General features: G+C 72.3%; 49 protein-coding genes and 3 tRNA genes (1 of these 52 cut by a window edge). 27 read left to right on the top strand and 25 right to left on the bottom strand.

Features of this window, described 5'->3' with window-relative positions; genetic code table 11:
- Positions 1-315 precede the first annotated feature (315 nt).
- The gene (locus ACT2CW_RS48165) at positions 316-1,359 is read right to left on the bottom strand and encodes a LacI family DNA-binding transcriptional regulator (RefSeq protein WP_445521173.1); all 1,044 of its coding nucleotides are present in this window, start codon (positions 1,357-1,359) and stop codon (positions 316-318) included.
- A gap of 269 nt (positions 1,360-1,628) precedes the next feature.
- Here ACT2CW_RS48165 and ACT2CW_RS48170 point away from each other — a divergent pair, with 269 nt between their 5' ends.
- From ACT2CW_RS48170 to ACT2CW_RS48180, 3 genes are all read left to right on the top strand, one after another.
- Positions 1,629-2,219: an RNA polymerase sigma factor gene (locus ACT2CW_RS48170; RefSeq protein WP_445521174.1), complete on the top strand. Its 591-nt coding sequence runs from the start codon at positions 1,629-1,631 to the stop codon at positions 2,217-2,219.
- A gap of 1 nt (position 2,220) precedes the next feature.
- Positions 2,221-3,408, top strand: a complete 1,188-nt coding sequence (locus tag ACT2CW_RS48175) for a CU044_5270 family protein (protein ID WP_445521175.1) — start codon at positions 2,221-2,223, stop codon at positions 3,406-3,408.
- Positions 3,409-3,516: 108 nt separating this feature from the next.
- Positions 3,517-4,767, top strand: a complete 1,251-nt coding sequence (locus ACT2CW_RS48180; protein WP_445521176.1) for a hypothetical protein — start codon at positions 3,517-3,519, stop codon at positions 4,765-4,767.
- Here ACT2CW_RS48180 and nirD read toward each other — a convergent pair.
- From nirD to ACT2CW_RS48235, 11 genes are all read right to left on the bottom strand, one after another.
- The gene (nirD, locus tag ACT2CW_RS48185) at positions 4,750-5,145 is read right to left on the bottom strand and encodes a nitrite reductase small subunit NirD (protein ID WP_445521215.1); all 396 of its coding nucleotides are present in this window, start codon (positions 5,143-5,145) and stop codon (positions 4,750-4,752) included. The two genes, ACT2CW_RS48180 and nirD, sit on opposite strands and share 18 nt — an antisense overlap.
- 29 nt (positions 5,146-5,174) lie before the next feature.
- Positions 5,175-7,805, bottom strand: coding sequence for a nitrite reductase large subunit NirB (gene nirB / locus ACT2CW_RS48190; RefSeq protein WP_445521177.1), 2,631 nt, complete (start codon positions 7,803-7,805; stop codon positions 5,175-5,177).
- 2 nt (positions 7,806-7,807) lie between these two features.
- Entirely contained in the window at positions 7,808-9,319 is a 1,512-nt protein-coding gene (locus ACT2CW_RS48195) for an NAD(P)/FAD-dependent oxidoreductase (protein WP_445521178.1), read from the bottom strand.
- Positions 9,320-9,400: 81 nt separating this feature from the next.
- On the bottom strand, positions 9,401-10,678 hold the full coding sequence (locus ACT2CW_RS48200; RefSeq protein WP_164436145.1) for a cytochrome P450 family protein: 1,278 nt from the start codon (positions 10,676-10,678) through the stop codon (positions 9,401-9,403).
- Positions 10,679-10,716: 38 nt separating this feature from the next.
- Positions 10,717-12,027 carry a cytochrome P450 gene (locus ACT2CW_RS48205; RefSeq protein ID WP_445521179.1) on the bottom strand — a complete coding sequence of 437 codons (1,311 nt, stop codon included), beginning with the start codon at positions 12,025-12,027 and terminating at the stop codon, positions 10,717-10,719.
- Positions 12,024-12,776 carry a GTP-binding protein gene (locus tag ACT2CW_RS48210; protein WP_445521180.1) on the bottom strand — a complete coding sequence of 251 codons (753 nt, stop codon included), beginning with the start codon at positions 12,774-12,776 and terminating at the stop codon, positions 12,024-12,026. The genes ACT2CW_RS48205 and ACT2CW_RS48210 overlap by 4 nt, the downstream gene beginning before the upstream one ends.
- Positions 12,760-13,125, bottom strand: coding sequence for a DUF742 domain-containing protein (locus tag ACT2CW_RS48215; RefSeq protein WP_086886137.1), 366 nt, complete (start codon positions 13,123-13,125; stop codon positions 12,760-12,762). Before ACT2CW_RS48215 ends, ACT2CW_RS48210 begins: the two co-directional genes overlap by 17 nt.
- Complete coding sequence (locus ACT2CW_RS48220) at positions 13,122-13,571, bottom strand: roadblock/LC7 domain-containing protein (protein ID WP_037946193.1); 450 nt, start codon at positions 13,569-13,571, stop codon at positions 13,122-13,124. The genes ACT2CW_RS48215 and ACT2CW_RS48220 overlap by 4 nt, the downstream gene beginning before the upstream one ends.
- The gene (locus tag ACT2CW_RS48225) at positions 13,571-15,070 is read right to left on the bottom strand and encodes an ATP-binding protein (protein WP_445521216.1); all 1,500 of its coding nucleotides are present in this window, start codon (positions 15,068-15,070) and stop codon (positions 13,571-13,573) included. Before ACT2CW_RS48225 ends, ACT2CW_RS48220 begins: the two co-directional genes overlap by 1 nt.
- Positions 15,071-15,198: 128 nt before the next feature.
- The gene (locus ACT2CW_RS48230; RefSeq protein ID WP_445521181.1) at positions 15,199-16,617 is read right to left on the bottom strand and encodes an ATP-binding protein; all 1,419 of its coding nucleotides are present in this window, start codon (positions 16,615-16,617) and stop codon (positions 15,199-15,201) included.
- Between the two features lie 4 nt (positions 16,618-16,621).
- The gene (locus tag ACT2CW_RS48235) at positions 16,622-17,299 is read right to left on the bottom strand and encodes a response regulator transcription factor (protein ID WP_020871501.1); all 678 of its coding nucleotides are present in this window, start codon (positions 17,297-17,299) and stop codon (positions 16,622-16,624) included.
- A 173-nt stretch (positions 17,300-17,472) separates the two neighbouring features.
- On the opposite strand from ACT2CW_RS48235, the gene ACT2CW_RS48240 reads away from it, so the two are divergent.
- From ACT2CW_RS48240 to ACT2CW_RS48255, 4 genes are all read left to right on the top strand, one after another.
- Positions 17,473-18,114: a hypothetical protein gene (locus tag ACT2CW_RS48240; RefSeq protein ID WP_445521182.1), complete on the top strand. Its 642-nt coding sequence runs from the start codon at positions 17,473-17,475 to the stop codon at positions 18,112-18,114.
- 131 nt (positions 18,115-18,245) lie between these two features.
- Positions 18,246-18,929: a maltokinase N-terminal cap-like domain-containing protein gene (locus ACT2CW_RS48245; RefSeq protein WP_445521183.1), complete on the top strand. Its 684-nt coding sequence runs from the start codon at positions 18,246-18,248 to the stop codon at positions 18,927-18,929.
- Positions 18,930-19,104: 175 nt separating this feature from the next.
- Entirely contained in the window at positions 19,105-21,798 is a 2,694-nt protein-coding gene (locus tag ACT2CW_RS48250) for a fibronectin type III domain-containing protein (protein ID WP_445521184.1), read from the top strand.
- 130 nt (positions 21,799-21,928) lie between these two features.
- Complete coding sequence (locus tag ACT2CW_RS48255; RefSeq protein ID WP_445521185.1) at positions 21,929-22,741, top strand: hypothetical protein; 813 nt, start codon at positions 21,929-21,931, stop codon at positions 22,739-22,741.
- Between the two features lie 42 nt (positions 22,742-22,783).
- On the opposite strand, the gene ACT2CW_RS48260 is transcribed toward ACT2CW_RS48255, so the two are convergent.
- Positions 22,784-23,143 carry a cupin gene (locus tag ACT2CW_RS48260; RefSeq protein ID WP_037946203.1) on the bottom strand — a complete coding sequence of 120 codons (360 nt, stop codon included), beginning with the start codon at positions 23,141-23,143 and terminating at the stop codon, positions 22,784-22,786.
- 149 nt (positions 23,144-23,292) lie between these two features.
- Here ACT2CW_RS48260 and cutA point away from each other — a divergent pair, with 149 nt between their 5' ends.
- Positions 23,293-23,616, top strand: coding sequence for a divalent-cation tolerance protein CutA (cutA, locus tag ACT2CW_RS48265; RefSeq protein WP_020871507.1), 324 nt, complete (start codon positions 23,293-23,295; stop codon positions 23,614-23,616).
- 416 nt (positions 23,617-24,032) lie between these two features.
- Here the strand turns inward: cutA and ACT2CW_RS48270 are convergent, their stop codons facing one another.
- Positions 24,033-24,755 (bottom strand): SanA/YdcF family protein, encoded by a 723-nt coding sequence (locus ACT2CW_RS48270; protein WP_445521186.1) that lies wholly within the window; start codon positions 24,753-24,755, stop codon positions 24,033-24,035.
- A gap of 394 nt (positions 24,756-25,149) precedes the next feature.
- Between ACT2CW_RS48270 and ACT2CW_RS48275 the strand changes: the two genes are divergently transcribed.
- Entirely contained in the window at positions 25,150-26,139 is a 990-nt protein-coding gene (locus ACT2CW_RS48275) for an adenosine deaminase (protein WP_445521187.1), read from the top strand.
- 42 nt (positions 26,140-26,181) lie between these two features.
- On the opposite strand, the gene ACT2CW_RS48280 is transcribed toward ACT2CW_RS48275, so the two are convergent.
- A complete protein-coding gene (locus ACT2CW_RS48280) occupies positions 26,182-28,461 on the bottom strand; it encodes a molybdopterin oxidoreductase family protein (protein WP_445521188.1) in 2,280 nt (759 codons plus the stop codon).
- A 262-nt stretch (positions 28,462-28,723) separates the two neighbouring features.
- Between ACT2CW_RS48280 and ACT2CW_RS48285 the strand changes: the two genes are divergently transcribed.
- From ACT2CW_RS48285 to ACT2CW_RS48305, 5 genes are all read left to right on the top strand, one after another.
- Entirely contained in the window at positions 28,724-29,536 is an 813-nt protein-coding gene (locus tag ACT2CW_RS48285; protein ID WP_445521189.1) for a sirohydrochlorin chelatase, read from the top strand.
- Positions 29,533-30,981, top strand: a complete 1,449-nt coding sequence (locus ACT2CW_RS48290) for a deoxyguanosinetriphosphate triphosphohydrolase (RefSeq protein ID WP_445521190.1) — start codon at positions 29,533-29,535, stop codon at positions 30,979-30,981. Before ACT2CW_RS48285 ends, ACT2CW_RS48290 begins: the two co-directional genes overlap by 4 nt.
- Positions 30,982-31,275: 294 nt before the next feature.
- Positions 31,276-32,571, top strand: a complete 1,296-nt coding sequence (locus tag ACT2CW_RS48295) for an NAD(P)/FAD-dependent oxidoreductase (RefSeq protein WP_138915788.1) — start codon at positions 31,276-31,278, stop codon at positions 32,569-32,571.
- Positions 32,572-32,645: 74 nt separating this feature from the next.
- A complete protein-coding gene (gene dnaG, locus ACT2CW_RS48300) occupies positions 32,646-34,664 on the top strand; it encodes a DNA primase (protein WP_445521191.1) in 2,019 nt (672 codons plus the stop codon).
- 382 nt (positions 34,665-35,046) lie between these two features.
- Positions 35,047-36,315, top strand: a complete 1,269-nt coding sequence (locus ACT2CW_RS48305) for an RNA polymerase sigma factor (protein WP_445521192.1) — start codon at positions 35,047-35,049, stop codon at positions 36,313-36,315.
- A gap of 31 nt (positions 36,316-36,346) precedes the next feature.
- Here the strand turns inward: ACT2CW_RS48305 and ACT2CW_RS48310 are convergent, their stop codons facing one another.
- Positions 36,347-37,867 carry an FGGY family carbohydrate kinase gene (locus ACT2CW_RS48310; protein ID WP_445521193.1) on the bottom strand — a complete coding sequence of 507 codons (1,521 nt, stop codon included), beginning with the start codon at positions 37,865-37,867 and terminating at the stop codon, positions 36,347-36,349.
- A 25-nt stretch (positions 37,868-37,892) separates the two neighbouring features.
- Positions 37,893-38,162, bottom strand: a complete 270-nt coding sequence (locus ACT2CW_RS48315) for a hypothetical protein (protein ID WP_020871515.1) — start codon at positions 38,160-38,162, stop codon at positions 37,893-37,895.
- 247 nt (positions 38,163-38,409) lie between these two features.
- On the opposite strand from ACT2CW_RS48315, the gene ACT2CW_RS48320 reads away from it, so the two are divergent.
- The 3 genes from ACT2CW_RS48320 (at position 38,410) to ACT2CW_RS48330 (ending at position 38,811) form a co-directional block, all read left to right on the top strand.
- A tRNA-Asn gene (locus ACT2CW_RS48320) sits at positions 38,410-38,482 on the top strand.
- A 5-nt stretch (positions 38,483-38,487) separates the two neighbouring features.
- A tRNA-Asn gene (locus tag ACT2CW_RS48325) sits at positions 38,488-38,560 on the top strand.
- Positions 38,561-38,734: 174 nt separating this feature from the next.
- Positions 38,735-38,811: transfer RNA gene (locus ACT2CW_RS48330), tRNA-Ile, on the top strand.
- A 528-nt stretch (positions 38,812-39,339) separates the two neighbouring features.
- Here the strand turns inward: ACT2CW_RS48330 and ACT2CW_RS48335 are convergent.
- Positions 39,340-39,918, bottom strand: coding sequence for a TetR/AcrR family transcriptional regulator (locus ACT2CW_RS48335; RefSeq protein WP_445521194.1), 579 nt, complete (start codon positions 39,916-39,918; stop codon positions 39,340-39,342).
- 80 nt (positions 39,919-39,998) lie between these two features.
- Here ACT2CW_RS48335 and ACT2CW_RS48340 point away from each other — a divergent pair, with 80 nt between their 5' ends.
- A complete protein-coding gene (locus tag ACT2CW_RS48340) occupies positions 39,999-40,772 on the top strand; it encodes an oxidoreductase (RefSeq protein WP_445521195.1) in 774 nt (257 codons plus the stop codon).
- Positions 40,773-40,813: 41 nt separating this feature from the next.
- Positions 40,814-41,182 carry a VOC family protein gene (locus ACT2CW_RS48345; protein ID WP_445521196.1) on the top strand — a complete coding sequence of 123 codons (369 nt, stop codon included), beginning with the start codon at positions 40,814-40,816 and terminating at the stop codon, positions 41,180-41,182.
- 723 nt (positions 41,183-41,905) lie between these two features.
- Here ACT2CW_RS48345 and ACT2CW_RS48350 read toward each other — a convergent pair.
- Positions 41,906-43,066 (bottom strand): hypothetical protein, encoded by a 1,161-nt coding sequence (locus ACT2CW_RS48350; protein ID WP_445521197.1) that lies wholly within the window; start codon positions 43,064-43,066, stop codon positions 41,906-41,908.
- Between the two features lie 128 nt (positions 43,067-43,194).
- Between ACT2CW_RS48350 and ACT2CW_RS48355 the strand changes: the two genes are divergently transcribed.
- From ACT2CW_RS48355 to ACT2CW_RS48365, 3 genes are all read left to right on the top strand, one after another.
- Positions 43,195-43,638 (top strand): protein-tyrosine phosphatase family protein, encoded by a 444-nt coding sequence (locus ACT2CW_RS48355; protein WP_445521198.1) that lies wholly within the window; start codon positions 43,195-43,197, stop codon positions 43,636-43,638.
- A 153-nt stretch (positions 43,639-43,791) separates the two neighbouring features.
- Entirely contained in the window at positions 43,792-44,214 is a 423-nt protein-coding gene (locus ACT2CW_RS48360; RefSeq protein ID WP_138915805.1) for a hypothetical protein, read from the top strand.
- Positions 44,211-44,900 (top strand): hypothetical protein, encoded by a 690-nt coding sequence (locus ACT2CW_RS48365; RefSeq protein ID WP_445521199.1) that lies wholly within the window; start codon positions 44,211-44,213, stop codon positions 44,898-44,900. Before ACT2CW_RS48360 ends, ACT2CW_RS48365 begins: the two co-directional genes overlap by 4 nt.
- A gap of 248 nt (positions 44,901-45,148) precedes the next feature.
- Here the strand turns inward: ACT2CW_RS48365 and ACT2CW_RS48370 are convergent, their stop codons facing one another.
- The 4 genes from ACT2CW_RS48370 to ACT2CW_RS48385 all read right to left on the bottom strand — a co-directional run bounded on the left by ACT2CW_RS48370 (position 45,149) and on the right by ACT2CW_RS48385 (position 49,382).
- Positions 45,149-45,970 (bottom strand): carbohydrate ABC transporter permease, encoded by an 822-nt coding sequence (locus ACT2CW_RS48370; RefSeq protein ID WP_138915807.1) that lies wholly within the window; start codon positions 45,968-45,970, stop codon positions 45,149-45,151.
- Positions 45,967-46,917 (bottom strand): carbohydrate ABC transporter permease, encoded by a 951-nt coding sequence (locus tag ACT2CW_RS48375; RefSeq protein WP_445521200.1) that lies wholly within the window; start codon positions 46,915-46,917, stop codon positions 45,967-45,969. The genes ACT2CW_RS48370 and ACT2CW_RS48375 overlap by 4 nt, the downstream gene beginning before the upstream one ends.
- Before the next feature lie 11 nt (positions 46,918-46,928).
- The gene (locus tag ACT2CW_RS48380) at positions 46,929-48,311 is read right to left on the bottom strand and encodes an extracellular solute-binding protein (RefSeq protein ID WP_445521201.1); all 1,383 of its coding nucleotides are present in this window, start codon (positions 48,309-48,311) and stop codon (positions 46,929-46,931) included.
- A gap of 81 nt (positions 48,312-48,392) precedes the next feature.
- Positions 48,393-49,382, bottom strand: coding sequence for a carbohydrate kinase family protein (locus ACT2CW_RS48385; protein WP_445521202.1), 990 nt, complete (start codon positions 49,380-49,382; stop codon positions 48,393-48,395).
- A 100-nt stretch (positions 49,383-49,482) separates the two neighbouring features.
- On the opposite strand from ACT2CW_RS48385, the gene ACT2CW_RS48390 reads away from it, so the two are divergent.
- Both ACT2CW_RS48390 and ACT2CW_RS48395 read left to right on the top strand, forming a co-directional pair.
- Entirely contained in the window at positions 49,483-50,268 is a 786-nt protein-coding gene (locus ACT2CW_RS48390; protein WP_414085166.1) for a DeoR/GlpR family DNA-binding transcription regulator, read from the top strand.
- Positions 50,265-51,635: a 6-phospho-beta-glucosidase gene (locus ACT2CW_RS48395; RefSeq protein ID WP_445521203.1), complete on the top strand. Its 1,371-nt coding sequence runs from the start codon at positions 50,265-50,267 to the stop codon at positions 51,633-51,635. The genes ACT2CW_RS48390 and ACT2CW_RS48395 overlap by 4 nt, the downstream gene beginning before the upstream one ends.
- Positions 51,636-51,876: 241 nt before the next feature.
- On the opposite strand, the gene ACT2CW_RS48400 is transcribed toward ACT2CW_RS48395, so the two are convergent.
- Positions 51,877-52,683 (bottom strand): polysaccharide lyase family 7 protein, encoded by an 807-nt coding sequence (locus ACT2CW_RS48400; protein WP_445521204.1) that lies wholly within the window; start codon positions 52,681-52,683, stop codon positions 51,877-51,879.
- A gap of 457 nt (positions 52,684-53,140) precedes the next feature.
- Between ACT2CW_RS48400 and ACT2CW_RS48405 the strand changes: the two genes are divergently transcribed.
- Positions 53,141-53,896, top strand: coding sequence for a GNAT family N-acetyltransferase (locus tag ACT2CW_RS48405; RefSeq protein ID WP_445521205.1), 756 nt, complete (start codon positions 53,141-53,143; stop codon positions 53,894-53,896).
- A 406-nt stretch (positions 53,897-54,302) separates the two neighbouring features.
- Here the strand turns inward: ACT2CW_RS48405 and ACT2CW_RS48410 are convergent, their stop codons facing one another.
- A complete protein-coding gene (locus tag ACT2CW_RS48410; protein WP_164429018.1) occupies positions 54,303-54,944 on the bottom strand; it encodes a CatB-related O-acetyltransferase in 642 nt (213 codons plus the stop codon).
- A gap of 170 nt (positions 54,945-55,114) precedes the next feature.
- Here ACT2CW_RS48410 and ACT2CW_RS48415 point away from each other — a divergent pair, with 170 nt between their 5' ends.
- Both ACT2CW_RS48415 and trxA read left to right on the top strand, forming a co-directional pair.
- Positions 55,115-56,725, top strand: a complete 1,611-nt coding sequence (locus ACT2CW_RS48415; RefSeq protein WP_445521206.1) for an FG-GAP repeat domain-containing protein — start codon at positions 55,115-55,117, stop codon at positions 56,723-56,725.
- Between the two features lie 129 nt (positions 56,726-56,854).
- Positions 56,855-56,953 carry the 5' portion of a thioredoxin gene (trxA, locus tag ACT2CW_RS48420; RefSeq protein WP_164429014.1) on the top strand. It continues 342 nt past the right edge of the window, so the window shows 99 of its 441 coding nt (coding positions 1-99); it begins with the start codon at positions 56,855-56,857; its stop codon lies beyond the right edge, outside the window.

The following is a 56,953-nucleotide window of genomic DNA, read 5'->3' on the forward strand; positions in this document are numbered from 1 at the left end:
GCCCTCGGTGGGCGGGGCTTAGGGGGCAGCCCCCAGCGGGCCGGGCCTGAGGGGCCAGCCCTCGGTGGGCGGGGACTTTGGGGGCCAAGCCCTCGGTGGGCGGGGCTTAGGGGGCAGCCCCCAGCGGGCCGGGCCTGAGGGGCCAGCCCTCGGTGGGCGGGGACTTTGGGGGCCAAGCCCTCGGTGGGCGGGGCGCCTGGGGGCAGCCCTCGGTGGGCGGGGGGCTTGGGGCCAGTCCCCGGTGGGCGGGGCCTTGGGGCCAGTCCCCGGTGGGCGGGGCCGTGGGGCTAGCCCCCGGCGAGCCGGGCCCGGGGGTCAGTCCTCGGTGGGTGGGGCCGTGCTGGCGCGGATGACCAGCTGGGTGGCCAGCTCGACCCTCGGGGACTCGATCTCCTCCCCCCGCGCCTGCCGCAACACCGTACGCGCGGCCAACTTCCCCATATCCGCCAGCGGTTGCCGCACAGTCGTCAGCGGGGGCGCCGACCAGCGGACCTCGGGAAGGTCGTCGAAGCCGACGATGCTCACGTCCTCCGGAACCCGCAGCCCCCGCCGCCGCAGCGCCTCGATCGCGCCCAGCGCCATCTGGTCGCTGGAGGCGAAGACGGCGGTGGGCGGGTCATCGGCGTCCATCAGCTGGTCGCAGCCGTGGAAACCGGACTCGTGGTAGAAGTCGCCCTGCACGACCAGCGCCTGGTCGAACGGCACCCCGGCCGCCTCCAGCGCCGCGCGGTGGCCGTCCAGCCGGGCCCGGCTGCACAGCAGCCGCGGCGGGCCGGCGATCAGGCCGATCCGGCGGTGGCCGAGGCTCAGCAGATGTTCGGTGGCGGCCATGCCGCCCGCCCAGTTGGTGGCGCCCACGGTGGGCGCGTCCAGCGCCGGGGAGCCGGCCGGGTCGACCACCACGATCGGCACGTTCAGCCGCCGCAACTCCTCGTGGACCACCGGCTCCAGTACGGACGTCACCAGGATCACCCCGTCCGAGGCACGGGCCCGCAGGTTCGTCAGCCACTGCCGGGCCGAGCCCGCGCGGCCGTGGATCGCCGAGACCACCGTGCCCACCCCGTCCTGGTGGGCGACGTCCTCCACGCCCCGGATGATCTCCACCGCCCAGGGGCTGTCCAGGTCGTTGAAGACCAGGTCCACCAGGGCGGCGCGGTCGCCGGGCGCGCTCTGGCGGCGGCGGTAGCCGTGGAGCCGCAGCAGGTCCTCGACCCGGGCCCGGGTCTCGGGCGAGACATCCGAACGGCCGTTGACCACCCGGGAGACCGTGGGCACCGACACCCCGGCCTCCTGGGCGATGGCCGTGATCGTCACCTTGGGCCGGGTGCCGCCCTCGGTGCCCCTGCTCTCCGTAGCCATTACCGCCTCCTCATTGACGGGAGCCACCCCCGCCTCTTGCTTCCCGGGGACGCGCCCTCGGAACCTTGCAGAAGTCTTCCGGAAAACCGGATCGGACGTGAAGAGACGAGAGAGGGACCGTCCTCATCAAGCCCCTGAGCTTACGCAGCGCCGCACCGCCCCCTCTATCGTCCCGGGCACCTCGCCGCCCGGAATCCCCTCTCCCCGGGGTGTAAGAAAGCGCGGCCCTCGACCACTGCATGGTGAGAGAGCCGAGATGAGGAGACGGCGTGACCGACGCCCAACGCTTTCGGGACCTTTACGAGGAGTGTCATCCCCGTGTGCTGGCCTACGCGACCTGCCTGGTGGGCCGGCAGGTCGGTGAGGACATCACCAGTGAGACCTTCACGGTCGCCTGGCGGCGGATGCGGGACATCCCCACGCCACCGCTGCCGTGGCTGCTCGGCGTGGCCCGCAATCTGACCCGCGAGCTGCGGCGCCGCGACGGCAGGCAGTACGCCCTGGCCGCTCAGGAGGCCCAGCGCGTCATCGCCTCCGGCGCCCAGGTCGAGGACGTGGCCGCGGGGGTGACCGAGCGCGCGGTGGCGCTGGAGGCCCTGGCGGGGCTGTCCGCCGCCGACCGGGAACTGCTGACGCTGGTCGCCTGGCACGGGCTCGGCCCGAGACAGGCGGCACGCGTCCTGGGCTGCTCCACCGCCACGTTCTCGGTGCGGCTGCACCGGGCCAGACGGCGGCTGGAGCGGGCCGTGGACGCGGCCGGACCCTCTCGCGACCCTCGTGACCCCCACGACCCTCGTGACCCCCACGACCCTCGCGACCCCCACGACCCCCGCCCGAAAGTGACACTGAAGGAGCACTGACATGGCACGCAAGCGGCCCGATGTCATGAAGACGTTGGCGGACGCCCGGCCCCCGGAGCTCGATCCGGCCCGCCTGGCCGGTTCGGAACGCGCCCGGCGTGATCTGATCACCATCCTGGCGAGCAGGTCCGACGCACCGGAATCCCGCCGGTCCGCCCGGCCGTTCACCTGGCGGTGGGCGCTGCCCGTCGCCGCGACGGCGGCCGCGGCCGGGGTGCTCGTCGCCACCCTGCCGGAGGGCGGCTCCGGCACCCGGGACGCCCGTGGCTCCCGCGCCACCGCGGGACCCACCACGGACGGCCCCCGGCGCACCGCCGAGAACGGCCGCCTGGCGCTGCTCAACGTGGCCGCCCGGGTGGATCGCACGGCGGACGAGGGCACGTACTGGCAGACGACCACGCGGTCGTCCTGGATCGGCGTCGCCTCCGCGGCCGAGTCGACCTTCGCGGTGGTCTCCGCCGAGACCTCGCGGTGGTCCTTCGGGGTGCGGCCCGGTACGCGGAGCCTGTGGGTCTCGGGGATCGACGCCACCACCGAGCCCCGCACCGCGCGCGACACGGCGCGCTGGCGCGCCGCAGGATCGCCGAAGGACCTGACGCTCGCCAACTCCGGGTCGGGCGGCAAGCTCGGTCTGCGGCTGGAGCCGGGGGCGAGGAAGCGTCCGACGGTGGACCGGATCAACAGCGGCGACAAGATCGCCGCCCTTGGCGCACGCAATGTGAGCTACGCGGAGCTGCGGAAACTCCCCGGCGACAGCGCGAAGCTGAAGAAGGTGCTGGCGGACCTGTACGAGGAGGACCGCGGAAGCGAGATCTCCGGCCGCACCGAGTGGATGTGGCGGCAGGCGGCCGGGCTGATCGGCCTCCCGGTCAGGACCGAGGTCCGGGCCGCCGCGTACCGCGTCATCGCGGATCTGCCGGGCATCCGGTCGCTCGGTGAGGTGACCGACCCGCTGGGCCGTAAGGGGGTCGGCTTCGCCCTGCCCGCGACCGCCCGGCCCGGCTACGGGACCGGGCGGTCGGAGCTGATCGTGAACCCGGCGACCGGGGCCCTGCTGTCCGAGCAGGAGGCGCTGACCAAGCCGGACGCGAAGGCCGCCGAGGCGGGGCTCACGGCGGGCACGGTGGTGAACTACACCGCCACGGTGGAGTCGGAGTGGAGCGACCGGCAGTTGAAGACCCCTGAGTGACCGGTCGGGGCGAGCTGTAAGACGAGCTGTAAGAACGGGCGGGCGGCGGCCATTTCCTTCTGAGAACCCTGAGAGCCCTGAGAAACCCACCCGAGCAGAAGGAACGTCATGGAGAGAACCGCACGACGGCCCGGAGCCCGCCGGACGCGGCTGCGCACAGCGTTCGCGGTGTGCGCGGTCGCACTCGGCACGCTCGCCACCCTCGGCACCCCCGCGAACGCCACGACCGGCACCGCGAAGGCCGCGCCCAGCGCCTCGTCCGACCGGGCGCCCCACGCCGACACCCCGTGGAAACTGCGGACGCCGCTGAGCGAGACCGCCTCGCGGGAGTTCTGGGACGTCGCCGCGACCGGCGCCAAGGACGCCTGGGCGGTGGGCCGCAGGACGGACGGCGCCGATGGGCCCGCCCCCCTGATCAGGCACTGGAACGGCAGCGCGTGGACGGACGTACCCGCCGCCTCCACCGACGGCAAGGCCGCCCAGCTGGAGAAGGTCGCCGCCGCCGCGCCCGACGACGCCTGGGCGGCCGGCACCCTGGCCGACGGCACCTCTGCGCCGATCGTGCTCCAGCACTGGGACGGCGCGAAGTGGACGAAGGTCGGCCACGCGGCCCCCGCGGAAGGGTCGCTGAGCTTCGTCGGCGACCTGGCCGCGTTCGGTAAGAAGGCGGCCTGGCTGACCAGTTTCGACTGGGACCCGAACGGCGGTACCCAGGTCTCCCGGCTGGAGCGCTGGACCGGCTCCGCGTGGCAGACGGTGTCCCTCCCCGCCGCCCCCGGCGGTGGCGAGGTACAGCCCTGGGACATCACCGGCACCGGCCCGGACGACGTATGGGTCACCGCGAGCGCCATGACCGGCGAGGTGTCCGTACCGCTGCTGTACCACTGGAACGGCAGTGGCTGGACGGTCCGCGAGGTGCCGGCCCCCGGCGAGCACCCGACCGGCTGGGTCGTCAACCACGCGGTGGCCACAGGCCGTAACTCGGTCTACGTCGTCGGGAAGACCAACGACCCGCAGTCGCCCACGGCCACCATGGCCGCCCGCTGGACCGGCGGCCGCTGGCAGTCGCTCCCCGCGCTCCCCGTCGGCGAGGCGAACGCCGCGGGCGCGGACGGCGCCGGACGGCCGTGGATCGCCGGCTGGGCCCCGGGCAACCCCCACTCCGTACTGGCCCGTTGGACCGGTACGCGGTGGGCGACCGAGGAGCTGCCCGCCGAGGTCACCGAGCACAGCGAGATGTCCACGGTGCTCGGCGTCGCGGGCGTCCCCGGGACGAAGGGCGTGCTCGCGGCGGGGACGGCCGGCTGCGCGAGCGACCCCGTCCAGTGCGGGGTGCTGGTCTCACGCGACCTGGGCTGACTCCGCGCCCGCGCCCGTGCCCGCGCCCGTGCCCGCCCGGGTGCGGGTCGCGTACGCCTGGACGACGACCCCCTCGTCGTCCAGGCAACGCCCCGTCTCCAGGTCGAAGCGCTGCTTCAGCAGCGGGGAGGCGACGAACGGCCGCCTGCCCGCCGAGCCCAGCAGCCCCCGGGAGAGGACATACGCCCCGGTGAACGGGTCGCGGTTGGCGATCGCGTACACGCGCCCCGAGCGGTCCAGGAAGACCGCCACCTGGGCGCCGTCCGGCAGCAGGGCGGCCACCCCGCGCCCGGGGGTGAGGTCGGTCAGCTCGCAGACGGTGAACCACCGCTGGTCGACGAGGAGTTCCACGCGGACCGCGGCCCGCTCGGCCGCCATGGGCGTCCTGGGAGTCATGGATGCCATGGTCATCGGCTGGCAGTCCCTTCGAGAGTACGGACGGGGAGGGTGGGCCCTGACAGGATCGTCAGGTCCGGCTTGACCTGGTCGCGCTCGGGCACGAACTTCACCGTCGGGTCGGGCGCGCCCGGCGCGTTGACGAAGGAGACGAAGCGCCGCAGCCGCTCGGGGTCGCCCAGGGTCTCGGCCCACTCGTCGCGGTAGCCGGTCACGTGGTCGGCCATCATCGCCTCGAGCTCGGCACCCAGCCCCAGCGAGTCCTCGACCACCACCTCGCGGACGTGGTCCAGGCCGCCCTCGATCCGCTCCAGCCAGGCCGAGGTGCGCTCCAGACGGTCCGCGGTGCGGATGTAGAACATCAGGAACCGGTCGATGAGCCGGATCAGCTCCTTGTCGTCCAGGTCCTGGGCGAGCAGATCGGCGTGGCGCGGGTCGGCCCCGCCGTTGCCGCCCACGTAGAGGTTCCAGCCGTTGGACGTGGCGATCACGCCGAAGTCCTTGCCGCGTGCCTCGGCGCATTCGCGGGCACAGCCGGAGACGGCCGACTTGAGCTTGTGCGGTGAGCGCAGCCCCCGGTAGCGCAGCTCCAGGTCGATGGCCATCCGGACCGAGTCCTGCACTCCGTAGCGGCACCAAGTCTGGCCCACGCACGACTTCACGGTGCGCAGCGCCTTGCCGTACGCGTGGCCCGACTCGAAACCGGCCTCCACCAGCCGCGCCCAGATCAGCGGGAGCTGGTCCACCCGGGCGCCGAAGAGGTCGATCCGCTGACCTCCGGTGATCTTCGTATAGAGGCCGAAGTCCCGGGCCACCTCGCCGATCACGATCAGCTTCTCCGGGGTGATCTCCCCGCCGGGGATCCGGGGGACGATCGAATACGACCCGTTGCGCTGGAGATTGGCCAGGAAGTGGTCGTTGGTGTCCTGGAGGGCCGCCTGCTCGCCGTCCAGCACATAGCCGCTCGCGCCCAGGGTGGGGGCCAGCGAGGCGATGATCGAGGCCACGGCGGGCTTGCACACCTCACAGCCGTCGCCCTCCCGGGCCTCCGCCCGGCCGTGGCTGTCCAGCAGCTGGGCGTAGGTGGTGATGCGCAGGGTGCGGACGACCTCGTACAGCTCGGCGCGGGTGTACGCGAAGCAGCCGCACAGCCCCTTGTCCACGCTGACCCCGCTCGCCTCCAGCTCGTCGTTGACGAGCGAGGTGAGCGCCTTGACGCAGCTGCCGCAGCCGGTGCCCGCCTTGGTGCACTTCTTCACCTCCGGGACGGAGGTGCACTGGTGGTCGGTGACGGCCGAACGGATCGCGCCCTTGGTGACGTTGTGGCAGTTGCAGATGACCGCCTCGTCCGGCAGCGCGGAGGGGCCGAGGGCGGCGGGTGCGCCGAGCCCCGCCGGGAGGACGAGCTGTTCGGGGCTTATGGGCGGCACCGAGCCGGTGAGGGGGCGCAGCATGCCGTACGACTCGGCGTCGCCGACCAGCACCCCGCCGAGGAGGGCGCCGTCGGCGCCCACCACGAGCTTCTTGTAGACGCCGGTACGGGAGTCGGAGTAGACGACGTCCAGACAGCCGTCGGCGGTGCCGTGGGCGTCGCCGAAGCTGGCCACGTCGACGCCGAGGAGCTTGAGCTTGGTGGAGGTGTCGGCGCCGGTGAAGCGGTGGGTGGTGGCGTCGGTCGCGATGGCGTCCGCGGCCACCTCGGCCATCTCATAACCGGGCGCGACCAGCCCGTACACCCGGCCGTCGGCGGCCAGCGCGCACTCGCCGATCGCGTACACCGTGGGGTCGCTGGTGCGGCACGTCTCGTCCACCGCGATGCCGCCGCGCTCGCCGACGTCCAGGCCGCAGTCGCGGGCGAGTTGATCGCGGGGGCGCACGCCCGCCGAGAAGATGACGAGGTCGGTGTCGATGGACGAGCCGTCGGACAGCGTCATGGCGGTGACCGCGCCGTCGCCGTCCGCCGTGATCTCCTTACCGCCGACGCCGGTGTGCACGATCAGGCCCATCTCCTCGACCGTGCGGCGCAGCGCGGCGCCGCCGCCCTCGTCCACCTGGATGGCCATCAGGCGCGGGTTGAACTCCACGATGTGGGTGGTGAGCCCGAGCCCCTTGAGCGCACCGGCGGCCTCGAGGCCGAGCAGCCCGCCGCCGACGACGACGCCGGACGAGCGGTTTGTGGCGTACTCCTCGATCGCGAGGAGATCCTCGACGGTCCGGTAGACGAAGCAGCCGTCGCTGTCCTTGCCGGGCACGGGCGGGACGAACGGGTACGAGCCGGTGGCCAGCACGAGCGTGTCGTAGGCGACGGTCAGCCCGGACTGGGCGGTCACGGTGCGGGCGTCGCGGTCGATGACCTGGGCCGGGTCGTTCAGGCGCATCTCGATGCCGTGCCGCGCCATGAAGCCGTCCTCGACGAGGGAGAGCTCGTCCGGGGTGCGTCCGGAGAAGTACGAGGTCAGCTGGACGCGGTCATAGGCGGGGCGGGGCTCCTCGCAGAACACGACGACGCGGGCGGTCTCCGTGACCTTCCGTTCGGCCAGCGCTTCGAGAAACCGCTGGCCGACCATGCCGTGGCCGATGAGCACGATGGTGGGTGCGGCGTTTTCGGCGTTTTCGGCTTTTCGGGAGTTCGATGCGCTCATCGTCAGGACCCTCCATCGTTGGTCAGCAGGTGGAGCAAGGGGGTGGCGGGGAGCGGCTCGTCGCTCTCCCAGGTACGGGCGAGCGCGCCGACGGTGCCGAGATCGCCGAGAAGAATGCCCCCGAGCAGGCGGTCACCGCGGACCACGACTTTGCGGTAGGTGTTGCGGGTGGCGTCGGTCAGGTGAATGACGTCGTCGCCGGGGGCGGGGGTGGGGTTGCCGAAGGCAGCGAGGTCGAGGGGGCCGGGGGTGGTATGCGCCTCGGGCGTTGCGGTGGTGGCTGCGAGGGCTGAGCCGGGCGTTGCGGTGAGCGTGAGGCGGGTGAGCGTACGGGTGCCGTGGTACCGGGGCAGGGTCTCGTCGCCGGATGCGGCCCGGTGGCCGGGTTGTGCCCACCCGTCCCTCCCCCAGCTACCGCTGGGAGGTGCCCCCTCCGCGGAACGATTGCCCACAACCTGGTCCCCAGGTGCGGGGTCCGGGGCGGAGCCCTGGTGGGGGGCTGGGGGGCGGAGCCCCTTAGTTTCGGGGAGGGGCGGGGTGGGGGAGAGCAGGCCCGCCAGCACGTCCGCCTGCTCCTGCGCCGCGCCCGCCAGGCCATACACAACCCCCGCGTGCTCCGCGCAGTCGCCGATCGCGAACACCCGCGGATCACTCGTCCGCAGCTCATCGTCGATCACGACCCCCCGCGCCACCTCCAGCCCAGCGGCCCGCGCCAGCCCCACCCGTGGCCGGACGCCGCACGCCAGCACGACCAGGTCCGCCTCCAGGGCGTAGCCGTCGGCCAGTTCGACGGCGTTCACAAGGCGCCGGCCGTCCATCGCGCGCGTGCGCAGGCCGCGCACGCGGCACTCCGTGTGGATCTCCACGCCCAGCGCCGCCATATGCCGTCGCAGGACCCCCGACGCGCCCGGGTCCAGCTGGCGCTCCATCAGGTGCTCGCCCTGCTGTGCCAGGACCACCTGGGCGCCGCGCTGGGCCAGCGCACGCGCGGCGGAGACGCCGAGGAGTCCGCCGCCGATGACGACGGCCCGCGCCCCGGGGCGTACGGCGGCACCGAGGGCCAGGCAGTCGTCCATGGTGCGGAAGGCGTGGACGCCGTCCGGAAGCTCGTGGCCGTCCGGTTCGAAGAGGCCGCGCAGCGGCGGCAGCACCGGGTTGGAGCCGGTGGCCAGCACCAGCGCGTCGTACGGCACGCGGCGGCCGTCGTCGCACACCACCTCCGCCGTGGGGCGGTCGACGCGCACCACCCGCACCCCGCTGAGCCGCCGCACCCCGGCGGCGGGGGCGGGGAGCGCGATGACCTCGGGGGCGTACCGCCCGGCGAGCACCTCGGCGAGCAGCACCCGGTTGTACGCGGGGTGCGGCTCCTCGCCGATGATCGTGACCTCGACGGCGCACGAGCCCGGGCCCGCGCCGCGCACAGCCAGCTGCTGCGCCAGCCGCGTACCCGCCATGCCGCCGCCGACGATCACCACCCGGCGGCTCGGGCTCATCGGCTCCCTGTACGACTCCATGCCAGGAAGCCTGCGGGGTGCCTGTTACCCGACCGCATCCCCACCGTTTCCCGTAGGCAACGCTGCCCTCAGCGCACCTCGTCAGCCGTTGTGAGGCACCCCGCGCGCCCCCAGCCGGATGGGCAGCCGCCGCGGGCTGTTGCCGACGAAGCTGGGGTGAGGGACCAGTTCCTCGTCGGGGACCGCCAGATCCAGCGCGGGGAAGCGGGTGAAGAGGCCCTCGAGGGCGATCACGGCCTCCATGCGGGCCAGCGGGGCGCCCAGGCAGAAGTGGGCGCCGTGGCCGAAGGACAGATGGCGCGCGCCCCGGGTGACGTCGAAGCGGCCGGCGTCCGGGCCGTACGCCCGCTCGTCGCGCCCGGCGGCGGTGTACGAGATGAGCACGGGCGCGCCCTTCGGGATGACCGCGTCCCCGACCGGGAGGTCCCTCGTGGTGTAGCGGAACGGGAAGAAGGACACCGGGCTGTCGTACCGCAGCGTCTCCTCGACCACATCGCCCCAGCTCGCGGCCCCGGACCGGACCAGATCCAGCTGATCGCGGTGGTTGCACAGCGCCCGTACCGCGTTGGTGATCAGATTGAGCGTGGTCTCGTGACCGGCGATGATCGTCAGCATCAGCGTGCCGATCAGCTCCTCCTCGCTGAGCCGGTCGCCGTCCTCCTCACGGGCCGCGATCAGCGCGCTGGTCAGATCGTCCCCGGGGTCCTTGAGCCGGGCGGCGGCCACCTGGCCGAGGATCGCCACCATCTCGCGGTTGGCGGCCGGGACCCGGTCGGGCGAGGTCTGGGTGGAGACGATCTCGTTGGACAGCTCGTGCAGCCGGTCCTGGTAGTGGTCGTCCACGCCCAGCAGCCGGCAGATCACGCTCATCGGCAGCGGCAGCGCGAAGTGGCGGCGCAGATCGGCCACCCCGTCCGGATCGGCCGCGGCGGCGTCGCCCAGCCGCTCCAGCAGCGTGCCGGTCAGCTCGTGGACCACCGGACGCAGCGCCTCCACCCGGCGCGGGGTGAACGCCCGGGTCACCAGGGACCGCAGCCGCTTGTGGTCCTCGCCATCCGCCGTGATCATGCCGCGTACGGTGGCGAAGGTCCGCATCGGCCAGCCGGGCGGGAGCTCGTCGTTCTGGAGCGCGGCGAAGTGGCAGGCGTTCTTGGCCACGTCGGGGTGGGTGACGAACTCCTTCAGCTCCTCGTGCCGGGTGATGGCGTACGCCGGTACGTCACCGGGCAGCAGGACCGGGACCGCGGCCCCGCGGGCGCGCAGCTCTTCGTTCACCGCGTGCTGGCGCGCCCCGGTGGGGTCCAGGCGGTGCGGTGCGGCGGGGTCGGCGTGCGACACGGGGCATCGGCCGTCGGTCATCTGGTGTCTCCTGCGGGGGAATCGGGGGTCGGGGCCGGTCAGTCGGGGGTCGGGGCCGCCGAGTCCGGGGTCCGGGCCGAAGCCGACTCCGAACCCGAACCTGAAGCCGGCCCCGAACCCGACGCCGCGGCATCGGCGGCCAGCTGCGGCGCGGAGAACCGCACCGGCAGCTTGGCCAGGCCCTTGGACCACGGCGAGGTGATCCACGGAAGCTGCTCCTCCGGCACCGCGATCTCCATATCGGGCAGCCGGTGGCGCAGCGTGTCCACGGCGGTCCGGGTGATCAGCCGGGCCGGATCCCGCGCCGGGCAGCCGTGCGGGCCCGCCCCGAAGGCGAGGTACGAGCGGTTGCCGACCACCGGACGCCCGTCCTCGGGCAGCACCTCAGGGTCCGCGTTGGCGCCCGCGAGGCCCAGGATGAGCATGTCCCCGGCGCGGATGTCCTGGCCGCCGAAGCGCAGATCGCGGGTGGCGTAGCGGCCGGGGAAGTTCTGGGTGGGCGGCTGGCGCCACAGCACCAGGTCCAGCGCGTCGTCCACGGTGAGGTGGCCACGGGCCAGCGAGGAGCGGAACGCGGGGTCGGTGAGCAGGATCTGGAGCGTGGAGGCGATCCAGTTCACGGTGGTGTTGTTGCCCGCGACGATGATCACTACGAGGTTGTGCAGCACCTCCTCGTCGCTCAGCCCGACGGGGTGCTCCAGCAGCCAGGACGTCAGATCCGCGCCCGGCCGCCGCTTCTTCCCGGCGATCAGCTGGAGCAGGATCTGGCCCATCCGCTTGTTGGCGCCGGTGGCGGCCACGGTCGGGGCGACGATCGTGGTGAGCGTCTCGACCAGCCGGGCCCCGTTCTCCTCGTCGAGGCCCAGCAGTTCGGTGACGACCTGGAGCGGCAGGAGGCGCGCGTACTGCTCGACCAGATCCGCCGCGTGCTGGTCGGCGAACCCGGCGACCAGCCGCTCCGCGGTGGCCCGCACCCTGCGGATCAGCTCATGGCCGTTGACCCGCCCCAGCGCGTCGGCCACCGCCGAGCGCATCCGGCGGTGCGCCGCGCCATCGGCGAACAGCAGCGCCGGGCGCCAGCCCACCAGCGGCATCAGCGGCGAGTCGGCCGCCACCCGGCCCTCGCGCAGCGGGGTCCAGCGGCGCGGGTCATGCGAGAAGTACTGCTCGTCGCGGGTGAGATGGAGCAGCTCACGGTGGCCGATGACCAGCCATGCCTCGACCCGGGGCGCGATCTCCACCGGGACCACCGGACCGTGGACGCGCCGCATCCGCTCGTACAGGTCGGTGAGCGGACCGTCGAGCGCGGTCCCGTACAGCGGCACCCGGGAGGCGGCCCTGGCGGTCATGACGCCTCCGTGAGCGTCTCGATGAGATGCGAGACGAGCGAGATCAGCGCCTGCACCGAGGACTTGTGCTCGCGGGCGTCACAGATGACCAGCGGGGTGTGCGGGAGCAGATCGAGCGCGGAGCGCAGATCGTCCTCGTTGTGCGGAGTGCTGTCCGGGAAGGCGTTGACGGCGACGGAGAACGGCACATCCAGGTCCTCCAGATGCCCGATCGCGTCGAAGGACGCCTCCAGATCGCGGGTGTCGACCAGCGCGAGCGCGCCCAGCGCACCGCGCGCCAGGTCCTTCCAGGCGGGGAGGAACCGCTGCTGGCCGGGGGTGCCGAAGAGGTACAGGACCAGCTCGCCGCCCAGGGTGATCCGCCCGAAGTCCAGCGCGACGGTGGTGGTGGTCTTCGACGGCCGCACCTTGGTGTCGAGCCGGGCCCCGGCCTGGCTCATGGTCGCCTCGGTGGAGAGCGGCTTGATCTCCGACACCGTGCCGATCAGCGTGGTCTTGCCGACGCCCATCGGGCCGACCACGAGGATCTTGGCCGCCCCGGCCACGCTGGACTCCACGTACATGACGGGGGTGTCGTCCATGTCATCCATGTCGTCCGTATCGCCCGTCTCGTCCGTCTCGCCTGTCTCGTTGGTGTGGTCTGTGCGGGTCGTGCGGTCCGCGTGGCCCGGGTGGGCCGTGTGGGCCGTGTGGTCGGTCCTGGTTGTGCCGTCCGTACCGGCCATCGAGATCTCAGAGCTTGCTCTCAAGCCCATCGAGCACCTTCCTCAGCAAGTCCAAATCGGCACGTTTTCGCTTGGCCACTCGGATCGGCGGACGCGCCACGATGTGCCCCCAGTCGATGAGATCCGCAAGCAGCACCTGCACCACGGCCGGTGGCTGACCGAGATGGGCGGCGACCTCCGCCACCGACAGCAGCCCCTGGCAGAAGTCGGCGATCCGCCGGTACTCGGGCTGGAGATGCGGCGGCAGCGCGCTCCCGGACGCCACGACGAGCGTTTCCAGCGGCAGAGCATCCCGTGAGGAACCGGCGCGTCCCCTTGTGATCACATAGGGGCGCACCGCGGCCGTGGTGCGTTCCTCGCCGGGTCGGCTCATGACGTCGGGCGGCCCATCGGCTCCCGCGGCTGGCTGCTCAGATGGGCACCGATCTTCGCGACCAGTAACTGCATCTGCTGAGCCACCAGGCCGACATCCGCATCCGTGTCGGTGGCCACCCCGAGCGAGGCGCCCTGACCGGCCGAGGTGAACAGCACGAACCCGCTGTCGGACTCGATCATCAGCTGCCGCACCCCGGCCTCGTCGCCGAACAGCAGCGACACCGTGGATTGGCTGGTGACCGTCAGCGCGGCACAGGCGGCGGCCAGCGACTCGGCCTCGTCCACCCCGAGCCGGGAGACCTCGCCGGTCAGCCCCTCGGCGGAGTCGTGGCCCATGCGCAGACCGTCCTCCGAGACGACGACGGCATGGCGCACCCCGGGAATCCCGGTCAGCGGACGCAGCATCCATCCAACGTCGGGCAACCTGGATATGGTTCCGGCCACTACCGGCCTCCCTCTCGGTCTTCTCGGTCCGGACTCGATTCATCGTCGGGCGGTACGGCCTCCGCCTCCGCTTCCGCGCGCCCGCGGCGGGTGCCGGAGACGACGCTGGTGATGGAGGCGCGGGCGGCCTCGGGGGTCCAGGGGGCGGCCGCGGGCGGCGGGGTGGGTGCGGCGCGGGCCGGAGCGGTGGTGAGGTCAACCGTGCCGGCCGCGTCAACCGCGTCGGCTCCACCGGCCCCATCGGTCCCACCGGCTCCACCAGTCCCACCGGCCACGTCGGTGGTGGAGGCGGCCCGGGCAGCCGGGGCGGCTCCGGAGGCCGGGCGGCGGCGGTTGCGGCGCCGGGGCAGCCCGGTGCCGGGGGACGCGGGGGCGTCGGGCGCGCCGGGGACGCCGGGGATGTCGGGGACGTCGTCCACGGACACGCCGTTCAGCAGGCGGCCTCCGGCGGGGTCCGCGGCGGCCGGGCCGAGCCCCGCGCCGCCCGCGTCCTGGTTCACCTTGCCGACGACCACGGGTTCCACGACCACCGGCCTGTGGTCCGCCGCCCGTACGGCGCTCGTCTGCTCGGTCAGCAGCCGGTGCGGTACGAAGACCACCACCCGCGTGCCGCCGTACGCCGACGCCGTGGACAGCTCGACGCCGAAGCCCAGCTCCCGCGACCAGCGCCCCACACAGGCGAGCCCCAGCCGGGGCACCGCGCCCAGCTGGGCCAGGTCGAGACCGTCCCGCAGCTGGCCCACGGCCTTCTCCAGCACGTCCGGCGGCATCCCGAGCCCCGCGTCGTCGATCTCGATGACCGCGCCCGCCGCGACCTCGCGGATGGCGACCGCGACCTGGGTGCGGGAGGGGGAGAAGACGGTGGCGTTCTCCAGGAGTTCGGCCACCGCGTGCATCAGGCCCTCCACGGCGGGGGCCACCGCGTAGAGGGTCTGCCCGCCGTGGACGTCCACCCGGCCGAACTCCACGATGCGCGACTGCGCACCCCGCACACAGTCGAAGAGCGACACCGGCCGGGTCTCCCGCCGCGCGGGCCAGATCCCGCACATCACCAGCAGCGTCTGGGCCTTACGGGTCATCTGGGCGGCGGCGTGGTCCGCCTTCATGACCTCGCCCATCAGCGCGGCGTCCTCGACATACTGCTCCAGGCCGTCGAGAACCTGCTGCTGCACCATCGACATGGCGTGCATATTGCGGGCCACGGACTCGAACGAGGCCTGTACGGAGTCGCGCAGGATCCGCTCCCGGCGCGCCGCCTCGTCCAGATCGGTCTGTACGGCGGCCAGCCGGGCGACTTCCTCGCCGCGCTCGGCCGCCAGCGCCCGCGCCTCGGCCGCATTGGCTCGTTCCCGCTCGGAAACGGCTCGTTCTCGCTCGGTCGCCCTACGCGCGTCCGCCAGCGCGCGGCGAAGTCTGACCACCCAGGTGAGGCACAGTGATAACACCAGTACCAGCACCGCGGACGCGGCCAGCACGACGGCCCCCGTCCCCGACAGCACCTTTGACACCTCCATCTGGGACACGGCCAAGAAAGGGCAGATACTACTGACCAACTGATCAGTCTGGTCCGGTAGTTGCCAAACTCTCACGACTGGGAAGCCGTGTCCGCACCGGGGTCGGGGTTCGGCTATGCCGCCCGGGGCAGGCGCAACAGCAGGCGAGCCCCGCCCCGCGGGCTGGTGAGCACCGTAAGGGTGCCGCCGTGGGCGTGAGCGATGTCATTGGCGATGGCGAGGCCGAGACCGGTGCCGCCGTCCTGGCGGGCCCGGGCGTCATCCAGCCGGGTGAACCGCTCGAAAACGCGCTCGCGGTCGCTTTCCGGGATGCCGGGGCCGTCGTCGTCCACGGCCAGTTCGACCATGCCGCCGCGGACCGCCACGGTGATCGAGACGGTGGTACGGGTGTGACGGCGGGCGTTGTCGGCGAGGTTGGTCAGCAGCCGGGACAGCTGTACCCGGCTGCCCGTCACGACGGCGGCCTCCTGACCCCCGGCCTTCGTGAGCTGGTCCCCGGCCGTCGTGGGCTGATTCATCGTCACCGCGTCCGGGTGTCGCCGCACCTCCTCGGCCGCCAGCGCGCCGAGGTCCACCGCCGCTTTGGGCGGCGCCTCCTGCGCGTCGAGCCGGGCGAGCAGCAGCAGATCGGAGGCGACGGCCTGAAGCCGGTCGGTGTCCCGCAGCGCCTTGTGCACGGCGGCCGGCCAGTCGGTGCGCGACGGGCGGGCCAGGACCAGCTCGAGCTGGGCGCGTACGGCCGTGATGGGGCTGCGCAGCTCGTGCGAGGCGTCGGCCACGAACTGCCGCTGCCGGGTCATGGCCCGGTGCAGCCGGTCCAGCGTGGCGTTCATGGTCCGGGCCAGCCGGTGGATCTCGTCCCGCGCCCGGGGCACCGGCACCCGGCGGTGCAGATCGCGCTCGGTGATCTCGGTGAACTCCTGCCGCATCGCGGCGACCGGGCGCAGCGCGCGGCCCACCAGCAGCCAGGTGAGCCCCGCGACGAACAGCACCAGACCGGCGGCCGCGGGCGCGGCCTGGCGCAGCAGCAGCCCGGTGGCGCTGTCGAGGGAGGTGGTCGAGGGGCTCACCGTCACGCTGTACGGCTGCCCGGCCTCGACCGGCTCGGTGGGTTCGGCGGGGGGCGTCGAGAGCCCGGCCGACCCGTGTGGGGCGGCGTCCGTCGGGGTCACGGGGGTGACCGTCCGGCCGGCGGCGTCCTTGATCGTCACCGCGCCGGGGGCGACGACCAGGGCCCGCTGCGGCATGGCCCGGGTCTTCCCCAGCTGGCCCTTGATCGCCACGGCGGCGTTCCTGGCGTCCAGGTCGGCGCTGGCACGGAGGTTGTGCTGGAGGGCGAGCACCAGCGCCAGCATGCACAGCGCGATCGCGAAGGCCACGGTTCCGGCGGCCGCCAGCACGGCCTTGGCCCGCACGCTCAATCCGGAGGTCAGGCGCGGGCGGTGGGCCCGTGTGCCCTCCGGCTCCCGCTGCCCGTGCGCCGTGTGTTCCGCGTCCGCGACGCGTTCCGCGCCCGCTGTGTGCTGCCCCACTGTCTCACCCTCCGTCGCGGGCCAGCAGATAGCCCGCGCCCCGTATCGTGCGGATCGACCGCCGTCCGTACGGCACATCGATCTTCCGGCGCAGACTGCGGATGTAGACCTCGACGAGATTGGCCCCGCCGTCGTACGCGGCGTCCCACACGCTCTGCACGATCTCGGACTTGGAGACCACCTGCCCGGCGCGCCGGGCGAGGTACTCCAGCACGGCGAACTCCTTGGCCGTGAGCGTGACCTCGTCCGTCCCGCGCGCGCAGGCCAGCGCCGCGGGCTCCAGCCGCAGATCGCCCAGCTCCAGCACCTCGGGCCGGTCCAGCCCGCCGCGCCGTACCAGGGCGCGCACCCGGGCGATCAGGACGACGAAGGAGAACGGCTTGGTCAGATAGTCGTCCGCGCCCACGTCCAGCCCATCGGCCTCGTCGTACTCGCCGTCCTTGGCGGTGAGCATCAGGATCGGTGTCCAGTCGCCCTCTTCGCGCAGCCGCGAGCACAGCTGATAGCCGGAGCACCCGGGGAGCATCACATCCAGCACGATCGCCGCGTACTCGCCGGACCGGGCGAGCGCCAGGCCGCTCAGCCCGTCCGCCGCCGTCTCGATGGTGAAACCCTCCTGCTCCAGGCCCTCGGTGAGCAGCTCGCGGAGCCGGGCGTCATCTTCCACCACCAGTATGCGCACGCGGTCAGGATGGCACGGGCAAGCTGAGGCCCCGCTGAAACCGGCACCGGTTTCAGCGGGGCCTCAGGTGCTTCAGCGAGGACTCAGCATCGGTGCGCAACGGTGAGTGCGCCGACGGATCAAGGGTTCTTCGGCAGCCAGTGCAACCCCCTGAGCGAAGGAGAGCTGTGCCCATGTCCCGTACCCTGCCCCGTTCCACGGCCGCGAAGCGGCGCGGTGTCGTGCTCGCCGTGGCGGCCGGCGCCCTGGCGCTGGGGGCCACGGCCCCCGCCTCGGCCTCGGCGTCCCCGTCCTCCTCGGCTTCGGCCTCCGCCGCCAAGGGGAAGACGTCCCACGGCCCGGCCCTCTGCGTGATCCGGTCCGACGACGACAGCGCCACGCCGACCACGCCGACCAAGCCGGGCAAGCCGACCAAGCCGGGCAAGGTGGTTGACCATGCCAAGACGGTCAAGCTGACCGAGGCGGGCAAGGTCACCGGTAAGAAGGCCATCGCGGCGTCGAAGGACCGCCACGGGCGCGACGACACCTGCGTCGTCATCCCCGCCTTCCCGACCCATCCCGGGAAGACCTGCAAGGTCGTGGTGATCAAGCGTGGCTCCGGGAAGACGGACTCCGTCCCCGCGCTCCCCGCGAAGCCGGGCAAGCCCACCACACCCGCCAAGCCCGGGAAGCCGGTGCCCACCAAGCCCGGTAAGCCGGGGAAGCCGGGCAAGACCTGCGTGATCGTCCTGCCCAAGGACGCGGTCCGGCCCGCCAAGCCGTCCGCGGACGCGAAGACCACGGCGGTCAAGGCGACCCGCGCGACCCGCTCCTGACCCACCGGCCGGCCACGTGGGGGGCCGGCCGTCAAAGGGCCCGGCGCGCACGGCGCGCCGGGCCCTTTCGCGCGCCGTGAGACCGTGTCAGCGCCCGGGAAGCGTAGGACGAGCGAAGGCGTTCACACGGCATGTCGATCATTCACAAGACCACGATGAGCCCGACCAAGCTGGAGCTCCTCACCCCGTGGCTGCCCCGGCAGCCGTGGTACGCCGCCGCGCGGCGCCCGCCGGAGCTGTCCAGGGTCGGCGGTTTCCGGCTCGACGACCCGGAGGGCGAGGTGGGGATCGAGTTCATGGTGGTCCGGGACGACGCCGGTGACCGGCCCGCCTGGTACCACGTACCGATGACGTACCGCGCGGCGCCGCTCGAGGGAGCCGAGCGGGCCCTCATCGGCACGACCGAGCACGGGGTGCTGGGGCAGCGGTGGATCTACGACGGGCCGTATGACCCGGTGCTGGTGGTCCAGTTGATCGCGCTCCTCCAGGGCCGTGCCGAACCGCAGGCGCAGAGCCAATCCCACACCCCGGACCCCTCCGTCACCGCCGAGGTGACCGGATCCGGGTTCGACATCCCGGCCGGGGCCGCGGGGGCTCCGGCCGTCGCGAACGGCCCGGACGGCACCCGTCTGCTGCTGGGCGATGGGGGTCCCGCCCTCCAGGTGACGCGCGTGCTGCGGCCGGAGTCCGGTGCGGAGTCCGGTGCGGAGTCCACCGGGGCCCGGGGCCATGTCAGCGCGGGCTGGCGGCTGTCGGAGGGCGGCGAGGCCCGCGGCCGGTACGTCGTGCTGTACGACGGCGACACGGCGTCCTGACACCTCGAACACCCCGCACCGGGCCGATAGGTCCAATGAATTGACGCCATGAAGGCGAAGTGGGGCGATTCCGTGTGCGCTGTATTGACGTGTTCCGCTCATAGATCCTACCTTTCCCGGGGCCACCACTCCACGAGTTCCAGCAGGGTTCCAGCAAGGTTCCGCAGGGAGGGACATGTCGGAGTACGTACGCTCACGCATCCGGACCGTCCGCGAGGCCCGTAAGACGGCCCCGAGAGCCGCCGCCGTCGCGGCCGTCTTGGCCACCCTCGCCACCCTCGGCGCCGCCTTCGGCGGCACCGCCGACGCCGTCGCGCGCGGGCCCCGCCCCACCGCCGACGTCTATGTCGCGCCCGACGGCGACGACCGCGCGCCCGGCACCCGTACCGCCCCCGTCCGCACCCCCGAGCGCGCCCGCGACCTCGTACGGAAGCGCGTCCCGCACCAAAGCGCCGACCTTACGGTGCACCTCGCGCCGGGCACGTACCGCCTCGACCGCCCGCTCGTCCTCGACTCCCGTGACTCCGGGGGCAATGGCCACCGCGTCATCTGGCAGGGCGGCAGGGGCACCGTGTTCAGCGGTGGGCGGGCGGTCCGGGGCTGGCGGCCGGTCAAGGGCGGCGCCGGGCTGTGGTCGGCGCCCGCGCCCGCCGGGCTGGACAACACCCGGCAGCTGTATGTGAACGGCGTCCGCGCCCAGCGGGCGCGCGGGCCGATCCCGGTCACCCTCACCGCCACCGCCACCGGTTACGCCGCGTCCGCCGACACCCTCGCCCGTTGGCGCAACCCGTCGGACATCGAGTTCGTCTACCCCAGTGGTGAGGCGCTGTGGAACATCCAGCAGTACGGACTCGGCCCGTGGACCGAACCGCGCTGCCCCATCGGCTCGATGACCGGCACCACCGTCACCATGGCCCAGCCGTGCTGGGACAACTCCACCAGGCGCGTGGAGTTCCCCGACATCCCCGGCCGCAGCATCAACATGGTCGGCCCCGCCAAGCTCACCGGCGGCGCGCTGCCCGGCTATGTCGAGAACGCCTTCGAGGTCCTGGACCAGCCCGGGGAGTGGTACCTCGACCGGCACACCCGCACCGTCTACTACCGCCCGCGCTCCGGCGAGAACCCGCGCACCGCCGACGTGGAGGCGCCGGTCCTGGAGAAGCTGGTCGACGGGCGCGGCACCGGGCGCGCGCCGCTGCGCGACATCGCCCTGCGCGGGATCGAGTTCTCGTACGCCACCTGGCTCACCCCCTCCTCGCCCGAGGGCTTCTCCGAGGTGCAGGCGGGCTATACGGTGACCGGCCCGGAGGGCTGGAAGACGCAGGGGCTGTGCGAGTACACCCCGGGCGGCACCTGCCCGTACGCCTCCTGGACCAAGATGCCCGGCAACGTGGCCATCAGCCACGGCCGTGACATCGAGTTCTCCGACGACTCCTTCACCCACCTCGGCGCGGCCGGGCTCGAACTCGGCACCGGGACGAAGAACGCGACCGTACGCGGCAATGTCTTCACCGACATCTCCGGCAACGGCATGGAGATCGGCGGGGTGGACGCCCCACAGCCGGGCAGCGACGCCGACCTCACCCGCGCCGTGTCGGTGACCAACAACCACCTCTACGCGCTGCCCCGCGAGTACCACGGCGGCGTCGCCATCCTCAACGGCTACACCCGCGACAACACCATCGCCCACAACCAGATCGACCACGTCGCCTACTCGGCGATCTCGATGGGCTGGGGCGGCTGGCCCGACAAGATCCGCAAACCGGCCACCGCCAATGTCTCCCGCGACAACAGGGTGGCCGACAACCTCATCTTCGACTACATGCAGGCGCTCGACGACGGCGCCGGCGTCTACACCCAGGGCCTCACCGGAAGCTCCCTCGACAACGGCGAGAAGATCACCGGCAATGTCATCCACGACGGGTGGGGGCTGGGCCGGACCGTCTACACCGACAACGGCTGCACCTACGTGACGGTCGAGGGCAACGTCCTCTACGGCGCTCAGGCCAACGTCCTCAGCGCCCACGTCGACTACCGCGACGACCTCGGCAACAACGACCCGACCCGCATCGTCGGCAACTACTGGGAGCAGGGCGACCCCGACCGGGACGACAAGGGCGTGGTGACCAGCGGCAACCACATTCTGGCCGACCCGTCCGAGGCACCGGCCGACATCGTGGCCGGAGCCGGTCTCGAACCCCGCTACCGGGGGCTGCTCGGCCGCACGTTCGCCGCCGACTCCGTGCCCGAAGCGCCCACCCGGGTGGGGGACTTCGCGGCGGACGGTTCGGTGTACGTCACGTGGAACCCGTCGTACGTCGAGGGCGGCGACCCCGTCACGTCGTACACGGTGACCGCTTCCACGGTGACCGCTTCGGGCGGTTCGCGGTCCGTCTCCACCACCATCCGGGCCGCCGACTTCAAGCGCACCGCCTACGCGATCGTCCGCGGGCTCGACAACGGGACCCCGTACACGGTCACCGTCACCGCCCGCAACAAGGCCGGTGTGAGCGAGGTGTCCCTCCCCGCGGCCCCCGTGACCCCCACCGCCGACGGCCCCGGCACCCTGCCCGGCGCCCCCACCGGGGTCAAGGCCAACGCCGATGCCACGGCCGCGACGGTGTCCTGGACGCCGCCCAAGGCCACGGGGGACACGCCCGTCATCGGCTACCGGATCACCGGCTCGGACGGCCGCGTGACCACCGTGACCGGCCGCGACGTCCTGGTCGCCCAGCCCCGGGCCAAGGGGATGCTGCGGGTGATCGGCAACCTGCGCCCGGCCACGGCGTACACCTTCTCGATCGCGGCCCTGACCGCCACGGGCACCGGTCCGTCGGTGGAGGTGTCCGTCAGGACTGCGAAGGGTTAAGGGGGCGAAAGCTCAAATCCTGCTCTGAAACGGCACTCATCGGGGTTCATCACCGTTCGAAGCGACAAAACTGACGGTAGTTGAGCAGTTTGGCTGGAAACGGTTGGACGGGGGCATTCCGATGTGTGCCATGACCAGACGCCTGGACCTCTATGACATCGCCTATCTGGTGGGCGGGCGGCCGTGGGTGATCCAGACCCTCCTGATAACGCTCCAGGAGCGGGATGTGATCACCCTCCGGCGCTCCCGGATCCGCGCCACGGTGGGGGAGGGGGTGGGGCGTGCGGGGGCCGAGCGTCCGGGTGCCGAGCACTCGCAGGCGGAGCGTCCGGTGGCCGGGCACCCGGTCGAGCACCCGGGGGCCGCGCACCCAGGGGCCGCGCAGCCGGTCGAGCACCCGGAGGTCAGGCACCCGGTCGAGCGTGCGCTCATCGCGCTGTGCCCGCGTTCGAAGCCGGTGGACCGTGTGGTCCCCGCGCTGCTCGACGGACCCGAGCTGGCGGAAATCCGGCGCCGGCTCACCGACGAGGGCCTGCTCACCCGTCTCCGGGGCCGCCCCACCCGCATGGGCAGGCGCCGCGTGGAAGCGGCCGTCCGGGAGGGGGCGCTGCCCTCGTACGTCTTCTACGGCCCCGTCGTCGTCCCGGAACCCGCCCGACGCAGGGCCGTCAGCGACGCGATACCCATCCCGACCGGCGACCCGGCCTACTGGAACCGGGACCTCCTCATCGCCTACGACCCCGAGTACGTGGACCAGGAGTCGTTCTACACCGCGCACGAGTGGGCCGACGACCGCGGCGGAAGCCATGGCGGCGACCACGGGGCCCATGGCGGCGACCACGGGGCCCATGGCGCCGACTACGGCGGGAGCCACGGCGGCGACTATGGCGGCGGCCACCACTCCTGCGGCGGCGGAGGAGGCGGTGGCGGCAGCAGCGACTAGGGGCCGCCCACCGGCCGTCCACAGGGGCTGCTGGGCTCGTCGTCAGGCGGTGGCCGCGTTCTCGTAAGGCGTGGGACAGCCATGCGTCGCGGTCACGGCCGTCAGCAGCACCACCGAGTCCTCCAGCGCCCGCAACCCGTGCCGTTCGTGCGGCAACTCCTGCACCTGGCCCGCGATGAGATCCAGCCGGTCACCGCCGCCGGTCAGCCGTACATGCCCGTGCAGCACCTGGAGACTGGCCGCCGGGGGAGCGTTGTGCTCGTCGAGCTCACAGCCGGAGACCATGGCGATCACGCTCTGCCGCAGCGGGCCGTCATGCAGGAACAGATGTGCGCTGCGCCCGTGCGGATCGGCCTTGGCCTGGTCCAGATGGTGGCGCGCGAGCGTGGTGAGGTCATCCATGAGTGCCCCTCGATCGGTCCGGTCTGATCGTTGGCGGGTTCCCTCAATCCTCACCGGCTAGCGTGGTGGGCGCCAGTTCACAGCCGCCCCGCGCAACCGCGCCGTGCAACCACCCCGCGAACCGCCCCGTGGAGAGAGGTACCGCAGCAGTGGCCGACTACCTGACCGTACTGACCACCACCGACACCCCCGAGAAGGCCGAGGCGCTGGCCCGTGGGGCGATCGAGGCCCGGCTGGCGGCCTGTGCGCAGATCAGCCAGCCCGTGACATCCGTGTACCGGTGGGAGGGGGAGGTCGAGACGGCGGCCGAGTGGCAGGTGCTGTTCAAGACCACCGCCGCGCGCTACGACGAGCTGGAGGCGCATATCCGCGAGGCGCACGACTACGAGACCCCCGAGGTCATCGCGACGCCCATCGTGAACGGCAGCGAGGACTACCTGGCGTGGGTGGTGTCGGAGACGACCATCGGCTGACCGGCTGACGCCGATCCTTCCCCACCCCGCCCCTTCCCGCAGCACCGATATGCGGCTCCGCCGTGTGGCAGGGGCTCCGCCGTGTGGCAGGGGCTTCGCCGTGTGGCAGGGGCTTCGCCGTGTGGCAGGGGCTCCGCCGTGTGGCAGGGGCTCCGCCGCGTGGCAGGGGCTCCGCCCCAGCCCCCTGGACCCCCGGGGGCTGGGGCGGAGCCTCGCCTTCCAGCCCCTCCGGCGCTTGAGGAGCGGGGTCTGGGGCGGAGCCCCAGTTTCGGGAAGGGGCGGGGAGGGGGAAGCACCGATATGCGGCTCCGCCGCGTGGCCCGCCGCAGGCGGCACGATCCACCGCACACCCCTGGGCGAGAGCCGGGGCACCCGCTCAACGCGAGCCCGAGCCTGAGCCCGAGCCCGCGCCCCGCTCAACGCGAGCCCGCACCCGCACCCGAGCCCACACCCCGACCCGCCAGCGCCTCCTCAACCCCCCGCTCCCGCGGCCCCAAAAACCGCGGATCCGGCTCGAACGCCGCATCCAGCGCCGCCTTGCCCGCCGCCACAACCTCCCGCGTGCCACCGAAGTACCAGGTCACATCGTGCGGCTCGTCGACCGCGACCCCGTACGCGTCGATCCCCGCCGCCCCGCACAGCGCCAGCGCCCGGCGGACATGGAACCCCTGGCTCACCAGCACCGCCTTGTGCACCCCGAAGACCCGCCGGGCCCGGGCGCAGGAGTCCCAGGTGTCGAACCCCGCGAAGTCGCTCACGATCCGCCGGTCCGGGACCCCGCGCTTGACGAGATACGCGCGCATCGCGTCCGGCTCGTCGTAGTCATGGCGGCTGTTGTCCCCCGTGACCAGCAGCGCGTGGACCCTGCCCGCCTTGTAGAGCCGTACGGCGGCGTCCAGCCGGTGCGCCAGATACGGCGACGGCTCCCCGTTCCACAGCCCCGCCCCGAAGACCACCCCGACCGGGGCCGAGGGCACATCGGCGACCGTATGGATCCGGTCGTCCGTGCTCAGCCGCAGCCAGGTCGCGGGGAGCAGAGCCAGTACGCAGACGAGGACACCCCCCTGCACCAGCCACCGCCACCCCCGCCGCGTCCGCGGCAACCGCAACCGCAACCGCCCCCGCACCCACCCCGGCATGCGCTCCCCTCCCGCCTTACCCCCGCCTTACCGATCCGGTCGCGCTGTGGGACGTCGAGGAGGGGAGCGGCGGTTGCCTCACCCGGCCCAGGTGACGCGTACCACGGCGATCAGCTGCTGGCTGGGCACCGGCAGGAAGTACCCTCCACGCATCACTCACGCACCGATCTCCGCGCCCGCAGTCCGCAGGATGCGGCCGATCTCGCTCGCCGCCGCGCGAGCCTCTTCCGGGTCGGCCAGCGGATCCGCAGCCAGTTGCTCACAGGCGTGGAAGCGAGCGGCGCGTTCCTGAGTGCACCGCTGGCGACGCCGAGCCCATCGATCGGTGCGGGGCTGCCGCCCGGATAGGGTGAGTGACCTCCCCGTCAGCGAAAACCAGCAGGTGATCCCCGTCATGCCCCCGATCCCCACCGCAGAGCTCCATCTCCATATCGAGGGCACCCTGGAGCCCGATCTGGCCTTCGCGCTCGCCGGGCGCAACGGGGTCGAGCTGCCGTTCGCCACCGAGGAGGAGCTGCGGGCCGCGTACTCCTTCGGCGACCTCCAGGACTTCCTGGACCTCTACTACGCGCTGATGACCGTGTTGCGCACCGAGGACGACTTCGCCGACCTCACCCACGCGTATCTGGCCCGCGCCCGTGCGCAGGGCGTGCGGCATGCGGAGATCTTCTTCGACCCGCAGGCGCACACCGCGCGCGGTGTGGAGATCGACACGGTCATCCGTGGCATCGGCCGCGCGCTGGACGCCGCGCCGCGCGCGTACGGCATCACCACGCGCCTGATCATGTGCTTCCTGCGCGACGAGAGCGCCGAGTCGGCCCTGGCCACCTTCGAGGCGGCCCGGCCGCATCTGGACCGGATCGCCGCCGTCGGCCTGGACTCGGCGGAGGTCGGAAACCCGCCGTCGAAGTTCCGCGAGGTGTACGCGCTGGCGCGGCAGGCCGGGCTGAAGTGCGTCGCGCACGCGGGGGAGGAGGGACCGCCCGCGTATGTGTGGGAGGCGCTGGACGTCCTCGGCGTGGACCGCGTCGACCACGGGGTGCGGAGCCTGGAGGACGAGGCGCTGGTGGCCCGGCTGGTCGCGGACCGCACCCCGCTGACCGTCTGCCCCCTGTCGAACGTCCGGCTGCGCGTCGTGGACCGCCTCGAGGACCATCCGCTGCCCGCGATGCTGGACGCCGGTCTGCTGGTGACGGTCAACTCCGACGACCCCGCCTACTTCGGCGGCTACGTGGGCGACAACTACACCGCCGTACGGGACGCGCTCGGCCTCGACGAGGCCACCCTGCGCACCCTGGCCCGCAACTCCTTCCAGGCCGCCTTCCTCGACGAGGAGACGCGGGCGGCGTACCTGAAGGAGGTCGAGAGCTGGAGCCGGGGCTGAGCGGAGGCTGACCAGAGGTGATCGGAGGCTGATCGGAGGCGGTCAGTCCGCGGCCGGTTCCAGCCGCACCGCGCACACCTTGAACTCCGGCATCCGCGACACCGGATCCAGCGCCGGGTTCGTCACCGTGTTGGCCCGCCCCGGCCCCGCCCAGTGGAACGGCATGAACACTGTGTCCGGCCGGATGTCCCGGCTGATCCGGGCCGGGGCCACGGCGCGGCCGCGCCGGGAGACCACCGCGACCGGCGCGCCCTCGGCCACCCCCAGCCGCTCGGCGAGCAGCGGATGGAGCTGGACGTAGGGGCCGGGCGCGGCCTCGTTGAGCTCGTCGACGCGACGGGTCTGGGCGCCGGACTGGTACTGGGCCAGCACCCGTCCCGTCGTCAGCAGCACCGGATACTCCGCGTCCGGCTCCTCGGCCGCCGGGCGATGGCTGACCGGGGCGAAGCGGGCCCGGCCGTCGTCCGTGGCGAAGCGGTCGAGGAAGAGGCGGGGGGTGCCGGGGTGCGGGTGCGCTCCCGCGTTCACGGAGTCGGTCCCCTCCGTGTCCACGGAGTCCTTCGCGCCCCCAGAGGCGGCCCCCTCCGAGCCGTCCCGTTCCACACGCTCCGGGCACGGCCAGAACACTCCGTCCTCCTCCGCGATCCTCCGGTACGTGATGCCCGAGTAGTCCGCCGGGCCCCCGGCCGAGGCCCGCCGCAGCTCCTCGAAGACCTCCTCCGCGTCCGCCGGGAACCCCTTCTCCCAGCCCAGCCGGGCCGCGAGCCCGCTCAGCACCGACAGGTCGGTCCGGACGCCCGGCGGCGGGGTGAGGGCCGCCCGGCGGAGGAGGACCCGGCCCTCCAGGTTGGTCATGGTCCCGGTCTCCTCGGCCCACTGGGCCACCGGCAGCACCACATCGGCGAGCGCGGCGGTCTCCGAGAGCACGACGTCCGCGACCGCCAGGAAGTCCAGCGACCGCAGGCGGGACTCCACATGGGCCGCGCGCGGGGCGGAGACCAGCGGGTTGGAGCCCATCAGCAGCAGCGCCCGGATGTCCTGTCCGAGCGCGTCCAGGAGTTCGTACGCGCTGCGCCCCGGCCCGGGCAGGTCATCGGGTTCGACGCCCCAGACGGCCGCCACATGGGCGCGCGCGGCCGGGTCGTCGAGCTTGCGGTAGCCGGGCAGCTGATCGGCCTTCTGGCCGTGTTCGCGGCCGCCCTGGCCGTTGCCCTGGCCGGTCAGGCAGCCGTAGCCGGACAGCGGGCGGCCCGCGCGGCCGGTGGCCAGGCACAGGTTGATCCACGCGCCGACGGTGTCGGTGCCCTTGGACTGCTGCTCGGGCCCCCGGGCCGTCAGCACCATGGAGCTCTCGGCGTCGCAGAACATCGTGACGGCCTTACGGAGCTCAGGAACCGGGACGCCGGTGATCCGCTCCACCAGCTCCGGCCAGTGGGCCATCGCGGCGGCCCGCGCCTCGGGCCAGCCGCTGGTGCGCCGTTCGACGAACTCCTCGTCCACCCGGCCCTCCGCGACCACCAGGTGCAGCAGCCCCAGCGCGAGCGCGAGATCGGTGCCGGGGCGCGGCGCCAGATGCAGATCCGCCTGCTCGGCCGTGCGGGTCCGCCGGGGATCGACCACGATCAGCCGGCCGCCCGCCTCCTTCAGCTCGGTCAGATAGCGCAGCGCGGGCGGCATGGTTTCGGCCAGGTTCGAGCCGACGAGCACGACGCATCCGGTGCGGGCCACGTCCGCCAGCGGGAACGGCAGCCCTCGGTCGAGACCGAAGGCCCGCTGATGGGCGGCGGCGGCCGAGGACATGCAGAACCGGCCGTTGTAGTCGATCTGCGAGGTGCCGAGCACCACCCGGGCGAACTTCCCCAGCGCGTACGCCTTCTCGTTCGTCAGCCCGCCGCCGCCGAAGACCCCCACCGCGTCGCGGCCGTACGCCCGGCCGGTGGACTCCAGGCCCTCGGCGATCCGGTCGAGGGCCTCCTCCCAGGTGGCCGGTTCGAGCCGGCCGGTGTCAGGGCGGCGGACCAGCGGCTCGGTCAGACGCACCCGGGAGGAGAGCACGGCGGGCGCGGTGCGGCCCTTGCCGCACAGCGCGCCACGGTTGACGGGGAACGCGGTGCGCTCGACCACCTCGACACCGCCCGGACGGCCCTCCGGACGGCCGTCCGGCCCGTCACCGGGGCCGCCGTCCGGCCCGTCACCGGGTCCGTCGCCCGGCGGCACCGGGCGCAGCGCCATCCCGCACTGCAACGAACAGTAAGGGCAGTGCGTATCGACGGGGTCGGAGGAGGCGGGGGAGCGGTCCCCGGTAACCGGAACGTGCGCCATGGGAAGGAGCGTGCTACGGCCGTGTTACAGCCCGCGTCACCTCGCATTACGCCTGCGGGAAGCAGACCTCAGCACGGCACCGGGCGGCCGGTGAAGTCGACGCAATCACCTGTGACGGCCACGCAATGGCGGTGCAATCTGCCGCTGCCAGGCTCTCGCCATGACGCCGCACCCCGCTCCTCCCGGCCCTCCCGGTCCACCCGGCCCTCATGGCACTCAGGGTCCCGACGGCACGGCGGACTTCGACAGTGCCCAGCGGATCATGGCCCAGTTCACCGTCCAGCTCACCACCCAGCTCGACCGGCTGGGCCACCACGGCGTCCGCCGGGGTGGCCACGAGCGCCCGCCGACGCTCGTCGCCGTCGCCCACGGCAGCCGGGACCCCGAGGCGCTGCGCACCGTGCACGCCCTCCTGGACCGCGTCCGCGCGCTCCGCCCCGGACTGCCCGTACGCCTCGGCCATATCGAGCTCAACCGGCCGCTGCTGAGCGACACACTGGCCGCGCTGCGCGGCGAGGCCGTGCTCGTCCCGCTGCTGCTGAGCCGCGGCCACCACATCAAGCAGGACATCCCGGCGGCCGTCGCCGCCGCGCCCCACCTCACCGCCCGGATCGCCGCCCCGCTCGGCCCGGACCCGCTGCTCGCCGAGGCACTGCACGCCCGGCTGGCGGAGGCGGGCCGCCGCGCCGCGGCTCCGCACCGGACGGGCGGGGTCGTCCTCGCCGCCGCGGGCTCCCGCGACCCGGACGCGGCCGTCGACACGGCCCGTACCGCCGCCCTGCTCAGCGCCCGGCTCGGCGGGGTGCCCGTGCTGCCCGGCCACGCCTCCGGCTCCGGCCCCACCGTGCCCGATGCCGTACGCGCCCTGGCCGAGCTCGGCCACGAGCGGATCGCGGTCGCCTCCTACTTCACCGCGCCCGGCCGCTTCGCGACCCAGTGCGCGAGCGCCGCGCCCGGCCTCGCGGCCGCTCCGCTCGGCGCCCATCCGGCGGTGGCGCGTCTCGTATTGCGCCGTTACGAACAGGCGCTGACCTCTGCGCCCTTGTCACACCCGGCGGCTACCGTCGGTGTATGAGCCCCAGCGCACCACCTGAACCCGAACCCGAACCGGATCGGGCCGACACGGCCAGTGTCCCTTCGACCGGCGCCGCCTCGACGGGTGCCGCGTCGGCCGGTGCCTCCTTGACCGGCGCCGCCTCCATCGGTGCCGCCGAGGCCGACCCCCGCCACGTCCCCGGCTATGCCGCGGCGGACCTCGAGCGCTGGGCACCCGAGCCCGACAAGCGGCCGGGCCGGACCGCCTTCCAGCGGGACCGGGCGCGGGTGCTGCACTCCGCCGCGCTGCGCAGACTGGCCGGGAAGACCCAGGTGGTGCCCGCCGCCCCGGCCGCCGACCCCGGCCCCGCCGGGCGCGCCCCGGCCTTCGACGCCACGCCCCGCACCCGGCTGACCCACTCCCTGGAGTGCGCCCAGGTGGGCCGTGAGCTGGGCGCCGCCCTCGGCTGCGACCCGGATCTGGTGGAGACGGCCTGTCTCGCCCATGACCTCGGCCATCCGCCGTTCGGGCACAACGGCGAGCGGGTGCTCAACGAGATCGCCGAGCCCTGCGGCGGTTTCGAGGGGAACGCGCAGTCGCTGCGGCTGCTGGCCCGGCTGGAGCCGAAGCGGTTCGTGCCCGACCGGGGCACCGGCGAGCCGGTGAGCGTCGGGCTCAACCTCACCCGCGCCGCGCTGGACGCCGCCACCAAGTACCCCTGGCCGCGCGGCGGCCATCCGCACGGCCCCCGCTCCCCGAAGTTCGGGGTCTACGAGGACGACGTCCCGATCTTCGAGTGGTACCGGCAGGGCGCCCCCGAGGGCCGTACGACCTTCGAGGCCCAGGTCATGGACTGGTCCGACGATGTCGCCTACTCCGTCCACGACGTCGAGGACGGGCTGCACGCGGGCCATCTGAACCCCGCGAGCCTGCTCGCCGAGCCCGAGCGCCGCGAGGTCTTCGCCGTCGCCGCCGACCGCTACGCACCGGGGGCCGAGCCCGACGAGCTGGCCGAGGCGCTGGACCGGCTGCTGGGCCAGGAGTGGTGGCCGCACGGCTACGACGGCTCGTCCGTCGCCCAGGCCCGCCTCAAGGACGCCACCAGCCAGCTCATCGGCCGCTTCTGCCTGGCCGCCGAGGGCGCCACCCGCGCGGCGTACGGCACGGGCCGCTTCACCCGCTACCGCGCCGAGCTGGTCGTGCCCCGCGCCACCCGCCTGGAGTGCGCGGTCCTCAAGGCGGTCGCCGACCGGTATGTGATCCAGCGCGCCGACCAGGAGCTGGTCCGGGCCGATCAGCGCGTGGTCATCGGCGAGCTCGGCGAGGCCCTGATCGCCCGCGCCCCCGACGGCCTGGACCCCCAGTTCCGCGCGCTCTTCGACGCGGCCGGGGACGACCGGGGCCGGCTGCGGGCGATCGTCGACCAGATCGCCTCCCTGACCGACACCTCGGCCCGGGGGCTGCACGCCCGGCTCACCGGGTGAAGCCGGAAGCCGGACCGGAGCCGGAAGCCGGAGCCGGAAGCCAGAGCCGAAAGCCGGAAGCCGCCCGCCGCCCGCCGGATACCGCTTTCGCGCACACATACGGCCTACCGGCCCTTCCGGACGCACGCGCGGTGCGGGAGGCTCCCCTGGGACACAGCTTTCGGCACATCCTCTCGGCGCGACTTTCTCGGCGCGGCATTGAGGACGGCTTTCGGAACGCACGACCTGACACGACCGGGGTAAGGCACTCATAGAGGAACTGCTCGGCACCGCTCGGCAGCGAGGAGGACACAAGTGGTGGACGCACACCAGACATTCGTCATCGTCGGAGGGGGCCTGGCCGGGGCGAAAGCCGCGGAAACCCTTCGAGCGGAGGGTTTCACCGGGCGGGTGATCCTCATCGGTGACGAACGCGACCACCCGTATGAACGGCCCCCGCTCTCCAAGGGCTTCCTCACCGGCAGCCAGGAGCGCGACAGCGTCTTCGTCCACGAGCCCGCCTGGTACGCCCAGTCCGATATCGAGCTCCACCTCGGTCTGCCCGCCGTCCACCTGGACCGCGCCGCCAAGGCCGTGACCCTGGGCGACGGCACCCGGGTCCACTACGACCGGCTGCTGCTGGCCACCGGCGCCGAGCCGCGCCGCCTCGACATCCCCGGCACCGATCTGGCCGGGGTCCACCATCTGCGTCGGCTCGCCCACGCCGAGCGGCTCAAGGGCGTCCTGTCCACCCTCGGCCGGGACAACGGCCAGCTGGTCATCGCGGGCGCGGGCTGGATCGGTCTCGAGGTCGCGGCCGCCGCCCGTGGCTACGGCGCCGAGGTGACCATCGTCGAGCCCGAGCCCACCCCGCTGCACCCCGTCCTCGGCCCCGAGCTGGGTGCCCTCTTCGCCGACCTCCACGGCGAGCACGGCGTCCGCTTCCACTTCGGCGCCCGCCTCACCGAGATCACCGGCCAGGATGGCATGGTGCTGGCCGCCCTCACCGACGACGGTGAGGAGCACCCCGCCCACAGCGTGCTGGCCGCCATCGGCGCCGCGCCGCGCACCGCCCTCGCCGAGGCCGCGGGGCTCGAGGTGGTGGACCGCGCGGCGGGCGGCGGCATCGCGGTCGACGCCTCGCTGCGCACCAGCGACCCGGACGTCTTCGCGGCGGGCGACGTGGCCTCCGCCCCGCTCGCGTTCCTCGAGGGCACCTCCGTTCGGGCCGCGCTCCCGCCGAGCGCCCGGCTGCGCGTCGAGCACTGGGCCAACGCCCTGAACGGCGGCCCGGCGGCGGCCCGCGCCATGCTCGGCCAGGACGTCGCGTACGACCGGGTGCCGTACTTCTTCTCCGACCAGTACGACGTCGGCCTGGAGTACTCCGGCTACGCACCGCCCGGCAGTTACGACCAGGTGCTGGTGCGCGGCGATGTCGGCAAGCGGCAGTTCATCGCCTTCTGGCTGAACGACGGCCGCCTGCTCGCGGGCATGAACGTGAACGTCTGGGACGTCACCGAATCGATCCAACGGCTCATCCGCGGCGGGCAGCGGCTCGACCCGGCGGTCCTGGCCGACCCGGCCGTCCCGCTCACCTCGCTCCTCCCGTAGCCCCCGGGCAGGTATTCACCGGGGTCCGGCAGGCGGCGGATGGCCATGTCGGACCCCGGCCGTAGAATTCGGGCGTGGCAGGCAGGATCAACGATGACGACGTGAAGGCGGTACGGGCAGCGGTCCCGATCGACGCCGTCGTAGCCGAGTACCTCCAGCTGCGGAACGCGGGGGGTGGCAATCTCAAGGGTCTGTGCCCCTTCCATGACGAGAAGACCCCGTCCTTCCAGGTCAGCCCCAGCAAGGGGCTCTACTACTGCTTCGGCTGCCAGGAGGGCGGCGACACGGTCGACTTCATCATGAAGATCGACCACCTCTCCTTCGCCGAGACCATCGAGCGGCTGGCCTCCCAGTCCGGGATCACCCTGCGGTACGAGGAGGGGGGCTACACCCCCGGCCGCCAGCAGGGCGAGCGCACCCGGCTGGTCGAGGCCCACAAGGTGGCCGCGCAGTTCTACGTGGAGCAGCTGGACCGCCCCGAGGCGGAGATCGGCCGTACGTTCCTGGCCCAGCGCGGCTTCGACCAGGCCGCGGCGCAGCACTTCGGCGTCGGCTACAGCCCGGCCGGCTGGGACCACCTCGTCCGCTTCCTGCGCGGCCGCGGCTTCACCGACAAGGAGCTGATCGTCTCCGGGCTCGCCCAGGAGGGCCGCCGCGGCCCGATCGACCGCTTCCGGGGCCGGCTGATGTGGCCGATCCGGGACATCGCCGGTGAGGTCGTCGGCTTCGGCGCCCGGAAGCTCCGCGACGACGACAACGGCCCGAAGTACCTCAACACCCCCGAGACCCCGCTCTACCGGAAGTCCCAGGTCCTCTACGGCATCGACCTCGCGAAGAAGGACATCGCCAAGTCCAGCCGGGCGGTGGTGGTCGAGGGCTACACGGACGTCATGGCCTGCCATCTCGCGGGCGTCACCACCGCCATCGCCACCTGCGGCACCTCCTTCGGTGGCGACCACATCAAGATCCTCCGACGGCTGCTGATGGACAACTCGGGCGCGGAGGTCGTCTTCACCTTCGACGGCGACGCGGCCGGGCAGAAGGCGGCCCTGCGCGCGTTCGAGGACGATCAGCGGTTCGCCGCCGAGACCTCCATCGCGATCACGCCCGACGGGATGGACCCGTGTGAACTCCGCTTGGCCCGCGGTGACGAGGCCGTGGCGGACCTGGTCGAGAACCGCACCCCGCTGTTCGCGTTCGCGCTGAAGTCGATCGTCTCCCGCTACAACCTGGACACCGAGGAGGGCCGTATCGCCGCGGTCGACGAGGCGGTGCCGGTCGTCGCGGCGATCAAGAACCCCGGGCTGCGGGACCGCTATGCGATCCGGCTCATCGGGATGGTCGGCATCGCCACCCAGGCCGAGGAGCAGTCGATCATCCGCCGGGTGCGCGGGCTGGCCCGCAGCAGGCAGAACGGCGGCGGCCCGGGCGGCCCGGAGCACGGGGGCCGCGGCGATCAGCGGGGCGGCGGCGGTCCGGGCGGGGCCCGGTACGGCGGCCGGGGCGACCAGCGCGGCGGCGGCCCGGGCGGTCCTGGCGGGCCCGGAGGCCCCGGCGGAGGCCCGAACGGGGGCCCCGGCGCCGCGGGCGCTCCGCCGGTCCCGCGCGGCCCCGCGCTGAATCTGCGCAGCCCCGCCCATCGCGTCGAGCGCGAGCTGCTCAAGCTGGCGCTGCAACACCCCCATCTGGTCTCCCCGGCCTTCGACGCCTACGGCATCGACGAGTTCACCGCCCCGCCGTACGCGGCGGTGCGCCGCGCCATCGAGGACGCGGGCGGCGCGGCCGCCGCGGACGACGACTATCTCGCCCGGGTCCGGGAGGCGGCGCCCGACGACACGGTCCGGGCGATGGTCACCGAGCTCGCCGTCGAGCCGCCGCACACCCGCCGCGACCCGGACGAGGTGTACGCGGGGGTGCAGCTGGTGGCCGTCCGGCTGGCCGCGGTGAACCAGCGCGTGACCGAGGTGCGGGGCGCCCTCCAGCGCCTGGGGCAGCACGCCGACCCCGCCCACGTCGCCGCCGTGCAGAACGAGCTCTGGGTGCTTCAGCAGTACGGCCAGTCCCTCCGGGACCGGGGCGCGGCGGCGCTGTAGGAACGAGCGGGCGCTTGGGAAGAACGAGCGGGCGCTCAGGGGAGACAGCGGCGGCCGGGGGCGGCGAGGGCCGGTGGATGGGTTCCGGCCAGCGCGTTCGTGGTCCGGCGGGCGGGCCGGAGGGCTCGCCGTAGCCGCCGGGTAGTCGTACGGTCACGGGCCGCTGAGCAAAAAGTGCTCGCACGCCCCTCGTGGCGGGCCTGTGTCGTACTCCACACTGGGATGCGGTGCCTGAGTCCTCGGAGCGCGGCGGTCTTGGCCGGGTAGGGCCGGAATCCCCCGCAGAGTCGCTCAAGATGTACGGGACGGACGGCGGCGCGGCCGCCGTGCCGTACCCGATCGTTCTGCCCCCTCAGCAGCGATCACCCTGGAGGTCGCCCCCGTGCAGACCCAGACCCTCACCGACGCGGCCCTCGCGGCGCACCCCCTGTCCCCCCACTCGCCTGGCGCCACAGCGGTAGCGCCGGCCATGCCCGAGGACTCGGCGGACCTCGCCCCGGAAGGCGTACCGGATACCGGCCAGGACGCCGCACCGGACCCCATGGCCGAGCTCGCCCCCGGCACCGCCCCGGCCCCGGCGCCCGACGGCGCCGCCCCCGAAGCGGAACCCGCCGAGCCCGCCGAACCCGTGGAGCCCGCCGAGCCCGCCGAGCCTGTCGACTCGGCCGAGGCCGTGGAGCCCGTAGAACCCGTGGAGCCCGTCGAACCGATCGAGCCGCCCGCCCGCGCCGACACCAGCGGCCCCTCCGCCGACCTCTTCCGCCAGTACCTCCGCGAGATCGGGCGGATACCGCTGCTCTCCGCGGTCGAGGAGGTCGAGCTGGCCCGCCGGGTCGAGGCGGGCCTCTTCGCCGAGGAAAAGCTCGGCAACACCCCCGACCTCGACACCCAACTCGCCCTGGACCTGGACCGGTTGGTGGTCCTGGGTCGAATGGCCAAGCGGCGGCTGATCGAGGCCAACCTCCGCCTCGTCGTCTCCGTCGCCAAGCGCTATGTCGGCCGCGGCCTGACCATGCTCGACCTGGTCCAGGAGGGCAACCTCGGCCTGATCCGCGCGGTCGAGAAGTTCGACTACGCCCGCGGCTACAAGTTCTCGACGTACGCCACCTGGTGGATCCGCCAGGCCATGTCCCGCGCCCTGGCCGACCAGGCCCGGACGATCCGGGTCCCGGTGCATGTCGTCGAGCTGATCAACCGGGTGGTCCGGGTCCAGCGCCGGATGCTTCAGGAGCGCGGCTACGAACCCACCCCCGAGGAGGTCGCCGCCCATCTCGACCTGCTCCCGGAGCGGGTGAGCGAGGTGCTGCGGCTGGCCCAGGAGCCGGTGTCGCTCCACGCGCCGGTGGGCGAGGAGGACGATGTCGCCCTCGGCGACCTCATCGAGGACGGCGACGCGGCCTCACCCGTGGAGTCCGCGGCCTTCCTGCTGCTCCGCGAGCACCTGGAGGCCGTGCTGTCGACGCTCGGCGAGCGCGAACGCAAGGTGGTGCAGCTGCGGTACGGCCTGGCCGACGGCCGCCCCCGCACGCTGGAGGAGATCGGCCGGATCTTCGGAGTGACGCGGGAGCGGATCCGCCAGATCGAGTCGAAGACGCTCAACAAGCTCCGCGACCACGCCTTCGCCGATCAGCTGCGGGGCTATCTGGACTAACGCCGCGGCCCCGGCCCACGCGGGCCGGGCCTCACCCGCCGTCGTACCCACCGGTCTCGTACGCACCAACCTCGTACCCACCGGTTGCCCCATGGCCCGCCGCCTCCTGATCGCCGGCGCCGGGCTCGAACGCCGCGGGGTGGATCTGCTCCCGCACCGCCACGTACTGCTGCCGCACCGACTGCCCCACCGGCAGGTCCTCGCCCGGCTCGAAGACCTGGCTCGCCGCGGCCGGCCATCGCGGCGGCTCATGCGGCGAGTGGGTGCCGTGCGAGACGCCCAGCGCCCACGCGGCCTGCCGGGCCGCGCCCAGCGCGGCGTAGTCGGCGGGCTGGACCACCACGACCTGCGCGCCCAGCACCGCGGGCGCGATCGCGCGGACGGCCTGGAGGTCGGCCGCGGGCCCGAGCAGGAAGACGCGCCGCACCTGGACGCCGCGTCCGCGCAGCACGTCCAGCGCGTCCGCGAGCCCGCACAGCATCCCCTCGAACGCGGCCCGCGCCAGATGCTCGGGCTTCATCGAATCGCGCCGCAGCCCGGTCAGCGTCCCGGCGGTATGCGGCAGATGCGGGGTGCGCTCGCCCTCCAGGTACGGCAGCAGCACCAGCCCGTACGAACCCGGGGTGGACTTCATCGCGAGCGCGGAGAGCCCCTCGAGATCCGTGCCGAGCAATTCCGCCGTACCGCGTAGCGCCCGTACCGCGTTGAGCGTATGGACCACCGGTAGATGCATACCGGTGGCGTCCGCGTACGACAGGATCGTGCCGGTCGGATCGGCCAGCGCCTCATGGTGGACGGAGAAGACCGAGCCGGAGGCGCCCAGGGAGATCACCGCGTCGCCGACCCCGACCCCGAGCCCGAAGGCGGCGGCCATGGTCTCGCCCGTACCGGCGGAGATCAGCAGCCCCTCGGGGGTGTGCCCGGCGGCCTCGGCCGGGCCGATCACCTCCGGCAGCCGCACCTGGTGACCGAGGGCCAGCTGGACCAGGTCGGGGCGCCAGGATCCGCTAGCCGCCGACCAGTAGCCGCTGCTGGAGGCCGTACCGCGGTCGGTCGTACGCCGCACCGGCCGCCCCAGCAGTTGCCAGACCAGCCAGTCGTGCGGCTGCATCAGCTCGGCCACGCGGTGCGCCGCGTCCGGCTCGTTCCGCGTCAGCCAGCGCAGCTTGGCCACCGGCTGCGAGGCGGTCGGCACCGCGCCGACCGCCTGGGCCCAGGCGGTGCGGCCGCCGAGCGCCTCGGTGAGGTCGGCGGCCGCGGACTGGGCGCGCTTGTCGTTGCCCACCAGCGCGGGGCGCACCAGCACCCCGCCCGCGTCCAGCGCCAGCAACCCGTGCTGCTGCGCCGAGACGCCGATGGCCTGGACCCCTTCGAGCAGCCCGCCCTCGGCGGCCTCGCCGAGGGACATCAGCCACGCCTGCGGGTCCACATCACCGCTGCCGCCGACCGGATGCGGGGCGTACCCCTGTTTGATCACGGCACCCGTATCGGTGTCACAGACGACGATTCGTGTGCTCTCGGACGAACTGTCCAACCCGGCGACTATCCCCATGGATCAGATCATGCCACCGCCGGGTCTAGGTGTTGCTGGTGCCCCAGTCGTCCTCGCCCACCGCGCGGGGGTCGCGCTGCCCGATCTTCTCGCGCAGCGGCCGGACCTTGTCGAGCGCCCGCACGGCGGCATGCCGGCCTCCTTGGGCGGCCGATTCGGCGGTATTGCGGACGGCCGGGTTCCGTGCGAACTTCTGCGCGCACGCGCGCAGCTGCTCGTATCGCTGGCGGCCGGCTCGCGTGCCCAGTACGTAACCCACAGCCATCCCGGTGATGAACGTCAGCCGGTAGCGCATCGACCTGCCCTTCTCGCTGTCCTTCACAACTGGACCCCGGGGTCGTGCCGCACGTCTACCCGCCCGCGCCGCAGATCACCCACGATCATCCAGAAGATCATCCCTGGAACGGGGGAGCTTCGCCCGGGGACGGACGCGGCGAACCGATTGGCGGAGCACCCCCCTGCTTGCGCTAATGTATGTGTCGCAGCGAGCGCACGCCGTCCGGGCGATCCGGGCGGGGCCACGGTCGCGGCACACGGAGCAATCCCCTGTAGCTCAATTGGCAGAGCAGCCGGCTGTTAACCGGCAGGTTACTGGTTCGAGTCCAGTCGGGGGAGCTCGGTCCCCTGTAGCTCAATTGGCAGAGCATTCGGCTGTTAACCGGAGGGTTACTGGTTCGAGTCCAGTCGGGGGAGCAGTGAGGAGGACCCCTTGCGGGGTCCTTTTTCATTTCCGGCCCCCTCCGGACGTGATCTACGTCATGATCGCAGCCAGGGGGCCTCCCAGCATCGGCCCTTCGAAGCAGCAGATCGTATGAGCGGCTATGCTGCGGCAGACGGCGCGCGCAGATGTGTACGACGCGCCGTTACGGGGCGGTAGCTCAGCCGGTTAGAGCAGCGGACTCATAATCCGTCGGCCGTGGGTTCGAGTCCCACCCGCCCCACCAGGGCACACGCGGGCAGACCCCATCCTGACCTGCGAAGACATAAGAACGGGAGTCGCCGCGCCGACGCGGCGACTCCCGTTCATCCGTTCAGACCAAGATCCAGGGGCCATAGAGGGGACACGGAACCGGTTCAGCGGACGGAGGGCCGTCCCCTTGCCTTCCGGCGCCCGTTCGGAGCTCGGCGGGCGGTCGGGGAAGCGGTCCGGGCGATGGTCGTTCTGTTGGACATGGCGAGCCGTTCATCGGGAAAGCTGAACTCGCCGCCTACGCCGTCGTGCAGGTCGTCGCGGTGGCCGAGGCCGGTCTCCTCAGACTGCCGGATCGCCCGCTGCGCAGACTCCACGTCGCCCAGGTGCCCGAGGGCGCGGGCCTGGATGGCCAGGAGGCGGCGCTTGGCGACGTCACCGAGTCCGCCATACGACAGAGCACTACGGGCATTGACGATAGCCTCCGTTGGCTCGCCGGCGTGATAGGCGAAATGCGGTTCGACGCGAGGTCGCGGCCCCCGGCTTCGGCCGAGCGGGCGGCTCACGTTGTCTGTGGGGTGCCGTAGCGGAGGCCGTCGTAGAGGATGGCGGTGATCTGTCGGGCTGCGTCCTGCCAGCCTTCGGTGGCATGCATGGCGCAGATGCCGCCCAGGGCTCGCAGGAGGGTGGGGCCGGTGACGCCGTCGCGGATGGTGCCGGCCGTGGTGCCCGCGTCGAGCAGTTGGGTGAGGGCGTCGGCCATCTGGGTGCGGGCGTTGTCGAAGACCGGTGAGTTCGTCGCCATGATGCTCTCCAGGGCGACGGCCATCCCCTTGCCCACGGCCGCGTGGTCCACGAGCAGCAGCAGGAAGCGCCGCAGGGACTCGTGCGGGGCGTGTTGCTCCAGGAGCTTTGCGGGAGCGGCGCACAGTTCGTCGACTTCCTTGCGATAGACCTCCTCGACGAGGGCTTCGCGTGTCTCGAAGTGGCGGTAGAGCGTCCCCACGGCTACCCCGGCCCTGCGAGCGATCTCCTCGACGTGCGCGTCGGTGTCGCCGCCGAGGAACGCGTCCCGCGCCGCGGACAGGAGCGCCTCGCGGTTGCGCCGCGCATCGGCGCGCAGCGGACGTGATGACGACAACAGAACCTCCATAAGGTGAGTCCGACTCCGCTTATTGTATTGTTTCCGGAGTCGGGTTCATCTTACGGAGGAGAACTCCCATGACGGTTCCAGGAGAAGCACTGGACGGGCTTCGTGTGCTGGTCACCGGTGGCAGCCGCGGCCTGGGCGAAGCCACTGCCCGCCGCTTCGCCGCAGCGGGCGCGACCGTGCTGACGGCCTCGCGGAGCAAGCCGAGGGAGGACCTGCCGGCCACGTTCATCCCCGCCGATCTCTCCACCGAGCAGGGGGTGGCCGAACTCGGCCGGCAGGTCATCGACCGCGTGGGCGGGGTGGACGTGCTCGTGAACAACGCGGGCGCGGCGAGCACCCCGGCGCCGACCCTGAGCCGGTCGGACGAGTCCTGGCGCGCGGATGTGGAGATGAACCTCCTCAGCGCCGTGCGCCTGGACCGGGCCCTGGTGCCGGGGATGGTCGAGCGGAGGTCCGGTGTCGTCGTGCACGTGTCCTCGATCGCGAGCCGTCTTCCGCAGCGCACGGAGGCGTCCTACGCCGCCGCCAAGGCGGCGCTCAACGCCTACAGCCGCGAACTGGCCACCGAGGTGGGCGAGCACGGGGTGCGCGTGGTGTGTGTCCTGCCAGGCTTTGTCGTCACCGACGGCGCCACCGCCCACCTGCGGCACATCGCCGACCAGCAGGGCGTCAGCACCGACGAGGTCACGCAGCAGATCGTGGACCACCTGAAGGTGCCGATGGGCCGCCCCGGCGATCCCGAGGACGTCGCCGAGATGATCGCCTTCCTCGCGTCCGGGCGCGCGAAGTGGCTCACGGGAGCGCAGTTCCGCGTCGACGGCGGCATCATCCCGGCGCTCTGAGCGACAGCCGGCCCGAAGAACACGAAGAAGAGGACACTATCGTGAACATCACTCTGCGTTCCGTGATCATCGATGCTGCCGACCTGGAGCCGGAGAGCGCCTTCTGGCACCGACTGCTCGGCGGCTCGATCACCCGGACACCGACCCACCACTTCGTCCAGGCCCCCGGCTTTCCGGTACTGGTGATCCAGTCAGCCCCCGGGCATGACGCCCCGGATTGGCCGGACGGCACCTCCCAGCAGATGCACCTCGACTTCGCCGTCGACGATCTCTGGACCGCCGACCGGACGGCGATTGAAGCCGGCGCCAACCGGCTGCGGTCCACCGACGACGTCCATCCGGCTTCCCGAAAGGGCAGCCGGGTCTACGCCAGCCCGGCCGGACACCCTTTCTGTCTGCGCTCAGCCTGAGCGACCGACGCTTTGCCTGGCAGTGGATCCCTAAGACGTCCGATCGCGAAGACAGCGGAACCGTTCGAAGAGAAGGACGCCGACTCCTAGCTGGCGCATGACCACGGCATGGAATTCGCTACGCCATCGTCCCAGGATGAACCAGCGGTAATCCAGGAGAGCGAGACTTACCGTCAACGGATGTTCCAGTCGATTACCAGGAACGACGCAGAAGTTGCTGGCCCGAGGCTCGTGGTGTCCACGGCGCGCAGGCAGTACGTGTCCGCTATCCGATGTGCACCCACGGCGTCCAAAGGCAGCCGCCGAAGACTATTCTATGAGAGTCGTGGTCGTGCAGGGCAGCCCTGATCTTGATGTTGCCGCTTTCTTTGAAGTTGTAGTTGCACAACTGCGGCTTACCGATGCCTTTGGAATCCACGCACGTTCCTGAACGCCCGTCGCTGGTCTTCCAGAAGGCCATCGCTGAGTAGCCATCAGCCTCATTGTCTACGGAGATTACGATGTCGCCTGCGCGGGTCAGCGCCGCAGATGGCTCAGTGCGTGATCACGGGCCCGACCCGGGGGACCCGGGGGTCCTTCAGGGGCCCGGGCGGGCCCAGGTGCCACCGCGGGGCCGGCCAAGTCACCGCCCTCGCCGCGGGGCTTCTTGGCCTCGTCGTCGGGTGCGCTCACCCGGGTAGCCCAGCATGGACATGCTGGGTGACAGATGTTCTTGTGGGCAGATCATCTGCCGTGGCGGTGCCACTCGCGTCCACCGTCGCGGGAGATCCACAGCCCTTCGCCCTTCACCAGGCCGTACGTCGCCGTCGTCGCGTCCGCGATGCCGTAGAGCGTCGTGCCGTCGACGGTCAACGACGTGAACGCCGCGGGTGTCTTCACTTCGTGGAAGGCGTTGTTGGCACGGTCGGCGGCGAGCCAGTAGCGACCGCCCTCCTCGCCGACGAGCAGCCGCCCGTCCGCGAGCGACTCCAGGACCAGGGACTCCGGGCCGCGCTTCAGCTCCCGCCAGGGAATTCCGCCGGTGAGGACCGTCCGCCAGTGCTCGCCGCGGTCCGTCGTCAGCAGCAGACCGCGCACCCGCTCGCCCCGGGTGAGGGACAGCGCCGCGGTGCCACCCCGCGCGGCGAGGACGCCTCCCGCGTACGGCTTCGGGACGGCTCTGGAGCCGAGGGTGTGACCGTCGCGCTGCCATACGACGCGGTTGGGGTCGTCGGTCAGGGGCTGGTCCAGGCTCCAGGCCGTGCCCCGTTCGTCGACGGCGAAGCGGATGGCGTAGTCCGGCGCTCCGGCCGGGGGCGCCACGGTGCGGGTGGCGGGGCGGTAGACGAGGGTCGGCTCCAGTTCGGCGAGCAGGAGGTCGCCGGGGCGGGTGCGCATCGGGGTCTCGGTGATGACGGGCTTGTGCCGCCTGCCGCTTACGTCGAGGACGTACGCTCCCTCCGCTCCCTCGCCCGGCGGCACCCGCGCGAAGCCGCCGCGCACCCCCTTGAACGCGGGCGGCGCGTCCTCCGCGTTCGCGTGTTCCGCGTGCTCGGCCACCGTACGGCCGTCCGGGCCGACGATACGCCAGGCGGTGGCGGCCGGTCCCTCGTCGTCCTCGACATTGCTCGCCTCGTACGCCAGGAGCAGCGAGCCGTCGTCCGCGCGGGCCACATCGGTGGGTGCCCCGGCCGCCTCGATGACATCGGCCGGGCGCGGGTGAGGGTCCTCGATGACGCGTCTGTACGTCGCCTCGCGGTCCCCGGCGTCCCCGTTGCCGGAGCCGCCCGAGCCATCCGAGCCGCCCGGGCCCCCCGGACCGCAGGCGGTCAGCGCCAGCGCCGCACTCGCCGCGGCCGCCATGAGCCCGGCCGTCCGCCTCCCGCGTCCCTCCAGCCACACCATCGCCACATCCTGACACGACTCAACTCCTTTGCGGAAAGCGCGAAGCGCGGCCAGAGTGAACGGATGCGTAAGGACATCGACGCCGTGCCGACAGTGGCCGGGCGCTTCGGATCGGGGGCGGGGACGCGATGAGTGACGCACCGCTGGCGGGAGCCCTGCGGCTGCCGGACGGCTCATGGGTCCGGGGGCGCGGTCTGCGGCATCCGCGGCCGGAGGGGCCGCTGCCCGGGTTCGGGCTGTATCTGGGGTCCAGCCGGTTGCGCGAGCGGCATGACGGGGAGCTGGGGTGGGAGCGCGCGTGGGTCGAGTGGCCCGACTTTCTGCTGCCCCGCGACCGCGACCTGGCCGTACGGCAGATCCGCGCGCTGCACCAGCGGGCCCGTGCGGGCACGCCCGTGGAGGTCGCCTGCGGGGGTGGCGTCGGCCGGACCGGGACCGTCATCGCCTGCCTGGCCGTCTTGGCGGGGGTGGCCCCCGCCGACGCCGTGGCCTGGGCGCGCACCCACCATCACCCCCGGGCCGTCGAGACGCCTTGGCAGCGGCGTTGGGTGGCCCGCTTTCCGGCCGGCTGACGTGGAGATGCTTCCGGCCGGCTGACGTGGAGACGCCTCCGGCCGGAACGACGACGCGTCACGGACTTCTCTCAATGCCCGTGTTCCTTCCGTCACTTGTGGTTCCGGGCGCGCTACGGTGAGGAACCGCATGCATGTCTGGAGGGGAGGCGCATGGTGGACGATGTGGCAGGCCAGGTGGCGGCGGCGATGGTGCAGGCGGCCGGGTCCGACGCGTGGGCGGCGATGCGGGACCGGATCGCCCGGCTGCTGGGCCGCGGCGACGCGGGGCGGGAGCGGGCGGAGCTGGAGCGCCTCGACCGGACGACGTCGGAGCTGGAAGACCCCGAGCTGAGCGAGGAAGAGCGGACACTGTTCCGCCAGACCTGGCAGGTCCGCTTCCGGAGGTTCCTGGAAGGTCTCGACGAAAGTGAGCGCGGGCGGGTGGTCGCCGAACTCCGTGCGCTGGTGGAGCCGTACGGCGAACCCGCGCGGCGCGACGGCGGCGGGGTCCGAAACAACACCTTCAGCGGTCCCACCGCGGTTCAGACCGGCACCGGCAACCAGCAGACGAACCACTTCGGGTCAGGGGCATGACCGGGGGCGGACGCACGGGCGGGGTGTCCGGCAACGACTTCCGTGGGCACGGCGGCGCGCAGGGCGGTTCCCACAACACCCAGATCAACTTCTTCGGCGGACCACCGCGAGGCGGCCGGCGGTGGGTGGCGATCGCCGTGGTCGCGCTGTGCGTGCTGGGCCTGGTCGGCGTGGTCGCTTGGGTGGTGACCAGTTCCGGAGACAACGGCTCCGCGGAGTCCTCGGGCCCTTCTTCCGGCAAGTCGCCGAGTCCGGCACCGCCGTCCCGGGCGGCCGAGGGTGCGGAGGCCCCGGCGCCTTCGGCGTCGCTGTCCGCACCGACCAGCACCATTCAGTGGCGGGGGAAGGTGCGGATCGCCGAACACGGACCGAGGCTCGACAAGGTTCCGCCGAAGATCGACGCGGGCTCCGGCGACCTCGATCTGGGCCTGGTCAACCCGCCCCGGCTCACCGCTTGGCAGCCGGACCTTGCCATCTGGTCGGAGCGGGGAATGCCCACCAAGCAGGAGTGCTCCGAGCTCGTGTCCGCCCAGGGCGTCCGGCAGGTCGAGGCCAAGGTCGGAACGGTGGTGTGCGTGAACACGATGGAAGGCCGTACCGCCGTCCTCACCATCACTTCGATCAGCGACAGCTTCACCACCGGCGTCACGGCCGAGGCGACCGTGTGGTCCCAGTCCGACGGGTAGGCGGATCGGTGGAAGTCGGCCGCGGTTCGGTGGCGCCCCGAAGGGGCGCGGGGCTGTGTCGATATGCGGCTCCGCCGCGGCTGTGTCGATATGCGGCTCCGCCGCGTGGGACCAGCCACGACGGCGCCGCAGACGATCGACGGCAGGTCGGGGCACTTCCAGCGAAGCGCTTAGGCGGTACCCGCGAGGACGGAAGAACCGGGGCCGCCGCGGCGGGCCCCGGTCTCCCGTTCGGTTCCATGGTCCGTTCAACCCTTCACCGCGCCGGAGAGCATCCCGGAGATGAAGTGCCGCTGGAGGAAGACATACGAGGCGACGACCGGCAGGGCGACGATGATGGACGCGGCCGCCAGCACGGAGTACTGGGTGGTGTGCTCGCTCTGGAAGAAGGCCAGGCCGAGCGGTGCGGTGCGCTTGCTCTCGTCGGTGATCATGACCAGCGGGAGCAGGAACTCGTTCCAGGTCCACATGAACACCAGCATCGCCATCGTCAGCAGCGCCGGACGGCTGGTGGGCACCAGGATCCGCCACAGCAGCCGCCAGTCGGACGCCCCGTCCAGGCGCGCCGCCTCGATGACGCTGACCGGCACCGAGCGGAAGAAGTTGCGCATCCAGAAGACGCCGAAGGCGAGGGACTGGGCGGTCTGCGGGAGGATCAGCGACCAGTAGGAATCGGTGAGTCCGGTGTCGCGCAGGTTGAAGTAGAGCGGGATGACGAACGCCTCGGGCGGCACCATCAGCCCGATGAGGGTGACGTAGAAGAGGACTGACCGGCCGGGGTAGTCGAAGTGCGCGAAGGAGAAGCCCGCCAGGATCGCCAGGACGGCCGTCAGGAACACCACCGACAACGCGACCAGCAGGCTGGAGGTCAGATAGGTGGCGAAGTGGCCCTGGCGCCAGGCGGTGGAGAAGTTGCCGAGGTCCAGGTGGTGAGGCCAGGTGAAGGAGGGCCCGGACTCCGCGGCGGGGGTCAGCGCGGAGGACACCACGCCGATCAGCGGCAGCAGGGCCAGCGCGGCGAAGAGGGTGAGGATGGCGTAGTTGAACGCCCGTTCGCGGCCTGAGATCACGTCTCGTCCTCCTGTGGCTGGACCTTGGTGATCAGGAAGGTCAGAAGGAGGATCACCGCGGTCAGGGTGACGGCGATGGCGCAGGCCGAGCCGACCTGGCCGGTGCCGAAGGCCCGGTTGTAGACCTCGTAGGCGGGCAGGCTGGTGGCGTTGCCCGGGCCGCCGTGGGTGGCGACGTACACCAGGTCGAAGGTGCGCAGGGCGGCGATCACGGTGAGGGTGAGCGCGACGGTGATCTGCCCGCGCAGCCCGGGCAGGGTGACGGCGAAGAACTCCCGCACCGGGCCCGCCCCGTCCAGCTTCGCCGCCTCGTACAGCTCCGCCGGGATCTGCCCGATGCCGGCGATGAACAGCACCAGACACAGGCCGATCTCCAGCCAGGTGCCGATGAGTCCGACGGCGGGCAGGGCGGTGGAGAAGTCGCCGAGCCAGGGGCGGGCGACCGTCTCGAGACCGATGGCGCGCAGCGCGGTGTTGAGCACGCCGTCGGGAGCGTAGATCGCCGTCCAGGCGGTGGCGGTCACGACCATGGCGACCACCTGCGGCAGGAAGATCATCGCGCGGAAGACGGAGACGCCGCGCAGCCGGCCGGCCCGCGTGGTGACCGCGGCGAGCACCAGGGCGAGCGCGATCGGGATGACGGAGAAGAACAGGATCAGGACGAAGGAGTGGAGGAAGCCCGCGCGCAGCTGCGGGTCGCGGGCGATCTCGGTGTAGTTGTCGAACCCGGCCCAGGTGGAGACGGAGATCCCGTCCCAGTGGAAGAGGGAGATCTGCACCAGCTGGCCGAGCGGGATCAGCAGGAAGACGGTGAGGACGATCAGGGCGGGAAGGGCGTAGAGGTAGCCCTTCCACTGGATGACGCGGCCGCGGCGCCGGACCGGCTCCCGGGTGGGGGCGCCGGCCGGACGCTTGCGTGCCGTCGGGCGGTGTGCGGTGGCGGCCATGAGATGGGGGTCTACCTGCTGTTCTGGAAGGAGGAGTAGTCGGACTGGAGCCGAGTGGTGAACGCCTTGGGGGTGAGGTGCCCGGCGGTCAGCTCCTGGACGGCGGCGGTGAGGGTGTCGTAGAAGGTCGGGGTGGTGTAGTCGAGGTAGGGCAGCAGTCCGTCCTTCTCGCTCACGGCCTTCCACCGCGTGAGGATGTCCGCGTCGACGGTGCCGGGTGTCGGCTTGTAGTCGGCCGGGGGAAGGGCCGGCAGGTTCCCGTGGGAGGCGGCGACCTTCATGCCGTTCTTGTTGACGAGGAAGTCGATGTACGCGCCGGCGACGTCCGGGTGCTTGGACTTGGAGGTCACGGACCATGCGAGGCCCTCGCCGCCCTGGGTGAGCGGGGGCTGCCCGGCGGCGGGGCTGAGCGCGGTGAAGCCGACGTTCTGCTTCATCTTCGGGGCGAGGACGGCCGACTGCCAGGTGCCTTCCAGGAGGAACAGGGACTTGCCCCGGCCGAAGGAGTCGACGGCCTGGTCCTTGCTCTTGCCGTTGAAGCCGGAGCCCAGATACCCCTTGTCGGCCCAGCGGCGCAGCGTGGTCGCGGCCTTGAGGGTGCCGGAGTCCGTCCACTTGGCGTCGCCCTCGTCGAAGACGAGCTTGCGGACCTCGGGCTTGCCGGCGGCGAGGGCCTGGATGACGCCGAAGATGTGGATGCCGGGGCTCTTGTCGGCGTCGCCGTAGGAAAGGGGTTGCAGGCCCGACGCCTTGGCCTTGGCCAGTGCGGTCTCGAAGTCGCCGAGCGTGGTGGGCACGGACAGGCCGAGCGACTTCAGCTTGGCCTTGTTGTAGTAGATGCCGATGATCTCACCGGTCTGCGAGACGCCGTACAGATCGCCGGTCTCCCAGGTCTTGCCGTCGGGGGAGAAGCGGTTGAGGTCGAGCAACTGGGACGGGAAGGAGGAGTCCCAGCCGTAGGCCTTGGCGTAGCGGTCCACCGGCTGGAGCAGCTTGGCCTTCACGAAGGCGCCCATGTCGGGGTAGCCCTGGTTCGCCTGGACGACGTCGGGCGGGTTGGCGGAGGACAGCGCGAGCTTCAGGGTGGTCTTGAGGTCGGCGAACGACCGGGAGACGCGCTTGATGGTGACGTTCGGGTACTTCGCCATGAACGCCTTGTTGAGCGCCTCGGTGGAGACGTTGGCGCCCGGGTCGGTGTTCTGGTCCCACACGGTGAGGGTGACCTTCCCGGCCTTGGCGGGGTCGGTGGAGACCGGGCCGGAGGTCTTGGCGCTGGTGGCCGATCCGCCGCTCGGGCCGGGGGAGCAGGCCGCGACACCGGTCAGGACACCGGTGGCGAGGGCCGCCGCGGCTATGAGACGCCGACGGGGGCGTCGTGGGGTTCTCTCGGCCATGGGGTGGTCCTCCTGGTGCTGGGGGTGCTGGGGGTGCGGTCGTACGGGGCTGAGGGTGCGGTGGGTGCCGGGGCGCGGGAGCTAGGGCTTGATCGCCCGGATGCGGACCAGGTCCGCATCCGGAATGCCGGGGGTGCGTTCGAGGAAGGCGTCGATCGCCTCCCACCGCGGTGCGCTGTTCGCGCCGCCCAGGCTCTGCACCGACAGCGCGGCGCACAGTCCGGCGAAGCGGAGCCGGGTGGTGAGGGGCCAGCCGTGGTTCAGGCCGGTGATCAGTCCCGCGGTGAACACATCACCGGCGCCGGTGGGATCGACGGCCGGCACCCGGGGTACGGTGACCCGGACCAGCTCACCGGTGACGCCGTCCACCGCGACCGCGCCGTTTCCGCCATCGGTCACGACGACGTCGGGCACATGGTCGGCGAGGACCTTCACGGCCTCCTCGACCGTGCCGGTGCGGGTGTAGCTCGTCGCCTCGACGGCGTTGCAGATGAACACGTCGACCTCGGCGAGCCGGGTGAGCAGCTCCCGGGACCACTGGCCGGTGGAGTCCCAGCCGACGCCGCCCACCACCCGGGTGCCGCGGGCGCGGAACTCGGCCGCCCAGGCGGGCAGCGGCTGTCCGATCCCGAGCTGGAGGAAGCGGACGGCGGGCAGCTCGCCCTCCCACACCTCGGGGCGCAGGGCCCCCTTCTCCTCGTAGGTGAGGAAGGCGCGGTCGTGTTCCTGGGTCACCGCGACCGTGACCGGGGTGTGCACGGCGGGGTCGCGGCGCAGCCAGGTCGGATCCAGGTTCTGCTCGGCCGCGAGCCGGGCGGCCAGGTGCTCGCCGAAGAGGTCGGTGCCGATCACCCCCAGGATCCCGGTCCGCAGCCCGAGGCGGGCGGTGGCGACGGCGCGGGTCGCGGTTCCCCCGGGGGAGACGGCGAACCGGTCGGCGAACACCTCGGTTCCCGGGGTGGGCAGATGGGGGATGCCGCCGAGGACGAGGTCGCAGAAGACCTCGCCGGCGAAGAGCACGTCGAGCACGGAGACCGCCTCTTTCCGGTGCGACCACGGTGAAGTGCTCAACTATGAGCACCGCCCATGCGGAATGACAAGAGTCGATCAGCAACAAGAACATCTCTTGTCTTCATGACTGACTTCAGTCATGTGGTGCTAGGGTCAATGCGTGACTTCACGCAAACGACATGCGAAGATCGTCGAGTCACTCCGGTCGACCGGAGTGGCCTCGGTACGCGAACTCGCCGAGAACCTCCAGGTCAGCGAGTCCACGATTCGCCGGGACCTGACCCTCCTCGACCGCAACGGCGAGCTGCTCCGCACCTACGGCGGAGCGGCCCTGTCGCCGCACGGGGCCGCGGAGGCCGCCGGTGCGGAGGTGGAGCACGAGACCCCGTTCGACCTGGTCATGTCGCGTGACGAGGCACTGAAGGAGGCGATCGCCGAGGAGGCCGTGAAGCTGGTCGAGGACGACAGCGTGATCGTCCTCGATATCGGGACCACCCCCCTGGCCATCGCCCGCCGGCTGCGCGGCCGCCCCGTCACCGTCATCACCAGCAGCCTGCCGGTGCTCGACGTACTCCGCGACGACGACGCCGTACGGCTGGTGATGCTCGGCGGGGTGCTGCGCCGCAACTACCAGTCCCTCGTCGGCTCCCTCACCGAGCAGGCACTCCGCCAGGTCAGCGCCGACCTGCTCTTCCTGAGCTGCACCGGGGTGCGGCCGAACGGTCATGTGGTGGACAACATGGCCGTCGAGGCCCCCCTGAAACAAGCCATGATCGAGACCGCCGGAAAGGTCGTCCTGGTCGCCGTCGAGACCAAGTTCCCCGGCACCGGATCGCTGCGCGTGTGCTCGCTCTCCGACCTCGACGTCCTGATCACCACCAGCGGTGCCGACCCCAACACGCTCCAGCTCTGCCGCGAGGCGGACGGAAAGGTGATACTCGCATGAAGTTGACCGTCCTCGGCGGCGGCGGGTTCCGCGTGCCCTACGTCTACCAGGCCCTGCTGCACGACCAGGGCTCCCCCCGTATCGACGATGTGTGGCTGTACGACACCGACCCGGCCCGGCTCAAGGCCATGGCCGAAGTGCTCGCCCAGTTCGCCGACGGCCATGCCGACGCGCCCAGGGTGACGGTCAGCACGTCGCTCGACGACGCCCTGGAGGGCAGCGACTTCGTGTTCGCCGCCATCCGCGTGGGCGGGCTTGCGGGGCGGATGTGCGACGAGCGGGTCGCCCTCGACCTCGACGTCCTCGGCCAGGAGACCACCGGCCCGGGCGGACTGGCTTATGGGCTGCGCACCATCCCCGTCATGCTCGACATCGCGCACCGGGTACGGCGGCTGGCCCCGCACGCCTACGTCATCAACTTCACCAACCCGGCGGGCATGATCACCGAGGCGATGCAGAGCGTCCTCGGCGACCGGGTCCTCGGCATCTGCGACACGCCGTCAGGCCTGGGCCGCCGCATCGCCACGACCCTCGGCCTCGACCCGTCCCGGGCCCAGTTCGACTACGTCGGCCTCAACCACCTCGGCTGGATGCGCCGCGTGCTGCACGACGGCGAGGACATCCTGCCCCGGCTGCTCGCCGACGACCGGCGCCTCGGCGACCTGGAGGAGGGCGTGGTCTTCGGGCGCGAGTGGCTGCGCGACCTCGGAGTGATCCCCAACGAGTATCTGTACTACTACTACTTCAACCGGGAGGCCGTACGGTCCATCCTCGACGCTCCGCAGACCCGCGGTGAGTTCCTCGCCCGCCAGCAGCGGGAGTTCTACCAGCGGGTGACGGAGGCCGCCGGAGGCGCGGCCGTGTCGCTGTGGCGGAAGACCATCGCCGACCGCAGCGCCAACTACATGGCCGAGGCCAAGGGCGCCGTCCAAGGGGAGGCCCAACCGGACGAGGACTTCCGGCCGGACCCCGCGCACCAGGGGTATGCCGGGGTCGCCCTCGCGGTGATGGCCGCGATCAGCCGCAATGAACGCGCCACGATGATCCTCAACGTACGCAACGGAACCACCGTCTCCGGGCTCCCCCACGACGCCGTCGTCGAGGTGCCGGTGACCGTTGACGCCAACGGGGTCCACCCGCTCACCATCACCCAGCCCGATCTCCACCAGACCGGGCTGATGCAGCAGGTCAAGGCGGTCGAGCGGCTCACCATCAGCGCCGCTGTCACCGGCTCCCGGACCGATGCCGCCAAGGCGTTCTCCCTCCACCCGCTGGTCGACTCGGTGACCGTCGGCCGCAAGCTGCTCGACGGCTACATCGACCGCATCCCCGAAGTGGCCGAGGTCCTCGGCGGCAAGACGTCCTAGCGGCGACTAGGGGGTGTCCGGTGGGTCTTTCCCCTCCCCGCCCCTTCCCGCGGCATCGATTTGCGGCTCCGCCGCGTGGCAGGGGCTTCGCCCCTGGACCCCGGGGTCTGGGGGCGAAGCCCCGCCTTCCAGCCTCTCCGGCGCTTGAGGAGCGGGGTCTGGGGCGGAGCCCCAGTTGTGGGAAGGGGCGGGGAGGGGAGCAGCCCGCCGCAGGCGTGCGCGTACCGCCGGGCCCTGGGGCTCAGCCGTGGGAGACGGTCAGCCCGTAGAAGCCGACGCGTGCCCCGTTCGTCGTGCTGTCGGAGGACGACTGGTTGTAGGAGCCCGCCTTGAAGTACTGCTTGTACGGGAAGAACGACGACGGGATGTCGTAGTGCGTCGTGCTGCCGTTGACCGTCAGGTCGATGGTGTCGCCGCCGGAGACGCCGATCGTGTAGTTCCAGGTCTTGCCGACCGACACATGGCCCACGTTGTGCAGGGTCTGGCCGCCGTCGGGGGAGTTCTCGGTGCCGAGGACGATGTCGCCGTTGGCGCGGTAGTACAGCTCCACCAGCGGCTTCGTGGAGGAGCCGCCCGAGCCGAGGTGGATCTGGCCGACGCAGACGTTCTTCGTCACCGACACCACGCGCAGCGTCGCCTGAAGCTTGTGCGAGCCGCCCAGCGACCAGTCCGCGGCGCCGCCGTTGCGGTTCATCTCGCGCAGCTCGGAGCGGGCGTAGTGGGAGTTCGGGGTGGTGACGCCCTTTTCGGGCGCCCAGAACGTCATCGCCCCGTCGCGCTTGTCGGTGTAGAAGTAGTCGTCCTGGAATCCGCTCTCCCCCTGGAGCCGGGACGAGGGGATGGTCGTCGGCTTGCCCGGGGAGCCGACCGGCTCCTGGAGTTGCCACACCGAGAGGTCGAAGTTGCCGCCCGGCGCCTTCGACGGGTCGGCGAAGGCGGATGCGGGGGACGTGGCGGTGGGGGAGGCGCCGGCGGGGCCCGCGAGGGCCAGGCCACCGATGGCGGTGGTGACGGTCGCCAGCGCGGTGAGCAGCGTACGGATGCGCATGGGAATTGCCTTCCCGTGGGGGGTTGGTATGGGCCGCTGGTATGGACCGCGGTCCATGTATATGAAGTTGGTGTTTCATTGTGAACGCTGAGATGTGACGAGACGGTAGAGTCGTGGTGTGTCCGCGTCAATCCTCCGGGCGGGTTCGTTCGGAGGGGTGCCGGTCTTTCGCTCCGGCTCGCGAAAACCATGTGTCAGCCGGCCGCGGGGTGCGCTATGTTCCGCGTGTTCCGCGTGTTCCGCGTGTTCCGCGTGTTCCGCGTGGCGATTCCACCAACTGTCATCAACGACTGGCATCAGAGGACTGAAGCCCATGAACTCGGCGTCCCCCAGCGGCCGCCGTCGGCACTGAGCGATCGGTGCCAACACCCCGTCTCCTCACGGCGGCCCCACGTATCCGTACACCGCTTCCTTCCGCGGCGCCTTCCGCCGCGTTGATCCGTGAGGTCACTTCACCATGGGCACTGACGTCCAGAGTTTCGCCGTAGCCAACCTTCGCCGCCGCCCCGTGCTTGTCGAGGTCGGGGGCTTTGTGGCGGGGTTCGACCCCGGCACCACCAGCCCGTACATCAACTACGCGACCCCGCTTCCCGGCGCCCGGCCCACCGGCCGGGAGGTCATGGAGCTGATCGAGGCGTTCCGGGTACGTGAACTCAAGCCCCGGCTCGAATTCGCGCCGGACGCCGCGCCCGAGGTGGAACCCGCGCTGCGGGAGGCGGGGTTCGGGGTGGAGGCCACGCACGCGTATCTGGTGTGCACTCCGGAACGGCTCGCCGTTCCGCGGGGCACGGCGGCCGTTGCGGTGGCGGTTCCGGCCACGGACGAGGACTACCGGGCGATCGACGCCGCGCTGTCCGAGGCGTTCGCCAGTGATTTCGCCGCCTCCGAGGAGGGGGCGGCCCGGCTGCGCCGCGTCCAGGAGGACGGCGGCGCGGTCCGGTTCGTCCGGGCGCCCGACGGGGGCTGCGCCGGCGGGGCCACCTGCTCGGCTCCCGCCGTGGGCACCGCCGAACTGGCGGGCGTGGGCACCCGTCCCGCCTTCCGCGGCCGGGGCATCGCCGCCGCGGTCACCGCCGCGCTGACCGAGACGATGTTCGCCCGGGGCGCGCGGTCGGTCTGGCTGGAGTACTCGGGGGAGGGCTCGCGCCGGGTGTACGAACGCGTTGGGTTTGAGGCGTGGGGGACGCGTCTGTATATGAGTCTCGAGAGCTGAGGTCAGGGGGGCGGCGGATCTTTCCCCTCCCCGCCCCTTCCCGCGGCACCGATATGCGGCTCCGCCGCGTGGCAGGGGCTCCGCCCCTGGACCCCGGAGTCTGGGGCGGAGCCCCACCGCGTGGTGGAGCCGGATGTCGGGGCTTTCCCGTTCCCGCTGTCAGGGGCTCTGCCCCTGGATCCTGGAGGCGGATCCGCACCGCGTGGCGCTGTCATGGGTTTCGCTTCTGGCCCCTGGGGTCTGGGGCGGAGCTGCGCCACGTGGCGGAGCCGGATGTCGATGCCTTCCCCTTTCCGCCGTCAGGGGCTTCGCCTCTGGACCTCGGGGTCTGGGGCGGAGCCCCAGTTTCGGGGAGGGGCGGGGTGGGGAACAGACCGCCGCAGGCGTCACCATCCGCCGGGCACCCCTAGCGCGGGGCCGCCGCCTCCAGCTCGTCCACGCTGCCGGACATGACCGTGCGGATATGGCCGGTGAGATGCTCAAGCGGCCAGTCCCACCACGCCACAGCCAACAGCCGGGCGACGTCCTCGTCGTCGTAGCGGCGCCGGATGAGCTTGGCCGGGTTACCGCCGACGATCCCGTAGTCGGGAACGTCGTCCACCACCACGGAACCGGAGGCGATGACCGCGCCGTGCCCGATACGCACCCCGGGCATCACCATCGACCGGTATCCGAACCAGACGTCATGGCCCACCACGGTGTCGCCCCGGCCCGGCAGGCCCGTGATCAGGTCGAAGTGGTCGGCCCACGAGCCACCCATGATGGGGAAGGGGAACGTGGACGGCCCGTCCATGCGGTGGTTGGCGCCGTTCATGATGAACCGCACCCCTTCGCCCAGCGCGCAGAACTTCCCGATGACCAGCCGCTCCGGCCCGTAGTGGTACAGCACATTGCGGGTCTCGAACGCGGTGGGCTCATCCGGGTCGTCGTAGTACGAGAACTCCCCGACCTCGATCAGCGGCGAGGTGATCAGCGGCTTGAGCAGCACCACCCGTGGCTGCTCGGGCATCGGGTGCAGCACGGTCGGGTCGGCGGGTATGGCCGGCATCGCGCATCGCCCTTTCTCGTCGGGGGCAGGGGGCAGGCGTCATGATCGCAAGCTCGGCCCCCGGTGTCGCGCGTATTTGGCGGGGGCGGCCCCGAGGCAACCCGAGCGCGCTCCCTGGAGTCCTTGAGCGGTGAAGCCCGTCCGCTCGATCCGCCTTGCGAGGTGTCGCCGTGCGTTCGTCCGTTCCCGTCGCCGCCGTGGCCGTGTCCGTGCTGCTGCTCGCCGGGTGCAGCGAGGGCGGTCACGAGGGGCGGAGGCCGGTGGAGGGGGCCACCGAGGGGGCAACCAAGGGAGCCGCCGGTGCCTCGCTCGGCGACTTCAACGGCGACGGTTACGACGACTTCGCCACCGCCATCCGCCCCACCAGCGCCTCCCGGGGACCGCTGCCCGCCCGGCTCGCGGTGGTCTACGGCGGGGCGCACGGCCTCGACCCGCGGCACCGCCTCGTCGTGAACGGCGCCGAGGACGACTACGTGGGCCCCCTGCTGCGCACCGATCTCGACCGGGACGGATTCACCGACCTGGTGACGGCTCGCTTCCGGTACGGCGGTTCGCCGCGGGCCGAGCGGACGGGGGAGACGGTGGTGCTGCGCGGCGGGCCCCGGGGGCTGGCCGCGCCGCGCCCCCTCGGTGGCGGCGCGGCCGGATTCCTGGCGCTGGCCGTGGGGGACTTCGACGGGGACGGCGCGGCCGACCTGCTGGCCTCGGCGGCCGACGGCCAGGGTGACGGCCGGGCCGATGGCGAGGGTGACGCCCAGGACGTCGTACGCGTGCTGTACGGGCCGTTCGGCACCAACGCCCACCCCGCCCGTACCGCCCCGCTCCCCACCGGCCCCACCGACCGGCCCCGCCGTGGCGCACCCGCCACCGCCACGGCCGGGGACTTCAACGGCGACCACCGCACCGATGTGGTGCTGACCTACCGCTACGGCCTCGGCCAGGCGGACCAGCCGGACCAGCCGGACCAGCCGGAACCCGGCGACACCGCCCCCCTCGACACCCCCGTCGCCCACTACCGAGGTGGCCCCAAGGGCCTGGTGCGGGACAAGCGGCCCGAGGCGCGCCTGGCCCATGCCCTCGGCACGGAGGACGGCCCGCGCGAGCCCGCGGCCGGGGATGCCGACCACGACGGGATCGACGATCTGCTCGCGCCCGGCCAGGGGACCCTCGGCCCCGGCCGCCACCGTGGCTCCGGGCGGCTGACCGTCGTCCACGGCGCCAAGTCCGGTCTGGGCCGGGGGCGGGCGGATCTCACCGTCGATCAGTCCGGTCCGGGCATGCTCGGCGACGCCCGGCGCGGCGACGGCTTCGGCGGCTCCCCGGCCGTGGGCGACATCACCGACGACGGCCGCCCCGACCTCGTCGTGGCCATCCCGGAGAAGCACAACGGCAACGGCCGGCTCACCCTGCTGCCCGGCTCACGGCACGGGCACGGCGGCGAGTACGCCCCCGACCCGGACAAGAGCCCGCAGAGCCCGCAGAGCCCGCAGAGCCCGCGGAACCCGCACCGGGAGCCCGGCCGGGAGCAGTCCCTGGACCTGGACACCCCCGGGGTGCCCGGCCGGCACACCCCGTACGGCTTCGACGCCTTCGCCCCGCAGCCCCCGCTGCTCGACGTCGACGGGGACGGACACGACGATGTGGTCGCCGCCGCGCCCGGCTACGGCCACGGCAGGACGGGCGGCTTCTGGATCTTCCGGGGGACCGGCCACGGGCTCTCCACCCGGGACGTACGCCGCTTCACCCCCGCCGACCTGGGCATACGCTTCCGGACGGCCTAGCCCCTCGAAGCGATGCCGACTCACCACCGGCCCGCCACCGGCCCACCACCCGCCCGGAATAACGGCGGGCAGTGGCGGGGTTACCGTGCATGTGGCATCTGCCGACGTACGGAAGCGGGTAACGCAGGCATGAGCACTAGCACCGTCGAGCTCACCAAGGACAACTTCGACGAGATCGTGTCCGGGAGCGAATTCGTTCTGATTGATTTCTGGGCCTCCTGGTGCGGG

This window comes from Streptomyces sp. NEAU-174 (assembly GCF_052665095.1).

Bases quoted from the DNA above. Each gene is read 5' to 3' on its own strand.
- ACT2CW_RS48165 (WP_445521173.1), bottom strand. From the start codon at position 1,359: ATGGCTACGGAGAGCAGGGGCACCGAGGGCGGCACCCGGCCCAAGGTG.
- ACT2CW_RS48175 (WP_445521175.1), top strand. From the start codon at position 2,221: ATGGCACGCAAGCGGCCCGATGTCATGAAGACGTTGGCGGACGCCCGG.
- ACT2CW_RS48180 (WP_445521176.1), top strand. From the start codon at position 3,517: ATGGAGAGAACCGCACGACGGCCCGGAGCCCGCCGGACGCGGCTGCGC.
- nirD (WP_445521215.1), bottom strand. From the start codon at position 5,145: ATGGCGGCCGAGCGGGCCGCGGTCCGCGTGGAACTCCTCGTCGACCAG.
- nirB (WP_445521177.1), bottom strand. From the start codon at position 7,805: ATGAGCGCATCGAACTCCCGAAAAGCCGAAAACGCCGAAAACGCCGCA.
- ACT2CW_RS48195 (WP_445521178.1), bottom strand. From the start codon at position 9,319: ATGGAGTCGTACAGGGAGCCGATGAGCCCGAGCCGCCGGGTGGTGATC.
- ACT2CW_RS48200 (WP_164436145.1), bottom strand. From the start codon at position 10,678: ATGACCGACGGCCGATGCCCCGTGTCGCACGCCGACCCCGCCGCACCG.
- ACT2CW_RS48205 (WP_445521179.1), bottom strand. From the start codon at position 12,027: ATGACCGCCAGGGCCGCCTCCCGGGTGCCGCTGTACGGGACCGCGCTC.
- ACT2CW_RS48215 (WP_086886137.1), bottom strand. From the start codon at position 13,125: ATGAGCCGACCCGGCGAGGAACGCACCACGGCCGCGGTGCGCCCCTAT.
- ACT2CW_RS48240 (WP_445521182.1), top strand. From the start codon at position 17,473: ATGTCCCGTACCCTGCCCCGTTCCACGGCCGCGAAGCGGCGCGGTGTC.
- ACT2CW_RS48245 (WP_445521183.1), top strand. From the start codon at position 18,246: ATGTCGATCATTCACAAGACCACGATGAGCCCGACCAAGCTGGAGCTC.
- ACT2CW_RS48250 (WP_445521184.1), top strand. From the start codon at position 19,105: ATGTCGGAGTACGTACGCTCACGCATCCGGACCGTCCGCGAGGCCCGT.
- ACT2CW_RS48255 (WP_445521185.1), top strand. From the start codon at position 21,929: ATGACCAGACGCCTGGACCTCTATGACATCGCCTATCTGGTGGGCGGG.
- ACT2CW_RS48260 (WP_037946203.1), bottom strand. From the start codon at position 23,143: ATGGATGACCTCACCACGCTCGCGCGCCACCATCTGGACCAGGCCAAG.
- ACT2CW_RS48270 (WP_445521186.1), bottom strand. From the start codon at position 24,755: ATGCCGGGGTGGGTGCGGGGGCGGTTGCGGTTGCGGTTGCCGCGGACG.
- ACT2CW_RS48275 (WP_445521187.1), top strand. From the start codon at position 25,150: ATGCCCCCGATCCCCACCGCAGAGCTCCATCTCCATATCGAGGGCACC.
- ACT2CW_RS48280 (WP_445521188.1), bottom strand. From the start codon at position 28,461: ATGGCGCACGTTCCGGTTACCGGGGACCGCTCCCCCGCCTCCTCCGAC.
- ACT2CW_RS48285 (WP_445521189.1), top strand. From the start codon at position 28,724: ATGGCCCAGTTCACCGTCCAGCTCACCACCCAGCTCGACCGGCTGGGC.
- ACT2CW_RS48290 (WP_445521190.1), top strand. From the start codon at position 29,533: ATGAGCCCCAGCGCACCACCTGAACCCGAACCCGAACCGGATCGGGCC.
- ACT2CW_RS48310 (WP_445521193.1), bottom strand. From the start codon at position 37,867: ATGGGGATAGTCGCCGGGTTGGACAGTTCGTCCGAGAGCACACGAATC.
- ACT2CW_RS48315 (WP_020871515.1), bottom strand. From the start codon at position 38,162: ATGCGCTACCGGCTGACGTTCATCACCGGGATGGCTGTGGGTTACGTA.
- ACT2CW_RS48340 (WP_445521195.1), top strand. From the start codon at position 39,999: ATGACGGTTCCAGGAGAAGCACTGGACGGGCTTCGTGTGCTGGTCACC.
- ACT2CW_RS48350 (WP_445521197.1), bottom strand. From the start codon at position 43,066: ATGGTGTGGCTGGAGGGACGCGGGAGGCGGACGGCCGGGCTCATGGCG.
- ACT2CW_RS48355 (WP_445521198.1), top strand. From the start codon at position 43,195: ATGAGTGACGCACCGCTGGCGGGAGCCCTGCGGCTGCCGGACGGCTCA.
- ACT2CW_RS48360 (WP_138915805.1), top strand. From the start codon at position 43,792: ATGGTGGACGATGTGGCAGGCCAGGTGGCGGCGGCGATGGTGCAGGCG.
- ACT2CW_RS48365 (WP_445521199.1), top strand. From the start codon at position 44,211: ATGACCGGGGGCGGACGCACGGGCGGGGTGTCCGGCAACGACTTCCGT.
- ACT2CW_RS48375 (WP_445521200.1), bottom strand. From the start codon at position 46,917: ATGGCCGCCACCGCACACCGCCCGACGGCACGCAAGCGTCCGGCCGGC.
- ACT2CW_RS48380 (WP_445521201.1), bottom strand. From the start codon at position 48,311: ATGGCCGAGAGAACCCCACGACGCCCCCGTCGGCGTCTCATAGCCGCG.
- ACT2CW_RS48395 (WP_445521203.1), top strand. From the start codon at position 50,265: ATGAAGTTGACCGTCCTCGGCGGCGGCGGGTTCCGCGTGCCCTACGTC.
- ACT2CW_RS48400 (WP_445521204.1), bottom strand. From the start codon at position 52,683: ATGCGCATCCGTACGCTGCTCACCGCGCTGGCGACCGTCACCACCGCC.
- ACT2CW_RS48405 (WP_445521205.1), top strand. From the start codon at position 53,141: ATGGGCACTGACGTCCAGAGTTTCGCCGTAGCCAACCTTCGCCGCCGC.
- ACT2CW_RS48410 (WP_164429018.1), bottom strand. From the start codon at position 54,944: ATGCCGGCCATACCCGCCGACCCGACCGTGCTGCACCCGATGCCCGAG.